The 56,318-nt window shown below is 70.7% G+C and carries 51 protein-coding genes (1 of these 51 running past the window's edge); 22 read left to right on the top strand and 29 right to left on the bottom strand.

Features of this window, described 5'->3' with window-relative positions; translation table 11 throughout:
• Window positions 1–274 carry the start of a Gfo/Idh/MocA family protein gene (locus tag QSV35_RS12760; RefSeq protein WP_286289158.1) on the bottom strand. 665 nt of this gene lie to the left of the window's left edge, so only the first 274 of its 939 coding nucleotides appear in the window; its start codon is at window positions 272–274; its stop codon lies off the left edge, out of view.
• Window positions 271–1,452: an ROK family transcriptional regulator gene (locus QSV35_RS12755; RefSeq protein ID WP_286289157.1), complete on the bottom strand. Its 1,182-nt coding sequence runs from the start codon at window positions 1,450–1,452 to the stop codon at window positions 271–273. The genes QSV35_RS12760 and QSV35_RS12755 overlap by 4 nt, the downstream gene beginning before the upstream one ends.
• 149 nt (window positions 1,453–1,601) lie before the next feature.
• On the opposite strand from QSV35_RS12755, the gene QSV35_RS12750 reads away from it, so the two are divergent.
• The 7 genes from QSV35_RS12750 (at window position 1,602) to QSV35_RS12720 (ending at window position 7,625) form a co-directional block, all read left to right on the top strand.
• On the top strand, window positions 1,602–2,354 hold the full coding sequence (locus tag QSV35_RS12750; protein ID WP_286289156.1) for an amino acid ABC transporter ATP-binding protein: 753 nt from the start codon (window positions 1,602–1,604) through the stop codon (window positions 2,352–2,354).
• Between the two features lie 43 nt (window positions 2,355–2,397).
• Complete coding sequence (locus QSV35_RS12745) at window positions 2,398–3,345, top strand: glutamate ABC transporter substrate-binding protein (protein WP_286289155.1); 948 nt, start codon at window positions 2,398–2,400, stop codon at window positions 3,343–3,345.
• A gap of 87 nt (window positions 3,346–3,432) precedes the next feature.
• On the top strand, window positions 3,433–4,077 hold the full coding sequence (locus tag QSV35_RS12740; protein ID WP_286289154.1) for an amino acid ABC transporter permease: 645 nt from the start codon (window positions 3,433–3,435) through the stop codon (window positions 4,075–4,077).
• Window positions 4,074–5,003, top strand: coding sequence for an amino acid ABC transporter permease (locus QSV35_RS12735; RefSeq protein ID WP_286289153.1), 930 nt, complete (start codon window positions 4,074–4,076; stop codon window positions 5,001–5,003). The genes QSV35_RS12740 and QSV35_RS12735 overlap by 4 nt, the downstream gene beginning before the upstream one ends.
• Window positions 5,000–5,989: an asparaginase gene (locus QSV35_RS12730; protein ID WP_286289152.1), complete on the top strand. Its 990-nt coding sequence runs from the start codon at window positions 5,000–5,002 to the stop codon at window positions 5,987–5,989. Before QSV35_RS12735 ends, QSV35_RS12730 begins: the two co-directional genes overlap by 4 nt.
• Entirely contained in the window at window positions 5,986–6,723 is a 738-nt protein-coding gene (locus QSV35_RS12725; RefSeq protein ID WP_286289151.1) for a copper homeostasis protein CutC, read from the top strand. Before QSV35_RS12730 ends, QSV35_RS12725 begins: the two co-directional genes overlap by 4 nt.
• Complete coding sequence (locus tag QSV35_RS12720; protein WP_286289150.1) at window positions 6,720–7,625, top strand: ROK family protein; 906 nt, start codon at window positions 6,720–6,722, stop codon at window positions 7,623–7,625. The genes QSV35_RS12725 and QSV35_RS12720 overlap by 4 nt, the downstream gene beginning before the upstream one ends.
• 124 nt (window positions 7,626–7,749) lie before the next feature.
• Here QSV35_RS12720 and QSV35_RS12715 read toward each other — a convergent pair whose 3' ends face one another.
• Both QSV35_RS12715 and QSV35_RS12710 read right to left on the bottom strand, forming a co-directional pair.
• Window positions 7,750–9,243 (bottom strand): GMC family oxidoreductase, encoded by a 1,494-nt coding sequence (locus tag QSV35_RS12715; RefSeq protein WP_286289149.1) that lies wholly within the window; start codon window positions 9,241–9,243, stop codon window positions 7,750–7,752.
• A gap of 3 nt (window positions 9,244–9,246) precedes the next feature.
• Window positions 9,247–10,704 carry an aldehyde dehydrogenase family protein gene (locus QSV35_RS12710; RefSeq protein WP_286289148.1) on the bottom strand — a complete coding sequence of 486 codons (1,458 nt, stop codon included), beginning with the start codon at window positions 10,702–10,704 and terminating at the stop codon, window positions 9,247–9,249.
• Between the two features lie 129 nt (window positions 10,705–10,833).
• On the opposite strand from QSV35_RS12710, the gene QSV35_RS12705 reads away from it, so the two are divergent.
• Both QSV35_RS12705 and QSV35_RS12700 read left to right on the top strand, forming a co-directional pair.
• Window positions 10,834–11,076 (top strand): hypothetical protein, encoded by a 243-nt coding sequence (locus QSV35_RS12705; protein ID WP_286289147.1) that lies wholly within the window; start codon window positions 10,834–10,836, stop codon window positions 11,074–11,076.
• Window positions 11,077–12,363, top strand: coding sequence for an MFS transporter (locus tag QSV35_RS12700; protein WP_286289146.1), 1,287 nt, complete (start codon window positions 11,077–11,079; stop codon window positions 12,361–12,363). It begins immediately after the preceding gene.
• A 37-nt stretch (window positions 12,364–12,400) separates the two neighbouring features.
• Here QSV35_RS12700 and QSV35_RS12695 read toward each other — a convergent pair whose 3' ends face one another.
• The gene (locus QSV35_RS12695) at window positions 12,401–13,222 is read right to left on the bottom strand and encodes a hypothetical protein (RefSeq protein WP_286289145.1); all 822 of its coding nucleotides are present in this window, start codon (window positions 13,220–13,222) and stop codon (window positions 12,401–12,403) included.
• Between the two features lie 213 nt (window positions 13,223–13,435).
• Between QSV35_RS12695 and QSV35_RS12690 the strand changes: the two genes are divergently transcribed.
• Window positions 13,436–15,103: a thiamine pyrophosphate-binding protein gene (locus QSV35_RS12690; protein ID WP_286289144.1), complete on the top strand. Its 1,668-nt coding sequence runs from the start codon at window positions 13,436–13,438 to the stop codon at window positions 15,101–15,103.
• Between the two features lie 59 nt (window positions 15,104–15,162).
• On the opposite strand, the gene QSV35_RS12685 is transcribed toward QSV35_RS12690, so the two are convergent.
• The gene (locus tag QSV35_RS12685; protein WP_419956849.1) at window positions 15,163–16,557 is read right to left on the bottom strand and encodes a glyceraldehyde-3-phosphate dehydrogenase; all 1,395 of its coding nucleotides are present in this window, start codon (window positions 16,555–16,557) and stop codon (window positions 15,163–15,165) included.
• 288 nt (window positions 16,558–16,845) lie between these two features.
• Between QSV35_RS12685 and QSV35_RS12680 the strand changes: the two genes are divergently transcribed.
• Window positions 16,846–17,661: an LLM class flavin-dependent oxidoreductase gene (locus tag QSV35_RS12680; protein ID WP_286289142.1), complete on the top strand. Its 816-nt coding sequence runs from the start codon at window positions 16,846–16,848 to the stop codon at window positions 17,659–17,661.
• Window position 17,662: 1 nt separating this feature from the next.
• Here the strand turns inward: QSV35_RS12680 and QSV35_RS12675 are convergent, their stop codons facing one another.
• The 11 genes from QSV35_RS12675 to QSV35_RS12625 form a co-directional block, all read right to left on the bottom strand.
• Entirely contained in the window at window positions 17,663–18,418 is a 756-nt protein-coding gene (locus QSV35_RS12675; RefSeq protein WP_286289141.1) for an enoyl-CoA hydratase/isomerase family protein, read from the bottom strand.
• A 10-nt stretch (window positions 18,419–18,428) separates the two neighbouring features.
• On the bottom strand, window positions 18,429–19,550 hold the full coding sequence (gene paaE / locus QSV35_RS12670) for a 1,2-phenylacetyl-CoA epoxidase subunit PaaE (protein ID WP_286289543.1): 1,122 nt from the start codon (window positions 19,548–19,550) through the stop codon (window positions 18,429–18,431).
• Between the two features lie 77 nt (window positions 19,551–19,627).
• Entirely contained in the window at window positions 19,628–20,140 is a 513-nt protein-coding gene (gene paaD / locus QSV35_RS12665; protein WP_286289140.1) for a 1,2-phenylacetyl-CoA epoxidase subunit PaaD, read from the bottom strand.
• Complete coding sequence (gene paaC / locus QSV35_RS12660; protein ID WP_353618977.1) at window positions 20,134–20,931, bottom strand: 1,2-phenylacetyl-CoA epoxidase subunit PaaC; 798 nt, start codon at window positions 20,929–20,931, stop codon at window positions 20,134–20,136. Before paaC ends, paaD begins: the two co-directional genes overlap by 7 nt.
• 113 nt (window positions 20,932–21,044) lie before the next feature.
• The gene (paaB, locus tag QSV35_RS12655) at window positions 21,045–21,350 is read right to left on the bottom strand and encodes a 1,2-phenylacetyl-CoA epoxidase subunit PaaB (protein ID WP_286289541.1); all 306 of its coding nucleotides are present in this window, start codon (window positions 21,348–21,350) and stop codon (window positions 21,045–21,047) included.
• A complete protein-coding gene (gene paaA / locus QSV35_RS12650; RefSeq protein WP_419956848.1) occupies window positions 21,350–22,297 on the bottom strand; it encodes a 1,2-phenylacetyl-CoA epoxidase subunit PaaA in 948 nt (315 codons plus the stop codon). Before paaA ends, paaB begins: the two co-directional genes overlap by 1 nt.
• Before the next feature lie 63 nt (window positions 22,298–22,360).
• Window positions 22,361–23,665 (bottom strand): phenylacetate--CoA ligase PaaK, encoded by a 1,305-nt coding sequence (gene paaK, locus QSV35_RS12645; protein ID WP_286289138.1) that lies wholly within the window; start codon window positions 23,663–23,665, stop codon window positions 22,361–22,363.
• Window positions 23,666–23,710: 45 nt separating this feature from the next.
• The gene (gene paaZ, locus QSV35_RS12640; RefSeq protein ID WP_286289137.1) at window positions 23,711–25,771 is read right to left on the bottom strand and encodes a phenylacetic acid degradation bifunctional protein PaaZ; all 2,061 of its coding nucleotides are present in this window, start codon (window positions 25,769–25,771) and stop codon (window positions 23,711–23,713) included.
• The gene (locus tag QSV35_RS12635; RefSeq protein ID WP_286289136.1) at window positions 25,768–26,631 is read right to left on the bottom strand and encodes a 3-hydroxyacyl-CoA dehydrogenase family protein; all 864 of its coding nucleotides are present in this window, start codon (window positions 26,629–26,631) and stop codon (window positions 25,768–25,770) included. The genes paaZ and QSV35_RS12635 overlap by 4 nt, the downstream gene beginning before the upstream one ends.
• Entirely contained in the window at window positions 26,628–27,425 is a 798-nt protein-coding gene (locus tag QSV35_RS12630) for an enoyl-CoA hydratase/isomerase family protein (RefSeq protein WP_286289135.1), read from the bottom strand. Before QSV35_RS12630 ends, QSV35_RS12635 begins: the two co-directional genes overlap by 4 nt.
• Window positions 27,418–28,611, bottom strand: a complete 1,194-nt coding sequence (locus QSV35_RS12625) for a thiolase family protein (RefSeq protein ID WP_286289134.1) — start codon at window positions 28,609–28,611, stop codon at window positions 27,418–27,420. Before QSV35_RS12625 ends, QSV35_RS12630 begins: the two co-directional genes overlap by 8 nt.
• 185 nt (window positions 28,612–28,796) lie before the next feature.
• Between QSV35_RS12625 and QSV35_RS12620 the strand changes: the two genes are divergently transcribed.
• Window positions 28,797–29,402, top strand: a complete 606-nt coding sequence (locus QSV35_RS12620; protein ID WP_286289133.1) for a TetR/AcrR family transcriptional regulator — start codon at window positions 28,797–28,799, stop codon at window positions 29,400–29,402.
• Between the two features lie 56 nt (window positions 29,403–29,458).
• Here the strand turns inward: QSV35_RS12620 and QSV35_RS12615 are convergent, their stop codons facing one another.
• Window positions 29,459–30,196: an enoyl-CoA hydratase/isomerase family protein gene (locus QSV35_RS12615; RefSeq protein WP_286289132.1), complete on the bottom strand. Its 738-nt coding sequence runs from the start codon at window positions 30,194–30,196 to the stop codon at window positions 29,459–29,461.
• A 71-nt stretch (window positions 30,197–30,267) separates the two neighbouring features.
• Here QSV35_RS12615 and paaI point away from each other — a divergent pair, with 71 nt between their 5' ends.
• On the top strand, window positions 30,268–30,726 hold the full coding sequence (gene paaI / locus QSV35_RS12610) for a hydroxyphenylacetyl-CoA thioesterase PaaI (protein WP_286289131.1): 459 nt from the start codon (window positions 30,268–30,270) through the stop codon (window positions 30,724–30,726).
• A gap of 70 nt (window positions 30,727–30,796) precedes the next feature.
• Here paaI and QSV35_RS12605 read toward each other — a convergent pair whose 3' ends face one another.
• Both QSV35_RS12605 and QSV35_RS12600 read right to left on the bottom strand, forming a co-directional pair.
• Window positions 30,797–31,267 (bottom strand): NUDIX domain-containing protein, encoded by a 471-nt coding sequence (locus QSV35_RS12605; protein ID WP_286289130.1) that lies wholly within the window; start codon window positions 31,265–31,267, stop codon window positions 30,797–30,799.
• Window positions 31,268–31,383: 116 nt separating this feature from the next.
• Complete coding sequence (locus QSV35_RS12600; protein ID WP_286289129.1) at window positions 31,384–33,291, bottom strand: HNH endonuclease signature motif containing protein; 1,908 nt, start codon at window positions 33,289–33,291, stop codon at window positions 31,384–31,386.
• Window positions 33,292–33,686: 395 nt separating this feature from the next.
• Between QSV35_RS12600 and QSV35_RS12595 the strand changes: the two genes are divergently transcribed.
• The gene (locus QSV35_RS12595) at window positions 33,687–34,157 is read left to right on the top strand and encodes a hypothetical protein (RefSeq protein ID WP_286289128.1); all 471 of its coding nucleotides are present in this window, start codon (window positions 33,687–33,689) and stop codon (window positions 34,155–34,157) included.
• 11 nt (window positions 34,158–34,168) lie between these two features.
• Here the strand turns inward: QSV35_RS12595 and QSV35_RS12590 are convergent, their stop codons facing one another.
• The 6 genes from QSV35_RS12590 to QSV35_RS12565 form a co-directional block, all read right to left on the bottom strand.
• The gene (locus QSV35_RS12590) at window positions 34,169–34,375 is read right to left on the bottom strand and encodes a hypothetical protein (RefSeq protein WP_286289127.1); all 207 of its coding nucleotides are present in this window, start codon (window positions 34,373–34,375) and stop codon (window positions 34,169–34,171) included.
• 94 nt (window positions 34,376–34,469) lie between these two features.
• Entirely contained in the window at window positions 34,470–34,949 is a 480-nt protein-coding gene (locus QSV35_RS12585; RefSeq protein WP_286289126.1) for an ester cyclase, read from the bottom strand.
• A gap of 266 nt (window positions 34,950–35,215) precedes the next feature.
• A complete protein-coding gene (allB, locus tag QSV35_RS12580; protein WP_286289125.1) occupies window positions 35,216–36,604 on the bottom strand; it encodes an allantoinase AllB in 1,389 nt (462 codons plus the stop codon).
• A gap of 90 nt (window positions 36,605–36,694) precedes the next feature.
• A complete protein-coding gene (locus QSV35_RS12575) occupies window positions 36,695–37,420 on the bottom strand; it encodes an aspartate/glutamate racemase family protein (protein WP_286289124.1) in 726 nt (241 codons plus the stop codon).
• A gap of 21 nt (window positions 37,421–37,441) precedes the next feature.
• Window positions 37,442–38,971, bottom strand: coding sequence for an NCS1 family nucleobase:cation symporter-1 (locus QSV35_RS12570; protein WP_286289123.1), 1,530 nt, complete (start codon window positions 38,969–38,971; stop codon window positions 37,442–37,444).
• A gap of 215 nt (window positions 38,972–39,186) precedes the next feature.
• Complete coding sequence (locus QSV35_RS12565) at window positions 39,187–41,100, bottom strand: FAD-dependent monooxygenase (protein WP_286289122.1); 1,914 nt, start codon at window positions 41,098–41,100, stop codon at window positions 39,187–39,189.
• A gap of 128 nt (window positions 41,101–41,228) precedes the next feature.
• Here QSV35_RS12565 and QSV35_RS12560 point away from each other — a divergent pair, with 128 nt between their 5' ends.
• A complete protein-coding gene (locus QSV35_RS12560; protein WP_286289121.1) occupies window positions 41,229–41,930 on the top strand; it encodes an IclR family transcriptional regulator in 702 nt (233 codons plus the stop codon).
• 133 nt (window positions 41,931–42,063) lie between these two features.
• Here the strand turns inward: QSV35_RS12560 and QSV35_RS12555 are convergent, their stop codons facing one another.
• Both QSV35_RS12555 and QSV35_RS12550 read right to left on the bottom strand, forming a co-directional pair.
• Window positions 42,064–43,023, bottom strand: coding sequence for a D-alanyl-D-alanine carboxypeptidase family protein (locus QSV35_RS12555; RefSeq protein WP_286289120.1), 960 nt, complete (start codon window positions 43,021–43,023; stop codon window positions 42,064–42,066).
• 111 nt (window positions 43,024–43,134) lie between these two features.
• Window positions 43,135–44,517 carry an MFS transporter gene (locus QSV35_RS12550; RefSeq protein ID WP_286289119.1) on the bottom strand — a complete coding sequence of 461 codons (1,383 nt, stop codon included), beginning with the start codon at window positions 44,515–44,517 and terminating at the stop codon, window positions 43,135–43,137.
• A 122-nt stretch (window positions 44,518–44,639) separates the two neighbouring features.
• Here QSV35_RS12550 and QSV35_RS12545 point away from each other — a divergent pair, with 122 nt between their 5' ends.
• The 6 genes from QSV35_RS12545 (at window position 44,640) to QSV35_RS12520 (ending at window position 51,344) form a co-directional block, all read left to right on the top strand.
• Window positions 44,640–46,214: a fumarylacetoacetate hydrolase family protein gene (locus QSV35_RS12545; RefSeq protein ID WP_286289118.1), complete on the top strand. Its 1,575-nt coding sequence runs from the start codon at window positions 44,640–44,642 to the stop codon at window positions 46,212–46,214.
• Between the two features lie 2 nt (window positions 46,215–46,216).
• Entirely contained in the window at window positions 46,217–46,933 is a 717-nt protein-coding gene (locus QSV35_RS12540; RefSeq protein WP_286289540.1) for a GntR family transcriptional regulator, read from the top strand.
• 13 nt (window positions 46,934–46,946) lie between these two features.
• Entirely contained in the window at window positions 46,947–48,452 is a 1,506-nt protein-coding gene (hpaE, locus tag QSV35_RS12535) for a 5-carboxymethyl-2-hydroxymuconate semialdehyde dehydrogenase (protein WP_286289117.1), read from the top strand.
• A 27-nt stretch (window positions 48,453–48,479) separates the two neighbouring features.
• Window positions 48,480–49,643 carry a 3,4-dihydroxyphenylacetate 2,3-dioxygenase gene (gene hpaD, locus QSV35_RS12530; RefSeq protein ID WP_286289116.1) on the top strand — a complete coding sequence of 388 codons (1,164 nt, stop codon included), beginning with the start codon at window positions 48,480–48,482 and terminating at the stop codon, window positions 49,641–49,643.
• A 127-nt stretch (window positions 49,644–49,770) separates the two neighbouring features.
• Window positions 49,771–50,556, top strand: coding sequence for a 2-keto-4-pentenoate hydratase (locus tag QSV35_RS12525; RefSeq protein WP_286289115.1), 786 nt, complete (start codon window positions 49,771–49,773; stop codon window positions 50,554–50,556).
• Window positions 50,541–51,344 (top strand): HpcH/HpaI aldolase family protein, encoded by an 804-nt coding sequence (locus QSV35_RS12520; RefSeq protein WP_286289114.1) that lies wholly within the window; start codon window positions 50,541–50,543, stop codon window positions 51,342–51,344. The genes QSV35_RS12525 and QSV35_RS12520 overlap by 16 nt, the downstream gene beginning before the upstream one ends.
• Before the next feature lie 6 nt (window positions 51,345–51,350).
• Here QSV35_RS12520 and QSV35_RS12515 read toward each other — a convergent pair whose 3' ends face one another.
• Window positions 51,351–52,319, bottom strand: a complete 969-nt coding sequence (locus tag QSV35_RS12515) for a transcriptional regulator TrmB (protein ID WP_286289113.1) — start codon at window positions 52,317–52,319, stop codon at window positions 51,351–51,353.
• Window positions 52,320–52,438: 119 nt separating this feature from the next.
• Here QSV35_RS12515 and QSV35_RS12510 point away from each other — a divergent pair, with 119 nt between their 5' ends.
• Entirely contained in the window at window positions 52,439–56,311 is a 3,873-nt protein-coding gene (locus QSV35_RS12510; protein ID WP_286289112.1) for a S8 family serine peptidase, read from the top strand.
• Window positions 56,312–56,318 lie beyond the last annotated feature (7 nt).

The following is a 56,318-nucleotide window of genomic DNA, read 5'->3' as shown; positions in this document are numbered from 1 at the left end:
CGCGAAGCGCCTGTTCGGCCAGCAGTCGGTGGGTCGGCGTCGGCGTGCAGATGGAGGCGATCGTCACGTCTGCATCCGCGAGCGCCTCGGCCGGGTCGTCGGTCCATCGCGCGGATCCGAGCCCGAGTTCGGCGTCGTCCCACAGCTCCTGTCGGCGCCGCGGGGAGACGATCCACCGCACCGGCACGCCGAGCGCCGCCCACGCCGTGGCGTGGGCGCGCGCCATCCGCCCCGCACCGAAGACGGCGACGGCGACGGCGTGACCCGAGGTCATCGCACGAGCTGTTCGACGCGACCGTGATCGAAGAGCTCGTCCAGGACGAGATGCGCGGCGCCGAGGATGCCTGCCTTCTCCTTCGCGACGCTCACCGTGATCTCGAGCTCGTCGGTGATCATCGGCAGGCAGTCGGAGTACAGCGACGAGCGGACGCCTGCGACGAACGCCTCGGCCTCGCCGAGGATGCCGCCGAGCACGAGTCGCTGCGGGTTGTAGAAGTTCATGATGGTCGCGAGCACGCTCCCGACCCGGAGCCCCGCCTCCCGCAGCATGAGCGTCGCACGGGGGTGCGCGTCGCGGGCGAGCGCGACGACGTCGCGCGCATCGGCGACCTCGACCCCCGCATCGCGGAGGGCGGTCACGATGGCGGCACCCCCGGCGACGGCGTCGAGGCAGCCGATCCGGCCGCACGAACACAGGACCTGAGGGCCGCCCGGGACCGTCACGTGGCTGATGTCGCCGGCCATCCCGTGGTGTCCGTGGTAGAGCCCGCCGAAGGCGATCACGCCGCAGCCGATGCTGGAGCCCGCCTTCACGAAGACGAGGTGCTGCGCGTCGGCGTCGAGCGCCGCGTGCTCGCCCAGCGCCATGAGGTTGGCATCGTTGTCGACGGCGACCGGAAGCGAGGTCAGGGAGGCGAGGAGGCCCGCGGCATCCACGCCCTTCCACCCGGGCATGCGCGACGGAGACACCATCTCCCCCGTGTTCGAGTCCACGGGACCGGGGAGACCGATGCCGTAGCCGCGCAGCGTCTGCCCCGGCTCCGCGTGCGCGGCGACCATCTCGTCGGCGATCGTCACGATCCACCGCAGCACCCGATCGGGGCCGTCCGCGATGTCCATCGGCTCGGAGCGGACGGCGAGCAGGCGCCCGGAGATGTCGACGAGGCCGAAAGTCGCGTGGTGGGAGCCCAGGTCGACGGCGCAGACGACACCCGCGGACGCGTCGATCTCGAGGGCGCGCGGCCGGCGCCCCCGCGCGGAGACGCCCTCACCCGCCTCGCGCACGAGTCCCGCGCCGATGAGGCCGTCGACGCGCTGCGCGACCGTCGACGGGCTGAGCCCCGTGCTGCGGGCGATCTCGGCCCGGGAGCGCGCGCGCCCGCTGCGGACGAGATCGAGGATCGCGCCTGCGCTGGAGCTGCTGGGCGGTGCCGCTTCTGCGGGGCTCGTCATCGCGCCGATCCTCTCGTCCACCGGTTGGGATGAGAATACTGTAGCCGAGTTTAGATCGATTTTGGAGTATTCAAAGTCGATATTGCATCTTTGATGCCATTGTTAGTACGCTCATCGCAGCAACCTCGTCGAAGATGCAAGGAAAACGGATGTCAGCAACGGATGCGCAGCCCATGGTCAGCCTGCGCGGAGTCGACAAGCACTTCGGTGACCTTCACGTCCTCCGCGACATCGACCTCGACGTCGCCGCCCGCGAAGTCGTGGTCGTCGTCGGCCCTTCGGGCTCCGGGAAGTCGACGCTGTGCCGCTCGATCAACCGCCTCGAGACGATCGACGCCGGCGAGATCCGCGTCGACGGCGAGCTCCTCCCCGAAGAGGGTGCGGCGCTCGCGCGGCTGCGCGCCGAGGTCGGCATGGTGTTCCAGTCGTTCAACCTCTTCGCGCACCGCACGATCCTCGACAACGTGTCGCTCGCGCCCCTCAAGGTCCGCGGCGCGAAGAAGGCGGACGCGCGGCGCGAGGCGATGCAGCTCCTCGACCGCGTCGGGATCGCCGACAAGGCGAACAGCCATCCCGCCCAGCTCTCCGGCGGCCAGCAGCAGCGCGCGGCGATCGCCCGCGCCCTCGCGATGCACCCCAAGGTGATGCTCTTCGACGAGCCGACGAGCGCGCTCGACCCCGAGATGGTCGGCGAGGTCCTCGATGTCATGACATCTCTCGCCAAGGAGGGGATGACGATGATCGTCGTCACCCACGAGATGGGCTTCGCCCGTCGCGCCGCCGACCGCGTCGTCTTCATGGACCGCGGCCAGATCGTCGAGCAGGCACCGCCCGCCGAGTTCTTCGACTCCCCCCGTTCCGAGCGCGCGCAGACGTTCCTCGCCTCCGTCCTCGCCCACTGACCCGCACCCGAAAAACCCACACCCAACGAAGGGAAAGCAACACATGACCCGCAGCATCACCCGCAGGAAGGCGACGGTCGCCGGCATCCTGCTCACCGCGGTCGCACTCGCCGTCACGGCGTGCTCCAGCGGTGGCACGAGCCTTCCCGGCTCGGGCTCCGGCTCCAGCCCGTCCGCCGCCGACTCGGTCTTCGCCGGCGCACCCGTCGCCGACGTCGCCGCGATCATCCCCGGTTCGACCATGGAGAAGATCAAGAAGCGCGGCAAGCTCATCGTCGCCGAGGCGCTCGACGCTCCCCTGCTCTCGCAGCAGAACCCGACCGACCCGAGCCAGGTCAACGGCTTCGACGCCGACCTCGCGAAGCTCCTCGCGATCTACATCCTCGGCAAGCCCAACGTCGAGATCGTGCCGCCGGCATCCGAGACGCGTGAGGCGATGCTCCAGAACGGCACCGTCGACGTCGTGTTCAACACCTACACGATCACGCCGCAGCGCGCCGAGCAGATCGACTTCGCCGGCCCGTACTTCGAGTCCGGCCTCGCCGTCGCCGTCAAGAGCGACAACAAGAGCATCAAGAGCGAGAAGGACCTCGACGGCAAGAACGTCATCGTCGGCGCCAACACGCCGGCCGTGACCGAGGTGCCCAACGTCGCGCCGACCGCGAAGGTCACCGCCTTCGCGACCGACCCGGCAGCCGTCCAGGCCCTCATCCAGGGCCGCGGCGACGCGTACGTGCAGGACTACACGCTGCTGGCGAGCGACGCTGCGAGCGAGAAGCAGATCAAGGTCGTCGGCAACCCCTTCACGAAGGAGCCCTACGGCATCGGCCTGCAGCACGGCGACAGCCAGTTCAAGTCGTTCATCAACACGTGGCTGAAGGCGATCCAGTCCGGCGGCCAGTGGGCCAAGGCCTGGCAGGCCAGCCTCGGCACGGTGACCGACGGGTCCGCTCCGACCCCGCCGGAGATCGGGTCCGTCCCGGGCTCCTGACCGCTTCGGCCGCCGGGCGCCCAGGGAGGGCGACCTCCCCTGGCGCTCGGCGGCCGCCTGTCCGCTTCCCCCTGACGGAGTCGAGGAATGAACGCTCTGATCGACAACCTGGGACCGATCCTCCAGGCGCTCGGCACCACCCTGATGATGGCCGTCATCGCCGGCATCGGATCCATCCTGCTGGGCATCCTGGTCACGATCGCGCGCGTGAGCCCCATCCCCGTCCTGCGCTCCGCCGCCTTCCTCTACGTGCAGTTCTTCATCAACGTGCCGCTGCTGGCACTGCTGCTGCTGGCGGTCTTCGCGCTCCCCGACGCCGGGCTGATGCTGCCGCTCACCCCGACCGCCATCATCGTCCTCACCGTCTACGAGGCCGCGTACGTCGCCGAGGCCGTGCGCTCGGGCGTGAACACCATCCCGGTGGGGCAGGTCGAGGCCGCGCGCGCCCTCGGATTCGGGCTCGGCCAGACCCTGCGGTTCGTCGTCGTGCCGCAGGCCCTCCGGGCCGTCGTGCAGCCGATCGGCAACGTCATGATCGCGCTCGCCATGAACACGGCGCTCGCCGCCGCGGTCGGCGTCGTCGAGCTCACCGCCGAGGTCAACAAGATCAACCTCGTCGCCGCCCAGCCGATCCTGATCTTCTCGACCGCAGGCCTCATCTACATGGCGATCGCGCTGGCGATCGGCCTCGGGGCCGGATGGGTCGAACGAAAGGTGGCGATCGTCCGATGACCGCTCAGCTCATCCCCGACCGCGTCGACGTGCGGCAGCCCCGCAAGCCGCGACGCCCCCGCCGGGCGTACGCCGCGTCGTTCATGTACGACACCCCGGGTCCCCGCGGCCGCCGCCGCATCCTCCTCGGCTCCGTCGTGAGCTGCCTGATCATCGCCGCCTTCATCGCGTTCGGGCTCTGGCAGTTCGCCTCCCACGGACAGCTCGACCCGGCGCGCTGGGCTCCGTTCACCGAGTGGGCGATCTGGGAGTACCTCCTCATCGGGCTCATGGGCACGCTGTTCGCCGCCGCGATCGTCGCCGTCCTCGGCGGCGCCCTGGGGATCCTCCTCGCGCTCGGCCGCGTGAGCGGCGTCCGTTGGGTGAGCCGCCTGTGCGGCGCGTACATCGAGATCGCGCGCACCGTGCCGGTGCTGCTGCTCATCTACCTCATGCTCTTCGGCCTGCCGCAGCTCGGGCTCACGCTGCCGACGATCTGGCAGCTGGTGATCCCGCTGACGGCGGCGAACTCCGCTGTGTTCGCGGAGATCCTGCGCGCCGGCATCCTGAGCCTGCCCCGGGGCCAGCGCGAGGCCGCGCTGAGCCTCGGCATGCGGCCGACCCAGGCGATGCGCTACGTCGTGCTGCCGCAGGCCGCCCGCAACGTCGCGCCCTCGCTCGTCACGCAGTTCGTGAGCCTCCTGAAAGACACCTCGCTGGGCTACATCGTGGCGTTCACGGAGCTGCTGTACCGCGGCCAGGTGCTGGCCTCCTACCTGCACCTCCTCATCCCGACGTACCTCGTCGTGACCTTCATCTACCTCGTCGTCAACGGCAGCCTCTCCGCCGTGGCGTCCCGGCTCCAGCACGGACCGCGGCGCCGCCCCTCGGCGCAGCCCGTCCTCCCCGCCCTCCCGGCGGTCCACAACGCGAAGGCCCCAGAATGACCGCATCCCTGTCCGAGCTCGCCGTCGTCGTCCGATCCGGACTCGTCGAGAGCCGCCACTTCGGCACGCTCGTCGCGACCGCTCCGGACGGCAGGGCGCTCCTCGAGCTCGGCGCGCCCGACGACGTCGTCCTCCCCCGCAGCACCGTCAAGCCGCTGCAGGCGCTCGCGTGCCTCACGGCGGGCGCGGCGCTCGAGGGACCCGAGCTGGCGATCGCCGCGGGCAGCCACACCGGCGAGGACGAGCACGTCCGCGTCGTGCGCGGGATCCTCGAGCGCGCCGGCCTCGACGAGGGCGCCCTCGGCTGCCCGGTCGACCGACCCGAGGACGAGGCGACGTTCGAGCAGCTCGTGCGCGCCGGCGAGCCGCGCACGCGCGTCCGGATGAACTGCTCCGGCAAGCACGCGGCGATGCTGCTCGCATGTGCGGCGAACGGCTGGTCGACGCACGACTACCTCGACCTGCACCACCCTCTCCAGCAGCATGTGCGCGCCACGATGGCGGAGGTCACCGGCGCGCCCGTCGGGCACGACGCGATCGATGGATGCGGCGCACCGCTGTTCGGGACGACGGTCCGCGGCATCGCCCGCGCGTTCGGGCGGCTCGTTCAGGCGCCCGAGGGCTCGCCGGAGCGTGGCGTCGCCGACGCGATGCGGCAGCATCCGTTCTACGTGGGCGGAACCGGGCACCAGAACTCGGCGCTCATGGAGGGCATGCCGGGCGCGCTCGCGAAGGGCGGCGCCGAGGGTGTCATCGGGGTGGCCGCCGCGGATGGAACCGCCGTCTCCATGAAGATCGTCGACGGCAGTCCGCGCGCCACCACGCTCATCGCGCTGCGCGTGCTGGACGCGCTCGGCGCCGACATCGCGGGAGCGCAGCCGCTGACACGGATCCCGATCCTCGGCGGCGGGGCGCCCGTCGGCTCGATCGAGCTCGGCGCCGACCTCGCCGACGCGCTCGCCGCGCGCGCGGAGCACCGCGCGTGACCCTCGTCGAGATCTGCCTGGAGGACCTCGCCGGAGTCGCCGTCGCGGAGGAGTCCGGCGCCGACCGCATCGAGCTGTGCGCCGACCTCGCCGAGGGCGGCATCACGCCGTCGATCGGAACCGTCGCCGCGGCGCTGCGACGGGCCACCCGGATCGGCGTCAACGTGCTCATCCGGCAGCGCCCTGGCGACTTCGTCTTCACGGCGGACGAGGTGGACGCGATGGTCGACGACATCCGCGCCATCCGTGCGCTGGCGCGGCCCGCCGGCGTGCAGGTCGGATTCGTGATCGGCGCGCTGACGCCCGGCGGGACGGTGGATGCGGTCGCCACGGCACGCCTCGTCGACGCCTGCGGGGATGCCGAGACAACGTTCCACAAGGCGTTCGACCAGGTACCGGATCAGCACACCGCCCTCCGGGAGCTCATCGACCTCGGCATCCACCGCGTCCTGACCTCGGGCGGCGCGCCGACCGTGACCGAGGGAGCCGCCCGGCTCGCGGAGCTCGTGGCCGAGGCCGGCGGACGCATCGTCGTCCTGGCCGGCGGAGGGGTGCGGCCCGCCAACGTCGCCGACCTCGTCGCGGCCACCGCCGTCCCCGAGGTGCACCTTCGCGCGGCCGAGACGGTGCCCAGTGCCGGCGCCCCGAGCCCGTCCGACGGCGGGAGCCGTGCTGTCACCTCCGGCCGGATGGTCGCCGACGTGCTCACGGCGCTCGGGCGGGCCGCCGCATGACCGCCTCCGGGAGACCCGTGGTGCTCGCGGTCGACCTCGGCGGCACCGCGATGAAGGGCGCGGTCGTCGGCGACGATCGCACCGTCCTGGCCGAGATCGCGCGCCCGACCCCGCAGACGGAGATCGTGGGCGCGCTGCGCGCGCTGCTGCGCGACCTGCGCACGTCGGCCCATGCGAACGGAGCACGCGTGGTCGCGGCCGGCGTCGTGACGCCGGGCATGCTCGACGAGGCGCGCGGCATCGTCCACTACGCGTCGAACCTCGGATGGCGCGACCTCCCCCTTCGCGACATCCTTCACGACGATCTGGCGCTTCCCGTCGCGGTCGGCCACGACGTGCGCGCCGCGGGGCTCGCCGAGCGGACGGTCGGCGCCGCGCGCGCGATGCAGGACTTCGTGCTCGTGCCGATCGGGACAGGGGTCGCTGCCGCCCTCGTCTCGGCGGGCGACACCATCACCGGCGCGACCGGCGCGGCCGGCGAGTTCGGCCACATCCCCGTCGTGCCGGGCGGCGAGCAGTGCACGTGCGGGCAGCGCGGCTGCCTCGAGGTGTACGTCTCCGGCGCGGGCGTCGCCCGCCGCTACCGGAACGCCGGGGGCGCGGAGCTCAGCACGCAGGAGATCGCAGGACGCCTCGGCCGCGATCCCCTCGCCGACCGCATCTGGAGCGAGGCCGTCGATGTGCTCGCGCAGGGTCTCGACATCCTGACCCTCCTCCTCGACCCGAACGTCATCGTGCTCGGCGGCGGCTTCTCGGAGGCGGGGGACGGGCTCTTCGTGCCGCTCGCGGAGCGCATGCGGGCCGGGCTCGCGTGGCGCGAGCCGCCGCAGGTCGTGCGCAGCTCGCTCGGCTCGGATGCCGGACGGATCGGAGCGGGCCTCCTCGCCTTCGCCGCCGCGTAAGCGACCTTCACGATCGTCACCTCCGCTGAGCGGAGGGTGACGATCGAAGGGAGGACGGAAGGACCGCATCCGGCCCTCCCCCCGCACACCACACTCCGCTCGGCGGAGGTCCTCCGCTCGCGCCTCAGCTACCGAGGTCCTCCAGCAGGAAGGCTGCGCCCTGCTCGCCGATCATGACGGCGGGCGCGTTGGTGTTGCCGGTCGTGATGCGGGGCATGATCGAGGCGTCCACGACGCGCAGTCCGGCGATGCCGTTGACGCGCAGCCGCGGATCGACGACAGCCGCCGCATCCGCCCCCATGCGGCACGTGCCGACCTGGTGGTGGTAGGTGATCGCGGTGCGACGCACCCAGTCCTCGACCTCGTCGTCCGGCACCGCCTCTCCCGGGTACACCTCGGTCGCGCCCCACTCCTCCGCGAGTGCCGGCTGCGCTCCGACACGGCGGACCTGGCGGACGGATGCAGCGAGGGCGCGCACGTCGTCGGGATCCGCGAGAGCCTGCAGGTCGATCTCGATCGGGTCGTCGAGCGACGGTCCGGTGAGCCGCAGCGCGCCACGGCTCTGCGGCGACACGATCCCGGCCATGAGGGAGAACCCGTCGTCGCCCTGCGGCTCGAGCTCGCCCCACATCGGCACCGAGAAGTGGATGGGCTGCGTGTCGGGAACCTCGAGCTCCGGCCGCGACCGCCAGAACGCATGCGTCTGCGTCACCGACACACCACTCACAGGCGGGCCGACCGGACGCGAGGTCGCGAAGATCACGGGCGACAGCAGGTGGTCGTGGAGGTTCCGTCCGACCTCGGGCGCGTCGAGCACGACCGGGATGCCGAGCTCCTCGAGCTCCGCCCGCGGACCGATGCCCGAGCGCAGCAGGATCGCCGGCGAGTCGAGCGCGCCGGCGCACAGGATCACGGTGTCGGCGCGGAGGTCCGCATCCACGCCTCCCGCCGAGCCACCCGCGCGGTACCGCACGCCCGCCGCACGGCCGTCCTCGACGATCACGGAGTGCACGTGCGCGCCGGTGACGATGTCGAGCCGATCGCGCACCGGCTTCAGGTACGCGGTCCATGTGTTGACGCGGTGGCCGTCCTCGAGGGTCACCTGCTCCTGCGAGACGCCGTCGAGCGTCTCCCCGTTGTAGTCGGGGTTCTGCGGCACGCCCTCCTCGACGTACGCGTCGACGATCGACTGCTGGATGGGCACGAGCGGGTAGTCGCCGAGGACGGGCAGGACGTCCTCGATCCGCTCGTACACGGGACGCACGGCATCCCATGCCCACGCATCGGAGGAGACCGACGCCCAGTGGTCGAAGTCCTGCGGCGCGCAGCGCACCCAGATCATCGCGTTGAGGGCGTGGGAGCCGCCGAGCACCTTCCCGCGTGGGAGGTGCAGGCGCCGATCCGCGGCGTGCGCCTGCGGGACGGTGTAGTAGTCCCAGTCCTGCGGACTGTGCCACAGCTCGCCCGCCCGCGACGGGTCGTGGATGGCCGGATTGGTGTCCTCATCGCCCGCTTCGAGCAGGGTGACCCGGACGCCGGCGTCCACGAGCCGGCGGGCGACGACGGCGCCCGCCGATCCGCCGCCGACGACGATCGCCGTGTGGGCAGGAGCCGTCACGGTTCAGGCCTTCCGTCCGGGCCCGGACACGACCTGCGGCACCGCGACGGACTTCAGCCCCTCGACGCCGAACTCCATGCCGTAGCCCGAGCTCTTGATGCCGCCGAACGGCACCATCGGGTGCAGGCCGCCGTGCGAGTTGATCCACACCGTGCCCGACTGCATCCGCGTCGCGTACTGCGCGGCTTCCGCGGGGTCGCTCGACCACACCGAGGCGCCGAGGCCCACGTCGGCCGCGTTGGCGCGGGCGAACGCGTCGTCGACGTCGGAGTAGCGGATGACCGGGAGCACCGGACCGAACTGCTCCTCGTCGACGAGCGCGACGCCGTCCGTGACGTCGGCGACGATCGTCGCGCGGTAGAAGAGCTCGCCGAGCTCCGGCGCGGCCTCGCCTCCCGTGACGACGCGGCCGCCGTGGGCCTTCGCGTCCTCGACGAGCCCCGCGACGATGTCGAACTGGTCCTTGTTCTGCAACGGCCCGAGCACGTTGTCCTCGTCGAGACCGTTGCCCATCGGCACGGATGCGGCGATCTCCGCGAGTGCGCCGACGACGTCGTCGTAGACGGAGTCGTGCACGTAGAGGCGCTTCATCGCGGCGCACGTCTGGCCGGTGTTGATGAACGCGCCCCAGAAGAGGTCCTGCGCGATGGCCGCAGCGTCCGTCCCGGGCAGGACGATGCCGGCGTCGTTGCCGCCGAGCTCGAGGGTGAGACGCGCCAGGTTGCCGGCGGAGGCCTCGATGATCTTGCGGCCGACCTCGGTGGAGCCGGTGAACATGACCTTGGCGACGTCCGGGTGCGCGGCGAGGTGGCCGCCGATCGACCCCGGCCCGGACACGCCGATCAGCACGTCGGCGGGCAGCACGTCGTTCATGACGGACACCATGGCGAGGACGCTCAGCGGCGTGTTGCTGCTCGGCTTGATGACGACGGTGTTGCCCATCCGCAGCGACGGCCCGATCTGCCAGATCGAGATCATCATCGGCCAGTTCCACGGGCTGATGGCTCCTACGACGCCGGCCGCCTTGTAGACGAGTTCGGCATGCAGCGTCTCGTCGTCGACGAGCACCTGCGGCTCGAGCACGGTCGCCGCGTTGGTGCGCAGCCACGCGGAGCACGCGCCGACCTCGAAGCGGGCGTTGGGTCCGTTCAGGGGCTTGCCCTGCTCGCGCGAGAGGAGCCGCGCAAGCCCTTCGGCGTTCGCGTCGATGGCGTCCGCCGCCTTCACGAGCAGCGCGCTGCGCTCCTCGTGCCCGAGGGCCTCCCACGCCGGCTGCGCGGCCTTCGCGCGGGCGATCGCCGCATCCATGTCGGCGACGGTCTGCACCGGCACCCGTCCGATGACCTCGCGCGTCGCGGCATCCAGGATCTCGCGGCCTTCGCCCTCGGTGGCCTGGACGCGGGCGAGCAGGGCGCTGTCGTCGAGCGGGTAGGTGGTTGCCGTCGTGGCAGAAGCGGACATCGGCGTCTCCTTCGTCGTTTCCCCCATTGTGCGTCGGGACGGATGCCGCCGAGTTGACGCCGAGCGCGCCGGGTTTGACCGCCCGCGAAGGATGCGGCACCCCGGCCGTTCCACGGCTACGCTCGACGCATGCCAGGTCGGAGCGGACAGGCGGGCGGACGGGTCGCCGCGCATCGCGGGCGCACCCTCGCGGTGTGCATCGCGCTGCACGCGGTGCTCCTCGGCGCGCTCATCACGGGCATGGTCCTCGACCTCGTCGACGGCACGCGGCTCGGTCCGATGCTGATCGGGGCATACGTCGCGGCATCCCTCGTCCTCACGACGGCGATGTTCTGGCCGGACCTGCGCCGCTTCTGGTATACCATTGACTGAATGACCGTCCAGGAAGCGCGCGCTGCGGGCAAGGGAATCGCGGCGGCCGCCCTCCGGCCATTCGCCTCGCTGCAGGAACCCGGCGGCTTCCGGGCGCTGTTCGTCTCCAACATCGCCTTCTTCACCGGCGCGTGGAGCATCACGTTCGTCCTCGGCTGGATGGTCTACGAGCAGACCCACTCCGAGGTCGACCTCGCGGTCTTCACGTCGGTCCGGCTCGCGCCGCTCCTCCTGGGGCCGCTCGCAGGCGTGCTGTCCGACCGCTTCGAGCGGCGCCGCCTGCTGCTGGTCGCGAGCGCGTGGTCACTCGTGGCGACGGCCGCCATCGCCGCTCTCGCAACGGCCGGAAACCCCGCCTATCCCGCCCTCCTCGCGGCCGGTCTCGCGATCGGCATCGCGCAGTCGCCCTCCCAGCCCGCCCGCGCGGCCCTCGCCGCGGAGCTCGTGGAGCCCGCGCTCCTGAGCAACGCGAACGCGCTGAACTCGCTCGTCTTCAGCTCGACGATGATGCTCGGACCGGCGGTCGGCGGCGTGCTGGTGTCTGCCTTCGGCGCACCGGCCGCTCTGTGGGTCACGGCCGCCTGGTACGCGGCATCCTTCATCTCGATGCAGCGGGTCCCCGCCGACCGTCCGCGGGTGACCGAGCATCACGACGGGGCGTGGCGGATGCTCGCCGACGGGGCGCGCGACATCCTCCGCATCCGCGTCGTGTCGGCGGTCCTGGCGATCACGATCCTCGCCAACACCCTCGTCTTCTCGATCAGCTCCGGGTTCATGCCCGTCTTCGCGCGCGACGTGCTGAGCCTCGATGCCGCCGGGCTCGGCGCGCTCATGACCTGCTGGGGCGTCGGCGGGACGGCGGGTTCGCTCATCGTCGCCGGCCTCGGCGACTTCCAGCGCAAGGGCGCCGTGTTCCTCGGCGGCACCGCGCTCATGGGCCTGATGTTCGCGCTCTTCGGCCTCACCACGGCGCCGTGGCTGGCGTTCCTGCTGCTGACGTGCACGGGGCTCGTCTCCTCGACGTTCGGCGTGCTGCAGACGACGCTCATCCTGTCCGCGACGCCGCCGCAGCTGCAGGGCCGCGCGATGGGACTGCAGGAGCTCGCGATCGGCGCGATGCCGCTCGCCGCACTCCTCGTCGGCGCGACGGCTCACGTGGTCGGCATCGGCCTGACGACGTTCCTGTTCGGCATGCTGCTCGCGGTGCTGCTCGTCGTCATCGCAGTCACCGTTCCGGCGCTGCTGCGTTACGACGGCGTCGCCGCGGATCGCGCATCCCACGCGTGACACGCGGACCGGACGCGAGGCGCGGACGGGCTCACGATCAGGGCGTCGGCGACGGCGTGGGCGTCACCGACGGCGGCGGTCCGCTCAGGTGCTCGGCCGCGAGCGAGTCTATGTCGGACCCCACCTCGATGTACGGAGTGCCGCCCGGGGTCACCCAGTACGCGATCGGCTGGCCTGGTCCGAAGTCGACTCCCACACCGATCCCGTCGACCACCCGCGATGTGGGCGCGCACGACGACGATATGCCGTAGGCCGTGTCGACCGCGAGGCACGTGGTGGCTCCGCCGTCCGCCGTCACCCACCACAGGTTCGCGCCGTCGAGGCGGGCGACGAGCGACAGTGTGATCCGGCCGGGGTAGTCGGCGTACATCTGGCGCACACCGTCCTCGTCGAGCGGGAGCAGAACGGGAGGCAATGCGGTCCCGGTGCGGGGTACGGGGGATGCGGTGCCGCCCGCCACCGTCGCGACGGAAGACCCGAGCAGGTAGGCCACCGTGAAGACGATCGCGACGATCGGGAGGGCGGCCAGGAGCACCGACCGTCGACGCCAGGCGGGGATGCGATGCGGTCGGAGGTGCTCCGACGCAGCCGCAGGAGCAGCATCCCCCGATTCCGTCGGCCCCTCGGCCGCCTCTGGCGTGATCTCGCCCTCATCGGCCGTCGCGGGCGGCTTCGCGGTCGATGCCGGCGGTGCCGCGGACGGGGATGCGGCCGGTGCTGGCGGCGCCGTCACGCGTGCCCTGTCCTCGAGCTCCGCCCAGCGCGCGAGGGCGACCGGATCGTCCTGGATGTCCGCGTCGGCGCCGAAGGCGCGAGCACGCAGACCGCGCAGTTCGGCGCTCTCCTCCTCGTCGAGCATCAGCGCCTCCTCGTCGGTGGTGGCCGACAGTCTGGCATGCAGCCCTGTCAAGGCGCCGCTAACATGGACGCGTCCGGCATCCGCCCGCAGCAGGGTTGCAGCGTCTGCGCGTGCCGGTGCTCGCAAAAGGAGCACGCAGCGCTCACAGCCACTGCCAGAAGCGCGAGACACATACGGTCACCCGCATCCGTCATCGTCTCGAGAGGCTTCGCCATGCCCACCGTCTCCGCCCACGTCGCCGTCACCCTCGCCCGCCACATCGACCACGTCTTCGGACTGATGGGCAACGGCAACGCGTACTTCCTCGACGCGCTCGATCGCGAGACGCCCGCGCAGTACACCGCGGTCCGCCACGAGGCGGGAGCCGTCGTGGCCGCGGACGCGTTCTTCCGCGCGTCGAACCGCATCGCGGCGGCCACCACGACCTACGGCGCCGGCTTCACCAACACCCTCACCGCCCTCGCCGAGTCGGTGCAGGCGCACGTGCCGCTCGTCCTCGTCGTCGGCGACGAGCCGACGTCGGGCCCGCGCCCGTGGGACGTCGACCAGATCGCGCTCGCCTCCGCCGTCGGCGCCCGCACGTACACGGTCGGCCGGGCGGATGCGGCGGCCACGACGATCATCGCGATCGAGCACGCCCTCACCTACCGGGTCCCGACGGTGCTCGCGATCCCCTACGACGTCGCACAGCTCGAGGCCGGCCCCGTGCCCGAGGCGCCGATGCCGCACGTGCCCGACGCCCTGACGCCGAGGGGCGAGTTCGCCGCGGCATCCATCGCGTCGCTCGCGCGCGACCTCGCAGGCGCGAAGCGTCCGTTCCTGCTCGCCGGCCGCGGAGCGTGGCTCGCCGACGCGGGTGATGCCCTCGGCGCCCTCGCCGACGCCACCGGAGCGATCACCGCGTCGACAGCACTCGGCCGCGGAGTGTTCCCGGCCGCGGAGTTCGACCTCGGCGTGGCCGGCGGCTTCGGCGCCGACGGCGCGATGGAGCTCGTGCGCGAGGCCGACGTCGCAGTGGTCTTCGGTGCCTCGCTCAATCAGTTCACGATGCGCTTCGGCGACCTCTTCGCACCGGGCACGCGCGTCGTGCAGGTGGATGTCGCGCCGACCGCGACGCATCCCCACGTCGGCGGGTTCGTCCGCGGCGACGCGGCAGTCGTCGCATCCGCCCTCGTCGCGGAGCTGGACGCCCTCGGATCGACGCCGAGCGGATGGCGCGAGCAGGTCGACCTCGAGCCGCTGCGGGTCCGCGAGTCCGGAGACGGCCTCGCGCCCGACGGCCGGCTCGACCCGCGCTCCGTGGCCGCGCGCATCGGCGAGCTCCTGGACGGCGCCCCGTCGACGCGCGACCGCGTGGTCGTCTCCGACGGCGGCCACTTCATCGGCTGGGCGAACATGTACTGGCCCGTCGAATCGCCCGATCGCATGGTCATGGTCGGCACGCACTACCAGTCGATCGGCCTGGGCTGGCCGTCGGTACCGGGAGCCGCGCTCGCGAAGCCGCAGTCGACGGTCGTCCTGACGACGGGCGACGGCGGCGGGCTCATGGCCCTCGCCGACCTCGAGTCGGCGGTCCGCGTCGCGGGCGGCCGCGGCGTCGCGGTCGTCTGGAACGACGCCGCCTACGGCGCCGAGGTCAACCTCTACGGCCTGAAGGGACTCGCCGAGGACCCGATGCGCATCCCGGAGGTCGACTTCGCGGGGCTCGCGTCCGCTGTCGGCGCCGAGGGCGTCGCCGTGCGAACGATGGCCGACCTCGACCGGCTCGAGGCGTGGGCGGCGACCCCTGTGCACGAGCGCCCGTTCCTGCTGCTCGACTGCCGCATCTCGGGCGGAGTCATCGCGCCGTACCAGCAGGAGATCATCCGCGTGAACTCCTGACCCGCCATCATCGACGAAGGGCCGCGGCTTCGCCGCGGCCCTTCGTGCACTCAGGTCTCTCAGCCCGCGAGGGTGACCTCGCGACGCACGGGGACGACGAGGGGATGCGTGCCCGCCATCTTCTCGAGCACACGGACGACCTGGCACGAGTAGCCGAACTCGTTGTCGTACCAGACGTAGAGGATGAGGGTGTCCTCGTCGGCGATGGTCGCGAGACCGTCGACGATGCCGGCGCGGTGCGACCCGACGAAGTCGGTCGACACGACCTCGGGCGACTCGACGTAGTCGATCTGCTGGCGCAGCTTCGAGTGCAGCGACACGCGGCGCAGGTAGTCGTTGACCTGCTCCTTCGTCGCGGGGCGCGCGATGTTCAAGTGGAGGACCGCGAGCGAGACGTCGGGCGTGGGGACGCGGATCGAGCTGCCGGTGAGCTTGCCCTCGAGCTGCGGCAGCGCCTTCGCGACGGCCTTCGCGGCGCCGGTCTCGGTGATGACCATGTTCAGCACGGCAGAGCGGCCGCGGCGGTCGCCCTTGTGGAAGTTGTCGATGAGGTTCTGGTCGTTGGTGAACGAGTGCACCGTCTCGACGTGACCCTTGACGACGCCGTACGCCTCGTCGATCGCGGCGAGCACGGGGGTGATCGCGTTGGTCGTGCAGGATGCGGCGGACAGGATGCGGTCATCCTCCGTGATCGTGTCGTCGTTGATGCCGTGCACGATGTTCTTCAGGGGGCTCTTGCCGGGCGCGGTCAGGAGCACGCGCGAGACGCCCATCGAGCGGAGGTGCTGCGAGAGACCCTCCTCGTCGCGCCAGCGTCCGGTGTTGTCGACGACGATCGCGTCCGAGATCCCGTAGGCGGTGTAGTCGATGGATGCCGGGTCATCGGCGTAGATGACCTGGATGCGCGTGCCGTTGGCGATGATCTGCTGGGCGTCCTCGTCGATCGAGACCGTGCCGGCGAACCGGCCGTGCACCGAGTCGCGCAGCAGCAGGCTCGCCCGCTTCTGCAGATCGTTCGCGCCGCCCTTGCGGACGACGATCGCGCGCAGGCGCAGTCCGCTGCCGCCGCCGGTGTGGGAGATGAGGATGCGGGCGAGCAGGCGCCCGATGCGGCCGAAGCCGTAGAGGATGACGTCGGAGCCGGCGGGTGCCGCATCCGTCCCCCCGAGGATGTCGGCGAGCTGCGCCCTGAGGACGTCGGTCGCGTCGGCGTCGCTCGCGCGCACCTCGGCGGCCAGGCGTCCGACGTCGATCGACGCGGCGCCGGGGGCGAGCTGCTCGAGGGCGGTCAGCACCGCGAGCGTCTCGGTGGGGTCGAGCTCGTCGTGGCCGAGCTGGCTCACGCGCTCGTGCACCTCGAGCAGGCCGATGGCCGAGAGGTTGATCATCCGGTGACCGTGGAGGGACGTCACGACCTCGCGATCGCGATACAGCCGCCCGATGATGGGGATCATCTTCTCGGCGAGCTCCTCGCGCGCCGCCCAGTCCTCGGTCTGCTGCGTGTCGACCACGTCGTCCCTTTCAGTTTTGGGAGGGGGGTTCGCCGACGCTCATGACGCCGACGGTCTACCATAACCGGCGGATGTCGGAGATCCGGCGACTTTGCCCGCGCAGAGGGTGTCAAGAATCACCGTTCTTGACAGATCGTTAGATGCCCCGGTTCGCCGGGCCTCCCCGGGGAGTGCGGCGGATGTCTCCCGAGGGAGGATGCGCCCGCCCGGCGCTCGGGAGAGGGTGGAGGCATGACATCCTTCCGATTCGGTGCCGTGACCGCAGTCCGCGGCGACGCTCGCGCATGGGGCGAGGCATCCCGCCGCCTCGAAGCGTCCGGGTTCGCCGCCGTCCTCGTCCCGGACACGCTCTGGACGCCGTCGCCGTTCCTCGCCCTCACGGCCGCAGCCGCGGCGACCACGACCCTGCGTCTGGGCACGTGGGTGCTCGCCGCTCCCTTGCGCACGCCCGCCGCCGCCGTGCGCGACATCCGCACGCTCGTCGAGCTGTCCGGCGGCCGGTTCGAACTCGGCCTCGGCGCGGGTCGCCCGGGAGCGGAGCAGGATGCCGAGAACCTCGGCGTGCCGTGGGGGACGCCGCGCGAGCGCGTCGATCGCGTGGAGGCGACGATCGCCGCCGTGCGCGGCGCCCTCGGCGACGACCTGCCGATCACACTGGCCGCGTCGGGCGACAGGATGCTGCGCCTGGCCGGGCGTCACGCGCAGGGCGTCGCCCTCCCGCTGCCGCCCACGGCGACGGTCGCGGAGATCGCCGCCATCGCCGACCGCGTGCGGGCAGCGACCCCGGCGGCGCGGCCGCCGCTCGAGCTGTCGCTCTCCGTCGCGGGCGTCGGCGACGACGTCCCCGAGTGGATGCGGCGCAACGCCGGTGTGACACCGGAGTCGCTGCGCGAAGCCGGCGCGGTCGCGCTGCTCTCCGGCGACGTCGCCCGCGACACGGACGCGCTGCTGGCCCTGCGCGAGGCGACCGGCGTCTCGTTCCTCACGATGTCCGCGGAGTTCGCCGACCGGCTCGCGCCGCTCGTCGAAGCCCTGTCGGGCCGGTGACCTACTCCCCCGTAAAGTCCGGCTTGCGCTTCTCGCGGAAGGCGGCGAAGCCTTCGATGTAGTCGTGGGTGTGGCGCAGGGCCTCCTGCTCGTGCGTCTCGGCGTGCACGGCGTCCCACAGACGCGCGTCGCGCAGGCGCGCGATGACGCGCTTCGAGGCGAGGAACGACTCGGTCGGCCCCGCCGCCGCGCGGGCTGCGCGCTCGCGCGTGAACTCGAGGAGCTCGTCCCGCGGCATCGACCGCGAGAACAGTCCGGCCTCGACGGCATCCGCCCCCGAGAGCAGTTCACCCGTGTAGATGAGGTCGAACGCGCGGTGCGCGCCGAGCCGCTCGAAGAGCAGGGCGTGCCCGCCGGAGTCGAGCACGGCGCCGAGGCCCGCGAAGGGCGACCCGATCTTGGCGTCGTCGGCGACGTAGACGACGTCGGCTGCGATCGCGAGTCCGAGGCCCACGCCGAGGCACGCGCCCTGCACGGCGGCGAACGTCGGCGCCGGGAAGCCCGCGATCCGCCGCATGAGCGCTTCGACGTCGCCGAGGTATCCGGGCACGTCGTCGGTCGCGGGATCCACTCCGGCGATGTCGCGACCAGCGCAGAACGCCCTGCCTTCGCCGCGCAGCACGACGGCGCGCGCGCCCTGGGCGTCGCGGAACGCGGCATCCAGTTCCGCCAGGTCGTCGCGGTCGAGCGCATTGAGCTTCGACGGGGCGTCGAGCACGATCTCGGCGACGTCGCCTGTCCTCGTCAGCGTGATCATGGGGCCTCTCTCAGGCGTCGTAGTCGACGACGACGCGGTCGCTCGTCGGGTGGGACTGGCACGTCAGGACGTACCCGTTCTCGATCTCGTCGGGCTCGAGGGCGTAGTTCTCCGTCATCGTGACGGCTCCGTCGACGACGCGGGCGCGGCACGTGCCGCAGACTCCCCCGGCGCACGCGAACGGGACGTCGGGGCGCACGCGCAGCGCTGCGGTGAGGATCGACTCGCGCGCCGCGGTCGGACTCTGCACCGTCGACGACGTGCCGTCGAGCGTGAAGTCGAGCGTGTAGATCTCGTCGCCCTCGCGCACCTCGTCGACCGGGATCGGCGGCGGCTCATTGCGGTCGCGGTCGCCCGTCGTGAACAGCTCGTACCGCACGTGCGCCCGCTCGACGCCGAGGTCTTCGAGGGTGTCGCGGCACAGCTGGACGAGGTCCATCGGCCCGCACAGGAACCACTCGTCGACGGTGTCGGGCAGGACGAGGTCGACGAGGATGCGGCGCAGCCGCTCCTCGTCCAACCGCCCCGACAGCAGGGGCGCCGCGCGCTGCTCCCGCGAGAGCACGTGGTGCAGCGCGAGCCGGGCGGGGTACTTGTCCTTGAGGTCGGCGAGCTCCTCGACGAACATGACGTCGGTCGTGGAGCGGTTCGTGTAGACGAGCGTCACGCGCGAGGTCTCCGAGCGCTCGAGGACGGTGGATGCGAGCGCCATCATCGGCGTGATGCCCGATCCCGCGGCGACCCCCGCGACGTGCGCGCCGTCGAGCTCGGCGAGGTTCGACGTGAACGTCCCCTGCGGGCTCATGACGTCGATCCGGTCTCCCGCGTGGAGCTCGGTCTGCGCCCACGTGGAGAAGCGGCCGCCGGAGTCCCGCTTGATCGCGACGCTCACCGACCCCCGGGCGGGCGGGCGGCACAGCGAGTACGACCGGCGCAGCTCGTACCCGTCGACCTGGGCGCGCAGGGCCACGTGCTGCCCGGCGAGGTAGTCGTAATCCTCGGCGAGCTCGTCGGGCACCGCGAAGGTGACCTCGACGGCAGCATCCGTGAGCGGGCGGACCTCTGCGACCGTCAGGGTGTGGAAGGTCGCACGCCGGCGGGAGCCCTTGGCGCCGCCGACGGATGCGGTCATGAGCGCCTCGGCGACGCGCTCGGCATCCGGGATGGTCGGTTTCGCACCGGCGTGGTGGAGGGCGGCGAGTTCAGGCATCAGTGCACCTTGAAGAAGTCGAAGGGCTCGAGGCACGCACGGCACTCGTACAGGGCCTTGCAGGAGGTCGACCCGAACCGCGACACCTCGCGCGTGTTCAGCGACCCGCAGTGCGGGCACTTCACTCCGAGACTCACGGTGATGGGGCCGGAGACCCGCGCACGTCCGGTGGGCGGGGCGATGCCGTAAGCGGCGAGCTTCTGCTTGCCCGCATCCGTCATCCAGTCGGTCGTCCAGGCGGGGCTGAGGGTCGTCTTGACATCGACGTCGTCGAACCCCGCGTGCGCGAGGGCGAGCACGACGTCGTCGCGGATCGTGTCCATCGCGGGGCACCCGGAGTAGGTGGGCGTGATCGTGACCGTGACGCGGTCGCCCGACACGGCGACGTCGCGCAGCACGCCGAGGTCTTCGATGGTGAGGACGGGGACCTCCGGGTCGCAGACGGATGCCGCGACCTCCCACGCGCGCTCCTGTTCCGGTCGCTGAGCCCGTCGAAGCGTGCCGGTCACCATGTCGCCCCCGGGTGCTGCCGGGCGAGCACCTGCATCTCGGCGAGCGCGTACGCGAGGTTCGGGAAATGCCGTCCCTCGCGCCCGCCGCCCGAGGCGACGAAGCCCTCGGGCACGTCGAGCTCGGCCTCCGCGAAGACCGCGGCGATCACGGCGTCGAAACCGGCGCGCAGGGTCGAGGGGCGCACCGCGACACCTTCGAGGCGGTCGTTCAGCGGCTCGTCCCGGAAGAGTTCGTCGACGTACGGCCAGACGTCGGAGAGGCCGCGGATCATGCGCCTCCGCGACTCGTCGGTGCCGCCCGCGAGGCGCAGCGTCCACTGCACGGCGTGGTCGCGGTGGTAGTCGACCTCCTTGAGGGCCTTCTCGGCGACGGCGGCGAGGGTCTCGTCGGAGGACGACCGGAGGGCCTCGTAGAGCTCGAACTGGTAGACGGATGCCGCGAGCTGGCGGGCGATCGTCTTCGCGAAGTCGCCGTTGGTCTGCTCGAAGAGCCACGCGGAGCGGAACTCCGGCTCGTCGCGCCAGTAGGCGAGGTCGTCCTCGGTGCGCCCGTCGGCGGTGCCGGCGTAGCGCAGCAGCGACCGCGCATGGCCGAGGAGGTCGAGGGCGATGTTGCCGAGCGCGACGTCCTCCTCGAGCTCGGGGGCGTGGGCGACCCAGCCGGCCAGCTGCTGCGCGAGGATCAGCGCGTCGTCGCCGAGCCACAGCGCGTACTCCGCCGCATCCGGGCTCGCCACCGCCTCCTCGGAGCCCGAGAGCTCGGCTTCGAGGGCGATGTCGTCGACACTCACTTCTCCGTGAACGTCACTGCGTTTCGTCTCGGTCGTTCCTCCCTCGCTCAACGACCCGCGGGTGTCGGTCGTTGAGCGAGCGAAGCGAGACGAAACGCCTTCAACTTCCGAAGTCACAGGTGCGGCACCCCCTCGGACGCCGTGTAGTACTTGGCGTGCCGGTAGTTCTTGCCCGCGGGGCTCTCGAAGAACGCGCCCTTCGCGTCGGGGTCGCTCGTCGTGATCGCCTCGGCCGGGACGACCCAGATCGACGTGCCCTCGCCGCGACGGGTGTACAGATCGCGCGCGTTGCGGAGGGCCATCTCCGCATCGGGTGCGTGCAGGGATCCGGCGTGCACGTGGCTGAGGCCGCGCCCCGCCCGCACGAACACCTCCCACAGGGGCCAGGTCTCGCGTTCGCTCGCTCCGGGAGTCGCCATCACGCCGCCATCCCTTCAGAAGCAAGAGCCTGCTTGCGCGCATACTCCGCGGCGGCCTCGCGCACCCACGCACCCTCTTCGTGCGCGTCGCGGCGGTTCTGCAGCCGCACCGCGTTCATCGGGCCCCGGCCGGCGAGCACCTCGTGGAACTCGGTCCAGTCGATCTCGCTCGTGTGCCAGCGCTGCCCGTCCTCGTCCCAGCGCAGCTCAGGATCGGGCAGAGTGACACCCAGAATCGCAGCCTGCGGCACCAGCATCCCGATGAACCGCTGCCGCAGTTCGTCGTTCGAGAAGCGCTTGATCTTCCACGCCATCGACTGCGCCGAGTTCGGCGACTCGTCGTCCGGCGGGCCGAACATCATGAGGGCCGGCCAGTACCAGCGGTTCACGGCATCTTGCGCCATCTTCTGCTGCTCCTCGGTGCCCTGCATGAGGGTCAGGAGGATCTCGAAGCCCTGCCGCTGGTGGAACGACTCCTCCTTGCAGATGCGCACCATCGCGCGGCCATAGGGGCCGTACGACGCGCGGCACAGGGGCACCTGGTTGCAGATCGCGGCGCCGTCGACGAGCCAGCCGATCGTGCCCATGTCCGCCCACGTCGGGGTCGGGTAGTTGAAGATCGACGAGTACTTCGCCTTGCCGTCGATGAGCTGCTGCGTCATCTCGTCGCGCGTGGCGCCGAGCGTCTGCGCCGCGGAGTAGAGATACAGTCCGTGGCCCGCCTCGTCCTGCACCTTCGCGAGCAGGATCGCCTTCCGCTTGAGGCTCGGGGCGCGCGTGATCCAGTTGCCCTCGGGCTGCATCCCGATGATCTCCGAGTGCGCGTGCTGCGAGATCTGCCGGACGAGCGTGCGGCGGTAGGCCTCCGGCATCCAGTCGCGCGGCTCGATGCGCTGGTCGGCCTCGATGACGGCGTCGAACGCGGCCTGACCGGCCTCGTCGTCCATCACGGTTCCGTGCTGGGTCATCCTCGACTCCTCAATAACAGAACGATCGTTCAGCAAAGTGTATCACCGCAGGTCGTACACACGCTTGTACTTGCCCTCGCTGCGCGGCAGGGTCCCCGGCTCCTCGAGCTTGACGTCGACGGACGTGCCGATCTGCACCTTGATGCGCTTCTGCAGCACGACCGCGGCCGCCTCGCACGTCTCCCTGTCGATCGACGGATGCCGCTCGATGCGGACGGTCATCGCATCCATCCGCCCCTCGCGCGTGAGCTCGAGGATGAAGTGCGGCGTGAGCGTCTCGATGCCGAGGACGAGCTCCTCGATCTGCGTCGGGAAGAGGTTCACCCCGCGCAGGATGATCATGTCGTCGTTGCGGCCGGTGATCTTCTCCATGCGGCGCATCGCGGGGTACGCCGAGCCGGGCAGCAGCCTCGTGAGGTCGCGCGTCCGGTAGCGGATGACCGGGAACGCCTCCTTGGTCAGCGACGTGAAGACGAGCTCGCCGAGCTCGCCGTCCGCGACCGCGGCGCCCGTCTCCGAGTCGATCGTCTCCGGCAGGAAGTGGTCCTCCCAGATGTGCGGGCCGTCCTTCGTGGTGACGGACTCCATCGCGACGCCGGGCCCCATCACCTCGCTGAGGCCGTAGATGTCGACGGCGTCGAGCCCGAGGCGCCGCTCGATCTCGGCGCGCATCTCGTTGGTCCACGGCTCGGCGCCGAGGATCGCGACCTTGAGGCTCGTCGAGCGCGGATCGATCCCCGCCTCCTCCATCGCATCGGCGATCGTGAGGAGGTAGCTCGGCGTGCACATGATCGCGTCGGGCTGGAAGTCCGTGATGAGCTGCACCTGGCGCGCGGTCTGCCCGCCGGACATCGGGATGACGGTCGCGCCGAGCTTCTCGATGCCGGCATGGGCGCCGAGTCCGCCGGTGAACAGGCCGTAGCCGTAGGCGTTGTGGACCTTCATCCCGGCCCGCACTCCCGACGCATGCAGTGACCGGGCGACGAGGGTCGCCCAGTTGTCGAGGTCCTGCTGCGTGTACCCGACGACCGTCGGGCGCCCCGTGGTCCCGGACGAGGCATGGATGCGGCGGACGTCGGCCATCGGCACGGCGAACATGCCGAACGGATACGTCTGGCGCAGGTCCTCCTTCGTCGTGAACGGCAGCTTCACGATGTCCGCGAGGGCCTGGATGTCGTCGGGCTTCACGCCCGCGGCATCGAACTTCTGCCGGTAATGGGGCACGTGCTCGTAGGCGTGGCGGACCGTCCACTGGAGGCGCTCGAGCTGCAGCGCCTCGAGTTCCTCGCGGGCGAGCGCCAGGGTGGCGCCCCCGATGCTGTCGTTCTCACGTGTCGTCGTCGACATGTCTGTGCGCTCGATTCGGGTTCGGGTTCTGTGGTTGGGGCTCGCTCAGGGCTGCTTCGCGACGAGCGTGAGGACGTCGTACGTCGCGACGGTCTCGTCGCGCTGGTTGAGGATGACGGCATCCCACCGCACCTCGCCGTACTCGTCCGTCTCGCGCGGCGTGATCTGCTTGGCCGTCAGGGTCACGCGGATCGAGTCGCCCGGGGACACCGGCGTGATGAAGCGCAGGTTCTCGAGGCCGTAGTTGGCGAGGACGGGACCCGGATCCGGATCGACGAACAGACCGGCCGCCCACGAGACGAGGAGGTAGCCGTGCGCGACGCGCCCCGGGAAGAACGGGTTGGCCGCCGCGGCCTCCTCGTCCGTGTGCGCATAGAACGTGTCGCCCGTGAACGCCGCGAACGTCTCGATGTCGTCGAGCGTCACCTCGCGCTCCCCCGACGCGAACTGGTCACCGATCCGCAGTTCCGCGAGCGACTTGCGGAACGGATGCCGGTCGCTGCGCGTCCCCGCGCCCGGGTGCCAGACGCCCGTGAGAGCGGTGAGCATCTCGGGCGAGCCCTGCACGGCGGTGCGCTGCATGTGGTGGAGGACCGCGCGGATGCCGCCGAGCTCCTCGCCGCCGCCCGCACGACCGGGTCCGCCGTGCACGAGGTGCGGCACGGGCGATCCGTGTCCGGTCGAGGTACGGGCGTCGTCGCGGTCCAACAGCAGCACGCGACCGTTGAACGCGGCGATGCCGGACATGACCGTGGCGGCGAACGCGGCGTCGTGGGTCGCGACGCTCGTGACGAGCGAGCCGCCGCCGCGCGCGACGAGCTCCGCGGCCTGTGCCGCATCCGCGTACTCGAGCACGCTGGCGACGGGCCCGAACGCCTCGATCTCGTGGACGGCCGGGCTGTCCACATCCCCGAACCCGATGACGAGCGGCGCGACGAAGGCGCCGTCCGGCGCGGGCCCGACCGTGCCGTCGGCCCGGGTGACCGCGGGCGCGTCCGTCGAGCCGTAGAGCAGCTCGCCGCCCGCGCCGAGGAGGGCGTCGACCTGGCGGAGCACCTCGTCGCGCTGTTCGACGGAGACGAGCGGCCCCATCGTGACGCCCTCGGCCCGCGGGTCGCCGATGACGACGCGCTCGTCGATCTTCGCGCGCAGGGCGTCGACGACGGATGCCGTGAGCCCCTGCGGCACGATCGCCCGACGGATCGCGGTGCACTTCTGCCCCGCCTTGGTCGTGAGCTCGACGAGGAGCTGCTTGACGTAGGCGTCGAACTCCGGTGTGCCCACGGTCGCATCGGGGCCCAGGATCGAGGCGTTGATCGAGTCGGTCTCGCTCGTGAACCGTACGCCGTCGGCAGCCTGCGCGCGCAGCCGCTCGGCGGTGGACGCACTGCCGGTGAACCCGACGAGGTCGCCGAGTCCGAGGTGGTCGAACAGGCCGGGGACGCTGCCGCTGATGAGCTGCAGCGACCCGGCGGGAAGGAGGTTCGACTCGACGAGGATGCGGACCCACGCCTCCGCGACGAAGGCGCTCGGCGTCGCGGGCTTCACGACAGACGGGACGCCGGCAAGGAAGGCCGGGGCGAACTTCTCGAGCGCCCCCCACATCGGGAAGTTGAACGCGTTGATCTGCATCGCGACACCGGGAAGGCGCGTGTAGATGTGCCGGCCGAGGAACGAGCCGTCCTTCGCGAGCGGCTCGGCCGGGCCGTCGAGGTAGACGCGCGCGTTCGGCAGCTCGCGGCGCCCCTTCGACGAATACGTGAACAGCACGCCGATGCCGCCGTCGACATCGGACAGCGAGTCGCGACGCGTCGCGCCGGCTCGCTCGGACAGCGCGTACAGCTCCTCCTTGCGCTCGTTCAGCACCGTCGCGAACTGCTTGAGCAGCACCGCGCGCTGGTGGAACGTGAGCTCCCCCAGGCTCGCCTGACCGACGGTGCGGGCGTGGTCGAGGACGGCGGCGAGGTCGAGACCGCGCGTGCTCACGCGCGTGACGGGCTCACCGGTCGAGGAATCCCGGACGACGGTCGCGCCGTCCTCGTCGGACGGCGTCCACCAGCCGTCGAGAACAAAGCTCGGAAGGATGCTGGGGAGGATGTCGGTCATTTGTCACTCCAGTCGTAGAAGCCGTGTCCGGTCTTGCGTCCGAGTCGCCCCTCGGCGACCATGCGGCGCAGCAGCTCCGGCGGCGCGAACCGGTCTCCGTAGGCGGCCTGCAGCTCCTCGGCGATGCCGAGGCGCACGTCGAGTCCGACGATGTCCGTGGTGCGGAGCGGGCCGGTCGGATGCCGGTACCCGAGCTCCATCGCCGCGTCGATGTCCGCGGCATCCGCCACGCCCTCCTCGAGCATGCGGATCGCCTCCAGCCCGATCGCGACGCCGAGGCGGCTCGACGCGAATCCAGGCGCGTCCCGGACGACGATGGGCGTTTTGCCGAGGGCGGCTACCCACCCGCGCGCGAGGGTGACGAGCTCGGGATCGGTCTGCGTCCCCTGCACGATCTCGACGAGCTGCGATGCCGGGACGGGGTTGAAGAAGTGCAGTCCGAGGAAGCGCTCCGGTCGCTCGAGGGCGTCGCCGAGGTCGTCGATCGAGATGGACGACGTGTTTGATGCGAGCACCGCATCCGCGGGGACGGACTGCTCGGCACGGGAGAGCGCCTCGAGCTTGAGCGCGCGGTCCTCGGGCACCGCCTCGACGACGAGCGTCGCGGCGCCGAAGGCTCCCGCGTCCGTCGCCGTCACGAGTGCGCGCTCGAGGGCGCCGCGCGGACGAGGCAAGGGACCGCGCGCGGCGGTGCGGTCGATGCTGTCGAGGACGCGGGCACGGGCGGATGCGGCGGCCTCCGCATCCCGCTCGACGATCGTGACGTCGGAGCCGGCGAGCAGGAAAGCATGCGCGATGCCGGCGCCCATGCGTCCTCCGCCGAGCACGCCCACGCGGGCCGGCGCTGTCGTGTCCGTCACTTCTGCTTCCTCTCGGTCTTCGGCTCCGTCTTGCGCTCCGACGTCCGCTCCGCCTTCCGCTCGGACTTCCGCTCCAGGAACGCGGTCATCCGGCGGTGCTTCTCGGGGCTCTCGAACAGCTCCGCCTGCAGGGCGAGGTCGATCGCGGGATGCGCGACGGCGGGCGCCCGCAGTGTGGTCTTCGTGTGCCGCACCGCGAGCGGGTCGAGCGCGGCGATGCGGTCGGCGAGCTTCTCGGCGGCCTGATGCAGGTCCTCCGGTTCATGCAGCGACGACAGCAGCCCCCACGCGTACGCCTCGTCGCCGGAGAGGATCCGGCCGGTGAGGAGGAGCTCGGTGGCATGGGCCTCGCCGACCAGGCGCGGCAGCCGGTAGGACGCGCCGGCTGCGGCGATGATGCCGAGCCCCGGCTCCGGGTTGCCGATGCGCACACCGGGCGTGCCGATGCGGATGTCGGCGGCATACGCGAGTTCGGCGCCGCCGCCGAGCGCGTAGCCGTCGATCGCCGCGATGACCGGCATCGGCAGTGCGGCGATGCGGTCGAACACGCGCGTGTTGATGCCGCGCCGCGCGTCTTCGGCGCGGCGATCGCGCAGCTGGGCGATGTCGGCGCCGGAAGCGAAGACGCCACCGGCTCCGGTGAGGATCAGGATGCGGGGCTCGTCCTCGAGTCGTGCGCACAGGGCGTGCAGCGCGTCGACGAGCTCCTGATCGATCGCATTGCGGGTCTCCGGGCGGTCGAGGGTCGCGACGACGCGGTCCGCTTTGTCCTCGAGGCGCAAGGTGTCAGCCATCGATGCGCTCCACGATCATCGCGGTGCCCTGGCCGACACCCACGCACATCGTCGCGAGCCCGTACCGCACGCCCTCCCGCTCCATGCGGCCGAGGAGCGTGACCAGCAGCCGACTGCCGCTGGATCCGAGCGGGTGGCCGAGGGCGATGGCCCCGCCGTCGGCGTTGACGATCGCCGGGTCGAGACCGAGGCGGCGGATGCAGGCGAGCGACTGGGAGGCGAACGCCTCGTTGAGTTCGACGGCGCCGATGTCGCCGATCTCGAGGCCCGCCTTCGCGAGCGCCTTGAGCGTCGCGGGAACGGGGCCGAGGCCCATGATCTCGGGCGCGAGGGCGGCGGAGACGGATGCCACGACGCGGGCGCGCGGGCGCAGCCCATGCCGGTCGATCGCCTGCTCCGAGGCGACGACGAGCGCGGAGGCGCCGTCGTTGAGCGAGCTGGAGTTGCCGGCCGTGACGACCGTGCCGCCGGCGACGACCGGACGCAGCGCCGCGAGCGCTGCGAGCGACGTCTCGCGCCGCGGGCCTTCGTCGGTGTCGACGACCGCGCCCCGGGAGGTCGTGACGCTGACGATCTCCTCGGCGAACCGGCCCGCTTCGATCGCCGCGATCGCCTTCAGGTGGCTGTCGAGCGCGAAAGCGTCGGCATCCTCCCGCGAGATCGCGTCGACGCGCGCGACCTCCTCCGCGGTCTCGGGCATCGAGAACGTCGCCTTGTCGCGGGCAGCCAGGCGCGGGTTGACGAATCGCCACCCGATCGAGGTGTCGAAGGCGGCACCCGGCTTCGCCCACGCCCGCTCGGGCTTGGCCTGCACCCACGGCGCGCGGGTCATCGACTCCACGCCTCCGGCGATCATCAGGTCGGCGTCTCCGGCACGGATCGCCTGCGCCGCGAGGCCGACGGCCGACATCCCCGATGCGCAGAGTCTGTTCACCGTGAAGCCGGGGACGTCGTCCGGGAGTCCGGCGAGCAGGACCGCCATGCGGGCGACGTTGCGGTTGTCCTCCCCCGCCTGGTTGGCGGCCCCGAGGATCACCTCGTCGACGGCGGATGCGGGTGCGCCCGACCGTGCGAGCGCCTCGCCGACGACGAGACCGGCGAGGTCGTCGGGACGCACGGCGGAGAGCGCTCCGCCGTATCGCCCGACCGGGGTGCGGGCGCCGGCGATGAGGTAGGCCTCGGACATCGTCATCCTTCCGCGGGCCGCTGCGCTGCGAGCCGTGTCATTTGTCGAACCGCGTCATTCGTCCAACCGCATCAATTACCCGACCGATCGTTCAGTAACTGTGCAAGGATGTCAAATCGACGACCGCATCGCAAGTCCCGCGGATGCCGGATGTCAGGGATGCCGGATGCGACACTGGAGGGACCATGACCGCAGAAGACACCGCAGCGCCGGCACGCCGGGGGCGACCCGGCTACGACCGGCAGCAGGTGCTCGAGGTCGCCGTGCGGCTGTTCAACGAGCAGGGCTATGACGCGACGTCCGTGTCCGACCTCGCCGGTGAGCTCGGCGTGACGAAGTCGGCGCTCTATCACCACTTCGATTCGAAGTCGGCGATCCTCGAGGTGGCCCTGGACGACGCGCTCAGCGGTCTCGAGTCCGCGCTCGACGATGCCGTGCGCTCCCACAGCGACGCGTCCGCGCAGCTGCGCGCCCTCGTCCGCGGCGCGGTCGGCGTGCTGACCGCCCGGCAGTCGAGGGTGACGCTCCTGCTGCGCGTGCGCGGCAACAGTGATGTGGAGCAGTCGGCGCTGCGGCGCCGGCGGGAGTTCGACCAGCGCGTGGCCGCGATCGTCAGAGCCGCGCAGGCCGAGGGCATGATCCGCGCCGACATCGATGCGGCGGTCGCGACGAGGCTCATCTTCGGCATGATCAACTCGCTCGTCGAGTGGTACCGCCCGGGCGGCCCGGTCGATCCCGACGAGCTCGCCGACGACGTCCTGCGCGCGACGTTCGACGGCCTTCAGGCCTGACGGGACGCGAGCCGACCTCCGGGCCTGACACGACCAGCCGCCGCACTCGCCGCCGGTCAGGCCCTGCGCCGCTCCAGGAACGCCATCATCCGTTCGCGCTTCGCCGGGGAGACGAAGCACTCCGCCTGAGCATCGTCGTCGGCGCGGGGGTGCGCCTCGAGCGGGAGCCCCATGAGCCGCTTCGTGTGCCGGATGGCGAGCGGATCGAGCGCCGCGATGCGGTCGGCGACGGCGTCGGCCGCCGCATCCAGCAGCTCCGGCGGATGGACCGCCGTGACGAGCCCGGCCTGCAGGGCTTCGGCAGCATCCACGATGCGCCCGACGAGCAGCATCTCCTTCGCGAGCGGCTCGCCGACGAGGTGCGGCAGCCGCCAGGTGGCGCCGGCCGCGGCGACGATGCCCAGCGACGGCTCGGGGTTGCCGAAGCGCGCGCGGTCGCTCGCGATGCGGATGTCGGCGGCGTACGCGAGCTCGGCGCCCCCGCCGAGCGCCCAGCCGTCCACGGCGGCGATCACCGGCATCGGGAGGTGCGCGATGCGGTCGAACAGGCGCGAGTTGATGCCCTGAAGCGCCTCGTCGCGGCTGCGCGCGAGGAGTTCGGCGATGTCGGCGCCGGACGCGAACACGCCGTCCGAGCCGCAGAGGATGAGGATGCGCGGCTTCCGCTCGAGCTCGTCGCACACGGCGTGAAGGGCGCGGACGGTCGCGAGGTCGATCGCGTTCCGCACCTCGGGTCGGTGCAGTCTGATGCGGAGCCGGTCCGGCCGATCGTCGTCGCGCAGTATCGTCGGCATGTCGCCATCCTTGACTTACTGAACGTTCGTTCGCCACCATGATGACACAGTTGCCCACCGTTGGAGGCCTGATGGACGACGTCGCCGGAGATGTCTTCGCGACCGCGCACGCGCGCGACATGATCGCCGCCGATCGCGCTTCCGCCGCGCTCGGAATCGAGGTCGTCTCGGCGGCCCCGGGCGAGGCGGTCGTACGGATGCCGGTGCGCGCCGACATGCTGAACGGCTTCCACGTCATCCACGGCGGGCTGGTCTTCGCGGTGGCCGACACGGCGTTCGCCCTCGCGTGCAACGAGACGGATGCGGTGACCCTCGCCGCCGGCGCGGACATCGCGTTCCTGACGTCGGCTCGCGAAGGCGAGGTGCTGACCGCGGTCGCGCAGCGGCGGTCGCTCGTCGGGCGATCCGGCATCTACGACGTGCGCGTGGAGGCCGATGACGGCCGGATCGTCGCGGAGTTCCGCGGCCGCAGCCTCACGACACGGCGGCCTGTGCCCGACCGCTTCAACCCTGAGAAGGACATGCCGTAGAAGGACATGCCCTGAGCAGGACATGCCCTGAGCCGAGCGACGGGTCGGCGAGGGGCGATCGGCGTGAACGCTAGCGCGGGGTGTCGCTCGATGTCCGTCGCGCGTCGCCGATGACGCGATCGATCCACTCACGCCGAGGAAGGCTCGCGATCGCCGCGCGACGGAACCACCCGAGTTCCGTCAGTTCATCCAGATCCGGAGTCGCGGGGCTCAGAAGCTCGCATTCGTACGCGGTCGAGACGTAGCCCACCCGATCGCCGTTGGGGTATTCGACCATCATCGACGCCCCGCCGTAGACCCCGACGATGCCAGTGAGTCCGATGCGCGCGCCCGTCTCCTCGAGGACCTCCCTGACGACTGCCTCGGCCGGCTCCTCGCCCGGCTCGACAGCCCCTCCGATCAGGCTCCACAGCCCGGAGTGCGCGTGGCGACCGAGCAGGAAGGACTCGCCGTCGCGGATCACTGCTGTGACCCCGGGGAGGAGAAGAAGATCGTGACCGATCCGTGCGCGGATCGATTCGACATAGGCGGACCTCGGCATGCCGCGAGTCTAGACATCCGCATGGATCGCATCCGGACTCCTTGCATCGGGCTCCCCACAGCGCGGTCGCAGTTCCGCGCCCGCAGGATCGCACCCGCTTGGCCGAGCGCCCGCAGCTAGAACGGCGGTGCATCGCGGTCCTCCTTCGTCTCGCGATCAGACCCTCCCGCCGCCTCGCCGCTCGACGGCATGAAGCGGACCATCGCCGGAGGCCGATCCTCGTAGCGACGACCCGTCGGCGACCTCCATTCGAGGACGCCACCGCCGAGCTGGCGGACCGTCCACGCTGTGTGGTGCTTGATCGTGTGGTGCCGACGGCAGAAGTGCGCGAGGTTGCATACACAGGTGGCACCGCCGAGCGCGGCATCGTGCGTGTGGTCGAGGTCGCACCGGTGCGCGGGGCGCACGCATCCCGGGAATCGGCACCGTTCGTCGCGCGCCGTGAGATACGCGCGCTGCCGGGCGGTCGGCTTGTACCGGTCGACCGCGACGGGCAGACCGGTCGTCGCATCCAGACAGACCCGCTCCCATCCGGGCGTGTGGCCCGCGAGGGTGCGCGCCGTGGCAATCGGGATCGCCCCGAAAGTCGACAGGATCGCCGCACCTGCCCTCGTTGGAGGACTGAATGACCGCTCTACTCGGCCGAGACCGCGAGGGTCGCCCGGAGCTCCAAGATCAGCGCCCAGGTCAAGGTCGAACCGATCATCCGGCCGCTTCTCGGCAGTCACGTCGTTGCCATGCGGAGACATGGTCGTTCCCGCGGCGTCCTCTGCATCGATCGCTCCGACCAGCGCTTCCAGCGGGACCGTGACATGGACGATCGCGCGGATCGCCTCAAGCCCGGCTCCGTGCCCCGTGGGCGCACCGGTCAGCAACAGGTCAGCGAGGACGTCGGCACGGATCTGGTCGAGTGTGCGTCGGTCCTCGACCCCGTCGGCCGCGGACTCGGCTGCCATCACCGCATCACGGCCGGGGCCGCTGTGCAGGTCGGTTGCATCGGGCGCGGACTCTCGCTGAGCACGGCCGGGCCGCGTGACCACCATGACGCGGTCGTCATCGGTCTCCCCCGGATCGCGCACGGCGATCGCTTCGCGAGCGGGCATACCCGCGTCATCCGTTTCACCATGCACACGTGCGCGGACCGGACTCTTCGGGGTCTCGCACGTCGCGCCGGAGCCGGCACTCTGGGCATCGACCCCGCCATCGCCGGTCTCTTCGGCCTGCGCGGGCGCAGCACTTTCGGCGCTCGCATCGACCCGAGCAAGGCCCGGCACGTCCGTGCCCCTTCGGGCGGACGACATCTCCGCGGGATCGTCGCCATCACCGTCAAGCGCGTCGCCCGCTTCCGTTGAAGCTGCACGGAATGCCTTCGCCTGCTGGGTCACGCGGTCGTAGATCGCATGGATCAGCGTCGCGGGCTGATCGAGGATCAGCCGGGACAGGTCGTCGTCGAGGTCGTACATGCGGACGGTGCGGCGCGACTGCGCATCCTCGACTCGCCGGTCAACCGCGTCCGGATCGATCGAGGCGGCAAGCGCCCGCGCGTGACCGCGCAGCCTCGGCGCGGATTCACGCTCTGCGATCGGGAGGACGGCCCGCTCGAACTGTGCGCGATCGGCGGGCTGCTCGAGCATCGCGCCGGCGTCGAGGATGACACCGACATGTCTCGTGTCGATCCGACCTTGCCGGAGTGCATCGAGTGAGCCGGGGAAGGATGACACCAGGAGGGAAGCATCGTTGAGCCGCGCCTGGATGCCACGCTCCCCGACGCGAAGCGCGACGGCGACTTCGGAGACGACCTCGCGGGCCGGGAGATCCGTCGAGTACCGCCGGCGATCGCCGCGCAGCTCTGCCGCCCTCGCTGGGATCACGTCAGCGCACGCGGCAAGAAGTTCACGCTGCTCCGCCTCGAGCGCCGCGATCGAACGCTGATTCGCGACCAGCCGCTGCACGATGCCGTCGAGCGCCTGCAGCGCGGGGCTCAGCAGCGAGCCTCCGGAGCCGGGACGGGGCGCAACAGACATGGACAGGGTTCCTCACTGATCGAACGGACGTCAGCATCCCTGTCGACTCGCCGATTCACCTGTCCTGAGCAGCCACCGAAGCGGCCACGCATCCCATCTGCAACGAGGTTATCGCACTTATCTTCGATATACAAGACTCTTGCGGAGAATGACCATGACATTCATCATCGACTGCATGGATCACCGCTCCCGCATCGGTCGTGCCACGTCACGAACGGCGGTGGTCCGTCGACGAACACCGTATGCGGACCAGACCGCGCCCCGAGCGCTACCCGCAGAAGCCGAGGAACCGCGACCCGCCGAGGAGCAGGTGCGCCCCGCGATCAACGCAGCGTCGCTGACCGCCGGCGTTCTTCACGCATGGAGGGCCGCCGGTCGCGCGCTAACGTCGGGCCATGCACGAAGCCGAGCCGCACGCAGCCAAGCCGCACGCAGCCAAGCCGCACGCAGCCAAGCCGCACGCAGCCAAGGCGCGCATCATCCAGGTCCGACAGGGCGAGGTCCGCCCCACCGGCTCGTGGCTCTATGTCTGGGTGGACGCCGCCGACGGGAGCGTGGCGTACGTGGGCGGCACAGGGTTCGATCCCGAGCTGCGCGCGTATTTGCACCTGCGCAGTGAGGACCCGGAGGTCGGCCGTGTGCGCGCGACCGTCCCAGGCTTCGATGAGCGCGACTTCGACGTGCTCGCGTTCCGGATCCCGGATGACGTGTCGCGCCCGGCCGCGAAACACGCGCTCGCGGCGCGGCTCGTCATGCCCGGTCGACCGCAGGATGCGGCAGCGTCATCGGTGGATGCGATGCCCACCGTCGTCGATCCGATCGTCGAGTGCGTTGAGGCCTATCTCCGCAACTGCGAAGGCCCGTAGCGGTCGGACGTTCAGCCCCGCCGACTTCGACGCCGCATCACGAGCGCGACCACGATCAGAACCACGCCGAGGACGAGAATGATCGGCCCGATCGTGCCCCAGAGGGCCGAGCCGCTCATGACGGAACCCCGCAGCACGTTCAGACCCTGCAGGGTCCACACCAGCCCGATCGCGATCATGATCACGCCGATGACGACATAAAGCCAAGTGTGCTTCACGACATAACGGTACGTCTTGGGACGGCCGTCGGATACCCCTTCCAAGGCCGGCGATCGGAGACGCGAAGCCCATCGGGCTCGCCTGGGCCGCGGATCAGGCAGATTCCTCCGACCCGCCGGGAGAGGCCGGCACTCCTGGGACGCCCGCAGGAATCGCGCCGACCTGCTGCAGGAGGGACAGCATGTCGACGACGCCCCACAGCTCGGCGATGAGCCCGTCCACGAAGCGCGCGATGAAGATCTCCTGATAGACGACCTTCCGGCCGGTCGCCCGGATGCCCTGGAAGTCGCCCAGATGCGTCCCGGTCACCGTCTGCCGCGACGCGACTCGATCGCCTTCCGCGATCATGTCGTCGATCGAGACATGGATGTCGGGAAACGCCTGCAACAGCCCCGACCAGACCGCGCGCTGCGCCGGGCGGGCCGGCGCCGGACCGGCGGGCGTGTGGAATCTGGCGTCGGGCGTCATGCATGCGTCCACGGCGTCCACGATCACCTGCAGGTCACGGGTGTCGATCGCATCGAGGAATCGCTGGAACGCCTCCCGGTTCACCGCCGCCTCAATGGATGACATGGGACCTCTCCTCCGTCTCGTCCGGCATCGCCGATCACACGCCCGGCTCCGCCGACCAGTCTGTCCGGCACCACCGACAACCAGCCCGGCACCACCGACAGCCAGCCGGCACCGCCGACCGCTGCGCCCCGCCCCGCCCATCCCCGACGATACGACGGAGCGGGCCAGACCGCACGAGTCACGAGGCCCCCGAAACGCACGGATGCCGCGCCGGAACCCCGACGCGGCACCCGAGAGAAGGCACGAGAGAGAGAGAGAGAGAACCCTCAGTCCGTCATGCCCCGGCGCACGAGCCGGCCGCGCGGCTCGACGCCGTCCACGACGAGGCCGTGCAGGTACGTCGTGCGCACGACGCCGGAGAGCGCCCGCCCGTTGTACGGCGTGAGCTGGTTCTTGTGGTGCAGCTTCTTCACGTCGACGACGTACGCGTCGTCCGCCGCGAACACCGCGAAGTCGGCCGAGTACCCCGGCGCGATGCGACCCTTGCCGGTCAGCCCGGCGAACTGCGCCGGACGGTCGCTCATCCACGACACGACGGTCTCCAGAGCGATGCCGCGCTGACGCGCCTCGGTCCAGATCAGCGACAGCCCGAGCTGCAGCGACGAGACGCCGCCCCACGCGACGGCGAAGTCGCCGTTCTCGAGGTCCTTGAGGTCGATCGTCGACGGCGAGTGGTCCGACACGATGAAGTCGATCGTCCCGTCCTCGAGGCCCTGCCACAGCATCTCGCGGTTGCCGGCCTCGCGGATCGGCGGGCAGCACTTGAACTGCGTCGCTCCGGCCGGGATCTCCTCCGAGGTGAGCGTCAGGTAGTGCGGGCACGTCTCGACGGTGAGCCGCAGCCCGTCGTGCTTGGCGCTGCGCAGCATCGGCAGCGCGTCGGACGACGACAGGTGCAGGATGTGGGCACGCCCGCCCGTCCAACGGGCACGCTCGATCACCTCGGCGATCGCGAGGTTCTCCGCACCGCGCGGACGCGAGGCGAGGAACTTCGAGTAGTCGTCGCCCTCGGGCGAAGGCGCGCGGTCAATGGCGCGCGAGTCCTCGGCGTGCACGATCATGACGGAGTCGAAGGATGCGAGCTCCCGCATGTCCTTCTCGAGCTCGTCCGGATCGAGCGGCGGGAACTCGTCCACGCCGGAGTGCAGGAGGAAGCTCTTGAAGCCGAACACGCCGGCGTCGTGCAGCGCCCGCAAGTCGCCGGTGTTGCCCGGGATCGCGCCGCCCCAGAAGCCCACGTCGACGTGGACCTGGTCGCGCGCGACGGAGCGCTTGACGTTCAGCGCGTCGATGTCGACGGTCGGCGGGATGCTGTTCAGCGGCATGTCGACGATGGTCGTCACGCCGCCTGCGGCGGCCGCGCGGGTGGCCGAGGCGAATCCCTCCCATTCGGTGCGGCCGGGCTCGTTGACGTGCACGTGCGTGTCGACGAGGCCCGGGATGAGGGTCTCGTCGTCGGCGAGCTCGACGACCTCGTCGCCGACGAGGCCGTTGCCGAGAGGCTGCAGCGCCACGACGACGCCGTTGCGCACGCCCACCTCACGGGGGCGGATGCCCGCCGTCGTCAGCACCCGCTGACCGCGGATGACGAGGTCGCACCGCTCCCCCGTCGGGTCGAGCGAAGGGTTGTCATGAAGGTCGGTGTCCTGCGACATCGGTGTCGCTCCTCTCTCTCCCGCAGCGCGGGCGGTCGATGCCCGCATTGCGGGCTGCGATGCCCGCACTGCGGGCGGGCGATGGTGAAGTCAGCGCCCGAAGACGGGGAATCCCGTGACGCGCTTCGGCCGCGGCGGCGCGTACGTTCGCACCTTCGAGGTCGCAAGTCCGAGGTTCACGAGGCCCTCCGCGACGGCGACCGCAGCCTGCACCCCGTCGACGACGGGCACGCCGCAGCGCTCGACGACGCGCTCCTTGAGCTCGGCCATGCCGCCGCATCCCAGCACGATCACCTCGGCACGATCGACCTCGATGGCCAGCTGAGCCTCGGCGACGATCGCCTCGATCGCCCGCTCCGGGTCGGACTCGAGCTCGAGCACGCTCATCCCCGACGAGCGCACCGACGCGCACCGGTCGTGCAGCCCGCCGAGGATGAGGCGGTCCTCGATGAGCGGCACGGTGCGGTCGAGGGTCGTGACGACCGAGTAGGCGCGCCCGAGGAACATCGCGGTGGATGCCCCGGCCTCGGTGATATCGACGACCGGCACCGTGAGCAGCTCCTGCAGGCCTTCACGACCGTGCTCGCCGTATCCGGCCTGGATCACGGCGTCGAAGGGCCCCTCGTAGCGGGTCACCGCATCCATCACCGCGATCGCGGCGAGGTAGCTCTCGAAGTTGCCCTCGCACGACTCCGCGCCGAAGGACGGGGTGATGCCGATGATCTCGGTGCCCGCGGAGGCGACGGCACGCGCCGCCTCCGCGATGCCCTCGGTCATCGTCTCGGTGGTGTTGACGTTGGCGACCAGGATGCGCATCTCTCTTGCCTCCGTGTGGATTCAGTGCTGGGGCGTGACGGCGATCTCGTCGCCGTGCACGTCGTGGAACGGCCCGCGACGGTCGGCGATGATGCCGTAGATGAGGGCGCCGAGGCCCGCGGCGAGGAACCACGAGAAGTCGCGCACCGCGTCGAACACCGGCAGGAACGTGAACAGCAGCGCGATGACGCCGGAGATGACGAGCGCGATCACGGCGCGGGGGTTGAATCCGCGACGGTACGCGTACTCGGCCGCGGGCGAGTCCGAGTAGAGCTCGGGGACGTTGATGCGCGTCTTCTTCACCAGCCAGTAGTCGACCATGATGATGCCGAACAGCGGGCCGAGGAGGGCACCGAGGCCTCCGAGGAAGACGTTGATCACGACCGGCGAGTTGTACATGTTCCACGGCGTGATGACGAGACCGATGACGGCCGAGATCAGCGCCGCCTTGCGGAAGTTCAGGTGGCGCGGGAACAGGTTGTTCAGCGCGTAGGTCGGGGCCACGAAGTTCGCCATCAGGTTGACCGCGATGGTCAGGGCGATGAGCGCGAGCGAGGCGAGCACCAGCAGGAACGTGTTCGGGATGGCGGCGACGACGTCGGCGGGCGACGTGATGAGCTTCCCGGAGATCTTGAACGTGCCGCCGGTCAGGACGACGACGATGAGGCCGAAGAAGAGCATGTTGACCGGGATGCCCCAGATGTTGCCCTTGACGATCGACCTGCGCGACTTCGCGTTGCGGGTGAAGTCGCAGAAGTTCAGCACGAACGTGCCGTAGATCGAGACCCAGAGGGATGCGGCGCCGAGCATCTTCAGCCACATCTCACCGCCGGTCGCGGCGTGCGTCGGGGCCCAGTCGATCTGAAAGCCGGACTGCACGAGGACCCACGTGGCGAGGGCGACGAACGTCGCCAGGATGATCGGGCCGGCATAGGCCTCGTAGTGGCGGATCATCTCCATGCCGTAGCTGACGATGATGACCTGCACGACCCACAGCGCGAGGAAGGTGATCCACCCTGCGGCCGAGAGCCCCAGGAACGAGCCGTGCTGCAGCGAGGCGAAGCCGGGGAAGATCGCGATGATGACGACCTGCAGCACCTGCGAAGCGAGGTAGGTCTGGATGCCGAACCACGCGATCGCGACGCCGCCGCGGATGATCGCAGGGATCTGCGCGCCGTGGATTCCGAACGAGATGCGGCTCATGACCGGGAACGGCACGCCCGTCTTCTCGCCCATGAAGCCGGACAGCGTCAGCAGCAGGAACAGGAACAGCGCGCCGAAGGCGAGTGCGCCGAGGATCGCCCCGCCGGACAGGCCGAGCGCGAACAGTCCGATGGCGAACGCGTAGTTGCCGAGGCTGTGCACGTCGTTCGCCCACAGGGTGAAGATGCTGTAGCCGCTCCAGTGGCGGCCCTTGCGCGTCGTCGGGGCGAGGTCGTTGTTGTAGAGGCGCGGGCTGATGCCGGCCTGGATGGCCACGAGCTCCGAGGGCGGCTCGGCGAGGCCCTCCGATGCGCGGGACGGGACATGGACGAATTCGTCAATGGGCATTCGGGGATCCTCTTTCGGCGACACCGCTGTCGGCGGGGAATCGAAGCGCTGATTCCAGGATCCGGAAGTGAATTTCCGGATTTAGCGATTTTGGCATACCGTTCACGCGTTGTCAACGGATGATCGTCGACGGATGCCTCATCTGAGGGTCCGCGCCGGCATACCGAAGAAAGGGGCGCCGTGCTCGCGCACGACGCCCCTTTGGAGAGCTCGGATCAGGCCGGGAGCAGGCACCCCTCGAAGAACGCGGCCAGCTCGGCGGTCGCAGTGAGAGGCAGGACCGCCGCCACATACTGATCCGGCCGGACGACGACGACGACGCCGTCGCGCGAGAGCCCGCGCTCGTCGAAGATGGATGCGGTCTTCCCCGTCGACAGCTCCGTCTGCGTCGCCGCGTAGATCTTCTCCCAGTCCGTGAGGCCGAGCGGCCCGGTCTTGGGGAGGAAGAGCCCGGGCACCCGGTTGAGGTCGACCTCTTCGAACGGCTGCTGGTACACGACCTTGATGTCGAAGATCGCATCGAGGTCGCCGCCTGCGGGAGTGTGCCGACGCAGGGGGGATGCGGCATCCTTCATCATCCAGCGCGCCCAGTCGCGCAGCTTCGACTCCTCCTCGGGAGCCGCGGCGTCCGCGAATGCATAGACGCGCCAGCGTCCGTCCGCGTTCGCGTGGTGTCCGAGGTGGACGACGTTGCCGTCGCCGACCCGCACGACCTCCGCCGACTTGAAGCGCTTGCCGATCGGGAAGCCCGCAGCGAGCGCCTGGTGCTGCTCCTGCTGCGCCGCATCCTGCTCGATCATCGACGGGCCGTACTGCGTCATGAAGCCGGAGGGGAACTCGGCCGTGCCGAGATAGAAGGTCGCGAGCTCCTGCGGGTCCTCGATCTCCTCGGGCTTGCGCGCCATGAGGCTCGACCATTCGCGGTCGAAGTCGATGAGCTGCTGGGCGACCGGCTGCCGCTCGGACGAGTACGTGCGCAGCAGCCCCTCCGGCGAGCGCCCGGAGAGCACCGAGCCGAGCTTCCAGCCCAGGTTGAAGCCGTCCTGCATCGACACGTTCATGCCCTGGCCGGCCTTCGCCGAGTGCGTGTGGCACGCGTCGCCGGTGAGGAAGACCCGGGGCGTGCGCCCGTCATCGGCGTCGACGTCGTCGAAGCGGTCGGTCACGCGGTGCCCCACCTCGTAGACGCTGAACCACGCGACCTGCTTCACGTCGAGCGTGAAGGGGTGCAGGATGTCGTTCGCCTTCGCGATGATCGCCTCGATGGGTGTCGACCGCACGTGATGGTCGTCGTCCTCCGCGACCGCGCCGAGGTCGATGTACATACGGCTGAGGTACCCGCCCTCGCGCGGGATGTGCAGGATGTTGCCCGACTCGGAGTTGATCGCGCACTTCGTGCGCCAGTCCGGGAAGTCGGTGTTCACGAGCACGTCCATGACGCCCCATGCGTGCGCCGAGATGCCGCCCAGGTGCTTGCGGCCGATCGCCTCGCGCACGCCGCTTCGGGCGCCGTCGCACCCGGCCACGTACTTCGCGCGCACGGTGCGCTCCTCACCCTCGCGGGGGCCTGCCGTGTAGCGGACCTGCACCTCCACGGGGTGCTCCCCCTCGTCGTGCACGGTGAGACCGACGAACTCGATGCCGTAGTCCGGCAGGATGCGTCCCGGGCCGTGCGCCGCGGCCTCGGCGAAGTAGTCGAGCACGCGCGCCTGGTTGACGATGAGGTGCGGGTACTCGCTGATCTGGAACCCGTAGTCCTCGGTGCGCGCGGTGCGGATGATGTTCTCCGGGTTCTCGGGGTCGGGGCCCCAGAAGTTCATCCAGCCGATGTTGTACGCCTCGGCGATGATGCGCTCCGCGAAGCCGAAGGCGTCGAACGTCTCGACGCTGCGGGGCTGGATGCCGTCGGCCTGCCCCAGCACGAGACGGCCGTCGCGGCGCTCGATCATGCGGGTCGTGACATCGGGGAACCGCGACATCTGCGCCGCCAGGAGCATGCCCGCAGGGCCGGAGCCGACGATCAGCACGTCCATCTCGTCGGGAAGCTCTGCCGGCCGGTCGATGCCCGTGCCGGCGGCAGGGAGCACGCGCGGGTCGCCGGAAACATACCCGTGGTGGTGGAACTGCATGGGAGCCTCCTCGCGCCCTCTCTTGCGTTCCGATCGATCATGTTCGATAATCGAACGCAACGTTCTGCTATTGAACAGATCGTATACGACGACGGATGCGCCCACAAGGGCGGACGGGAGGGATGCCGATGCCCGCCGCGCACGACACCGCCCCCGCATCGCAGACCCTGAGCCGCGGAATCCGCATCCTCGAGATCCTCGCCGACGCGCGCGAGCCGCTCTCGATCGACGAGATCGCGCGGCGACTCGACGTGCACCGCTCTGTCGCCTACCGGCTGCTGCGCACCCTCGAAGACCATGGGCTCGTCGGTCGCGACGACGCCGGCCGCGTGGAACTCGGAGCGCGGCTCGCCGCCCTCGCTGCCGGCGTCGCCCACGATCTGCAGGCCGAGGCCCTCCCCGAACTCACCGCCGCCGCGAACGACCTCGCCATGACGTGCTTCCTCGCCGTCCTCGACCGCGACGAGTGCGTGACGCTCGTGAGCGTCGAGCCGCGTCACGCGACGGCGTCCGTCGCGCAGCGGCCCGGGTCACGGCATCCGGTCGCCGTCGGCGCCCCCGGCCGCGCGATCCTCGCGCAGCTCCCGCCCACCCAATGGCCGGACGGCGCCGACGCGATCCAGGTCGCCGAGGTCGCCGCCCAGGGATTCGCGCGCAGCCACGACGAGGTCATCCCGTCGCTGCGCTCCGTGGCCGTGCCGCTCACCCTCCGCGGGCGGGCGCCCGCCGCGATCGCGGTCGTGTACCTCGCCGACGGCCCCGAACCCGCAGTGCTCGCGGCGCGTCTCGAGCAAGCCGCCCACGGCATCCGGATCGCCCTCGGCGATTGACCGGGGCACGCACGACACCCACCTCGTGCGGCAACTCCTCAGCCCGCGACGGGATCCACCGAACCAGTGCACAGCCTTCACGCGTGGCCCACGTTCCGAGGAGTTCCGGTCATGTGAGGTCCGGCCGAAAGCGCTATGAAGCGCGGATACTCCGCTCCAGCTGCGCATAGAGGGCCCGCGAGGCGGCGAACCGGCCGTCGTCGTCGTGCTGGCGCATCACGACGACGTACAGCCGCACGGTCTTGCCGCTCGAGTCCGTGACGTCCTTCGCCGAGAGCAGGTTCGTGCCGTCGAGGGTCCCCGTCTTGATGCCGACGACCCCCGCGTCGCCGAGGAGCTCGTTCGTGTTCGCGACGACGCCGGCGCCCGGGAGATCCACCGCGCGCATCTTCACGATCTCGGCGACGACCGGACTGGCGAGAGCGAGCCGCCCCAGCGCGATGAGCGCGGCCGGCGTCGCCGTGTTCTCGGCGTCGAATCCGGTGGGCTCGACCATGGTGATCCCGTCGAGTCCGTTCTTCGCGATGAACGCCCGCGCCGCCGTCGCGAACGCGTCCCGACCGCCCCAGATCGTCGTCACGAGGATGTCGGCGTAGTTGCACGCCGAGCCGATCAGCATCCCCTGGATGAGCTGGTACTGCGTCGTCGACCCGCCGACCGGCAGCTTCAGCGCCGACTGTCCGCGCGCGACGTACTCGTCGTAGTTGTGCGCCCACCTCGCCGAGAACGTGTAGACGTCGCCGCGCTGCCCGGGCCGGAGCGGACGCTGCTCGAGCACCATGAGCGCGGTCACGAGCTTGGACACGCTCGCCATGGGAAGGGCGCGCGTCGAGCTCGCGGCGATCGGCCCGTCGCCCACCGCCACCGCGGCTTCCCCGACCGCGGGCCACGCGACCGCCCGACCACCGGCTGACCCGTCCGAGTGAGTCGGCGACTGCAGTGCCGTGCCCCGCCCGGGGTCCGCCGCTGTGAGGGCGGCGGCACCGCCGGCCCACTGCGCGAAGATCGTGATCCCCGCCACCAGGGCTGCGACGATGAAGGCGACGAGCGCGATGCGTCCGGGGCGGGCGCGGCGGACGGTGGTGGACGTCATGCCACCAAACTCTCAGCATCCACCACGCGCGCGGATCCGGGAGAACCCTGATCCGAACCCGGATTCCCGGCTCGGCGAACGGGACTAGCGGATGCGCTCAGCCGACGGGCATCACGCCTTGGTGAGCCCGTAGATCGGGCTGATCGCCTGCTCCTCCTCGTGATCCGGGCCGAGCGGGATCCCGCTGCGGTCGCGCAGCAGCAGCGTCGCGACGAGGCCGATCAGCGTCATCCCCGCGAGGTACCACGTGATGCCGTTCGTCGCCCCGGTCGCCTGGAAGATGGCCTGCGCGATCGTCGGAGCGAACGCGCCGCCGATGATCGCGCCGATCGCATACGAGATCGAGACCCCGGAGAAGCGGATGGATGCCGGGAACAGCTCCGAGTACAGCGCCGCCTGCGGGCCGTACGTGAACCCGAGGCCGATCGTGAGGATCACGAGGGCCGCGCCGAGCGAGACCACGGATCCCATGTTCGTGAGCGGGAAGAGGAGGAACACGCCGACCAGCTGCACGATCCAGCCGATGATGTACGTGTTGCGGCGGCCGATCTTGTCGGAGAACCACCCCGCGAACCAGGTGGACAGGAGCCACGTCGCACCCGAGACGGCGACGACCCAGAACACGGGGCCGGGGTTCAGCTTGATGGGACCCTCGGGGTCGGTGGCGTAGTGCTGCACGTAGCCGCCGGTGGTCATGTAGCCGACCGCGTTGTTGCCCGCGAAGACGAGGGCCGCGACGATCACGAGCAGGGCGTGCTTGCGGAAGAGCTCGACGATCGGCATCCGCGTCTCCTCCTTGCGCTCCGCGATCTCGGTGAAGACGGGGCTCTCCGACACGCGGCGACGCACCCAGTAGCCGACCAGGATGAGGATGAACGAGAGCAGGAAAGGCACGCGCCATCCCCATACCAGGAAGGCCTCGCCGGGGGCGATCTGGGCCATGAGCGCGAGCACCAGGGATGCGAGCAGGAGGCCGATCGGCACACCGATCTGCGGCGAGGCGCCGAAGAGTCCGCGCTTGGCCTTCGGCGCGTGCTCGACGGCCATGAGCACGGCGCCGCCCCACTCGCCGCCCGCGGAGATGCCCTGCACGATGCGCAGGAGGATCAGCAGGACCGGAGCCCAGACGCCGATCGCCGCGTAGGTGGGCAGCAGGCCGACGAGGGTCGTCGCGGCGCCCATCATGAGCAGCGTGATGACGAGCACGGGCCTACGGCCGATCTTGTCGCCGAAGTGACCGGCCAGGAACGCGCCGAGGGGACGGAAGAGGAAGCTGATGCCCACCGTGATGAACGACAGGATCTGCGCGAACTGCGCGCCCGCGGGCGCGAAGAACAGCTGAGCGAACACGACGCCCGCCGCGAACGCGTAGATGAAGAAGTCGTACCACTCGACCGTGGTGCCGACGACGGTGGCGACGACGACGCGACGCCGATCCGGCGTGCCCGCGATCGTTCCCGTGGGGGTGAATCCGGGAGGGGGCGTACTCGTCATGCGGGACTCCTTCGTCTTTCGCGAGACCGATCGAGGGATGGGGGAACCTCTTCGATTCGACTCTTGTCCGATGACCTCAGATCATATACGATTTCGGATACGACGCAAGAGTGAGGGAGCTCATGACCGACGACACCACGACGGACCCGCGATTCGCGGCCCTGCCGATGAGGCCGGGCAAGATCGTCGCGATCCACCTGAGCTACGCGTCGCGCGCCGACCAGCGCGGTCGCCGCCCCGCCGCCCCCAGCTACTTCTTCAAGCCGTCGAGCTCGGTCGCCGCCTCCGGCGCCGCCATCGAGCGTCCCGAGGGCACCGAGCTCCTCGCCTTCGAGGGCGAGATCGCCCTGGTCATCGGCACGCCGGGCCGCCGCATCCCCCTCGCCGACGCGTGGGATCACGTCGGGTGGGTGACCGCCGCGAACGACTTCGGCCTGTACGATCTCCGCGCCAACGACAAGGGCTCGAACGTCCGGTCCAAGGGCGGCGACGGGTACACGCCCCTCGGCCCCGCCCTCATCGACGCGCGCATCGTCGACCCGGCGGACCTGCGTCTGCGCACGTGGGTCAACGGCGAGGTCGTGCAGGACGACTCGACCGCCGGCCTCATCTTCCCGCTCGCCCAGTTCGTCGCCGACCTGTCGCAGCACTTCACGCTCGAGACCGGAGACGTCATCCTCACCGGCACGCCGGCCGGCTCCTCCGTCGTCCAGCCGGGCGATGTCGTGGAGGTCGAGGTCTCGACGGGCGCGCTGTCGACGGGGCGCCTCATCACGCACGTGACCCAGGGCGCCGGGACGTTCGACGCCGCGGTCGGCTCGCTCCCCGCCGTCGACGACCTGCAGCGCGCCGAGGCGTGGGGCTCCCGCGAGGCGGCGGGACTCCCCGCGATGGCCCCCGACTCTGCGCCTGAACCATCGCCCGAAACAGGTGTTTCGGCGAATACAGGACAATCCGCCGCACATTCTCCTGTTCTCGCCGATTCACCTGTTCTGGAAGCGGCCAGCATCCTCACCCCCGAACTCAAGGCGAAGCTCGAGGCGGTCCCGGTCGCGGGCCTGTCCGGCCAGCTGCGCAAGCGGGGCCTGAACAACGTCACGATCGACGGCGTGCGGCCGATGCATCCCGGTCGCAAGATCGTCGGCACCGCCCGCACCCTCCGCTTCGTCCCGGGCCGCGAAGACCTCTTCACGAGCCACGGCGGGGGCTACAACGCGCAGAAGCGCGCGTTCGACGCCGTCGGCGAAGGCGAGATCATCGTCATCGAGGCGCGCGGCGAGACCGGCTCCGGCACGCTCGGCGACATCCTGGCCCTCCGCGCCCACGCACGGGGCGCGACCGCGATCGTCACCGACGGCGGCGTGCGCGACTACGACGCCGTGGCCGCCGTCGGCATCCCGGTCTACTCGAACGGCGCGCACCCGGCGGTCCTCGGCCGCAAGCACGTCCCGTGGGACGTCGACGTGGCGGTGGGATGCGGCGGCACCACGGTGGAGCCGGGCGACATCCTCGTGGGCGACGACGACGGCGTGATCGTCATCCCGCCCGCCCTCGCCGAGGAGGTCGTCGACGCGGCCCTGAAGCAGGAGGAAGAGGACGCCTGGATCGCCGATCGCGTCCGCGAGGGCGCCAAGGTCGACGGTCTCTTCCCGATGAACGCCGAGTGGCGCGCTCGCTACGAGGCCGAGCGGGCATGACGATGGCCACCAGCGCGAGCGACAGCGCCGCCACGGCCGCCGGCACCGCGGCCACCACGGCGAGCAAGTCGGAGCGCGCCTACGTGTGGATCCGCGAGCGCATCGCGCGGGGCGAGTACGGAGCGGGGTACCGGCTGGTCCTCGGGCCGATCGCCGAGTCGCTCGACATGAGCGTCGTGCCGGTGCGCGAGGCGATCCGGCGCCTGGAGGCCGAGGGGCTCGTGACATTCGAGCGCAACGTCGGCGCGCGCGTCGCGGTCGTCGACGAGAGCGAGTACGTCTTCACGATGCAGACGCTCGGTCTCGTGGAGGGCGCGGCGACCGCCCTGTCCGCCCCGCACCTGACGGCGGCGGACCTCGAGCGCGCCCAGGAGGTCAACGACCGGATGCAGCGGCTTCTCGAGCATTTCGACCCGCACGTGTTCACGCAGCTCAACCAGCAGTTCCACTCGGTGCTGTACGAGCCGTGCCCGAACCCCCACATCCTCGATCTCGTCCACCGCGGCTGGGGCCGGCTGTCGAGCCTGCGCGACTCGACGTTCGCGTTCGTACCCGGCCGCGCGCACCACTCCGTCGAGGAGCACACGGAGATCCTCGACCTCATCCGCACCGGCGCAGACCCGCTCGAGATCGAGCTCGCCGCCCGCAACCACCGCTGGCGCACGATGGACGCCTTCATCTCCAGCCGCCACGAGAACGACCATGAAGACGAACGCTGAACAAGGAGCACACATGACCGACCTGACCCGCGGACACGTCCCCGCAGACCTCCCCACCCGCATCCAGCACTACATCGACGGCGAGTTCGTCGACTCGGTCGACGGAGACACGTTCGACGTCCTCGACCCGGTGTCGAACGAGGTCTACCTCCAGGCCGCGGCCGGCAAGAAGGCGGACATCGACAAGGCCGTCGCCGCCGCCACCCGCGCGTTCACGGAGGGCCCGTGGCCCCGGATGCTCCCCCGCGAGCGCAGCCGCGTCCTGCACAGGATCGCCGACATCGTCGAGTCGCGCGACGCCCGTCTCGCCGAGCTCGAGTCGTTCGACTCGGGCCTTCCGATCACGCAGGCGCTCGGCCAGGCCCGCCGCGCGGCGGAGAACTTCCGCTTCTTCGCGGACCTGATCGTCGCCCAGGCCGACGACACCTTCAAGGTCCCCGGACGCCAGATCAACTACGTGAACCGCAAGCCGATCGGCGTCGCGGGCCTCATCACGCCGTGGAACACGCCGTTCATGCTCGAGTCGTGGAAGCTCGGCCCCGCGCTCGCCACCGGCAACACGGTCGTCCTGAAGCCCGCCGAGTTCACGCCGCTGTCGGCATCCCTGTGGGCCGGCATCTTCGAGGAGGCGGGCCTTCCCAAGGGCGTGTTCAACCTCGTCAACGGCCTCGGTGAGGATGCGGGCGACGCCCTCGTCAAGCACCCCGGCGTGCCGCTCATCTCCTTCACCGGCGAGAGCAGCACCGGCCAGCTGATCTTCGGCAACGCGGCGCCCCACCTCAAGGGCCTGTCGATGGAGCTCGGCGGCAAGTCCCCGGCGGTCGTCTTCGCGGACGCAGATCTGGATGCGGCGATCGACGCCACGATCTTCGGGGTTTTCTCCCTCAACGGCGAGCGCTGCACCGCGGGTTCGCGCATCCTCGTCCAGCGCGACGTGTACGACGAGTTCGTCGAGCGCTATGCGGCACAGGCGAAGCGCGTCAAGGTCGGCTACCCGCACGACCCGGCCACAGAGGTCGGCGCGCTCGTGCACCCCGAGCACTACGACAAGGTCATGAGCTACGTCGAGATCGGCAAGTCCGAGGGGCGCCTGGTCGCCGGCGGCGGCCGCCCTGAGGGGTTCGACACCGGCAACTTCGTCGCCCCCACCGTGTTCGCCGACGTCTCGCCCGACGCGCGGATCTTCCAGGAGGAGATCTTCGGCCCGGTCGTCGCGATCACGCCGTTCGACACCGACGAAGAGGCCCTCGCCCTCGCGAACAACACGAAGTACGGCCTGGCCGCCTACATCTGGACCAACGACCTCAAGCGGGCGCACAACTTCTCGCAGGCCGTCGAGGCCGGCATGGTGTGGCTGAACTCGAACAACGTGCGGGACCTCCGCACCCCGTTCGGCGGCGTCAAGGCATCGGGTCTCGGGCACGAGGGCGGCTACCGCTCGATCGACTTCTACACCGACCAGCAGGCCGTGCACATCACGCTCGGCAAGGTGCACAACCCGACCTTCGGCAAGAACTGACCGCCGGAACTGAGCAAGGACGCTGACATGACCGACCGCAAGGACATGACCCTCACCTCCTCGGGCTTCTACACGAGCCAGGAGGCCCCCATCCACCCGTCGAACCCGACGCCCACGCCCGCCGCCGCTCCCCCGGACGTGCTGCGCTGCGCGTACATGGAGATCGTCGTCACCGACCTCGCCGCATCCCGCGTCTTCTACGTGGACGTGCTGGGCCTGTACGTGACCGAGGAGGACGAGGACACGATCTACCTCCGCTCCACGGAGGAGTTCATCCACCACAACCTCGTGCTCCGCCGGGGCCCGATCGCCGGCGTCGCGGCGTTCTCCTACCGCGTGCGCACGCCGGAGGACCTCGACCGGGCCGTCGCGTTCTACACGGAGCTCGGCTGCGAGGTGCGCCGCAACCCGGAGGGCTTCACGAAGGGCATCGGCGACTCGGTGCGCGTCGTCGACCCGCTCGGCTTCCCGTACGAGTTCTTCCACCAGACCGAGCACGTCGAGCGGATGTCGTGGCGCTACGACCTGCACATCCCCGGTGAACTCGTGCGCCTCGACCACTTCAACCAGGTCACCCCCGACGTCCCGCGGGCCGTCAAGTACATGCAGGACCTCGGCTTCCGCGTCACGGAGGACATCCAGGACGAGGAGGGCACCGTCTACGCGGCGTGGATGCGGCGCAAGCCCACCGTGCACGACACCGCGATGACCGGCGGCGACGGCCCGCGCATGCACCACGTGTGCTTCGCGACGCACGAGAAGCACAACATCCTCGCGATCTGCGACAAGCTGGGCGCCCTCCGCCGCTCGGACGCGATCGAGCGCGGCCCCGGCCGCCACGGCGTCTCGAACGCGTTCTACCTCTACCTGCGCGACCCCGACGGGCACCGCGTCGAGGTGTACACGCAGGACTACTACACGGGCGACCCGGACAACCCCGTCGTCACGTGGGACGTCCACGACAACCAGCGCCGCGACTGGTGGGGCAATCCCGTCGTGCCGTCCTGGTACACGGACGCCTCGCTCGTGCTCGACCTCGACGGCAACCCGCAGCCGGTCGTCGCCCGCACCGACAGCTCCGAGATGGCGGTCACGATCGGCGCCGACGGCTTCTCGTACACGCGCCCGGACGAGGACGACGCCATGCCGGAGTGGAAGCAGGGCGAATACAAGCTCGGCCACCAGCTCTGACGGACATCTGCGTTTCGTCTCGCTCGTTCCTCGCTCGCTCAACGACCCGCGGGAATCTGTTGCGGGTCGTTGAGCGAGCGAAGCGAGACGAAACGCGCTGAGCCTTCGAAGAACAGGGAGAAACAGGATGCTTGACCCTCAGACGATCGCGCAGATCGCAGCCGAGCTCGCCCGGGCGGGCCGTGAGCGCAGCGTCATCCCGCGGATCACGGCGCGCTATCCGGAGGCGACGGTCGAGGACTCGTACGCGATCCAGGGAGTGTGGCGCGACACGCGCCTCGCCGAAGGCCGGCGGATCGTCGGCCGCAAGATCGGGCTCACCTCGAAGGCGATGCAGCAGGCGACCGGCATCAGCGAGCCCGACTACGGCGTGATGTTCGACGACACGGTCTACCCGTCCGGGTCCGACATCTCGTTCGACGACTTCTCGAACGTGCGGATCGAGGTCGAGCTGGCATTCGCGCTGAAGGAGCCGCTCGAAGGTCCCGACTGCACGCTCGAGGACGTCCTGCGCGCGACCGACTACGTCGTGCCGGCGCTCGAGGTGCTGAACTCGCACATCGAGCTCGAGGGCCGCACGATCGTCGACACCATCAGCGACAACGCCGCGTACGGCGCGATGGTTCTCGGCGACACGCGCAAGACGCTCGACGAGGTCGACCTGCCGTGGGTGCCGGGCGTGCTCTCCCGCAACGGCGAGATCGAGGAGACCGGGGTGGCCGCGGGCGTCCTCGGCAACCCGGCGATCGGCGTCGCGTGGCTCGCGAACAAGTTCCACCAGCACGGTGCCAGACTCGAGGCCGGGGAGCTGATCCTCGCGGGTTCCTTCACGCGGCCCATGTGGGTCTCGCGGGGCGATCTGGTGCGCTGCGACTACGGTCCGATGGGAGAGATCACGTGCCGGTTCATCTGAACACCACGCTCCGGGAGCGCATCGCCGCCTCCGATCGCACACTCGTCGGGCTGTGGGCCTGCTCGGGTTCGCCGCTCATCGCCGAGGTCCTCGCGGGCTCAGGCGTCGACTGGCTGCTCATCGACATGGAGCACTCGGCGAACACGCTCGAATCGGTCCTGACGCAGCTGCAGACGGTCGCTGCGTATCCGGTCACACCGGTCGTGCGCGTGCCGTACGGCGACGACGTCATCCTCAAGCAGGTGCTCGACCTCGGCGCGCAGAACGTGCTCGTCCCGATGGTGTCGAACGCCGCGCAGGCGCGCGAGCTCGTCGCGGCGGTGCGGTACCCCCCGCGGGGCCGCCGCGGAGTGGGCTCGTCGCTGTCGCGGTCGGCCCGCTGGAACCGCGTCGACGGCTACCTGCAGAACGCGGACGACCACGTGTCGCTCTTCGTCCAGATCGAGTCGGCGGATGCCGTGGAGCACGCCGCCGAGATCGCCGCCGTCGACGGCGTGGACGGCGTCTTCGTCGGCCCCGCGGATCTCGCCGCCTCCCTCGGCGTCCTCGGCCAGCAGACGCATCCCGACGTCCTCGCGGCGGTCGAGCGCACGTTCGCGGCGGTCCGCGCGGCCGGCAAGCCCGTCGGCGTCAACGCTTTCGACCCGGTCGCCGCCGACGGCTACATCGTGGCCGGGGCCGCGTTCATCGCCGTCGCCGCCGACGTGTCGATGCTCGCGCGCGGCTCGGAGGCACTGGCATCCCGATTCATCCCGGTCAGCCCCGATGAGGATCGCGCCGCCTACTGACGCGCGTCACGCCCACCCGCGACGGACCGCCTCCGCACCGAGCTGGATGCGGGTGGTCACCCCGACGATCTCCATCAGCTCCGCGACCCGCCGCTGGACGGTGCGCAGCGACACCCCGAGCTGCGCACCGGCCGCGGCATCCGTGAGTCCAAGGAGCAGCAGGCTCAGCAGGTCGCCGTCGAGCGACGACAGGGTCGGGTCGTGCACGATGCCCTCGGATGCAGCGAGCACCGGCGCCGACCGCCAGGTCTGCTCGAAGGTCTCGATGACGAGGTCGAGCAGTCCGCTCGGGTGCACGAGCAGACCCCCCGAGATCTTCCGCTCGCCGCGCGAGTACATCGGCAGGAGCGCCATCGACTCGTCGGCGATGAACAGCCGGGTCGGCAGGTGCGGCACGACGCGCACCTCCTCGCCGAGGGGCTCGAGCTCGCGCACCGTCTCCACGAACCCCGGCCTCTCCAGCACGGCGCGCTCGGCGACGACGCGATAGCGGACCCCGCGGGCGAGGGCGAGGTCCTCTTCGACGTTCTCGGGGCCCGCGACGAGCGCCACGTCCTCGAGCACGAACACGCACACCTGGTTCTCCGCGGACGCCTGCAGCTGCGCCAGCCGCTGCACCACGGCCTCGGGACCGAGGACGACGTCCACGACGTCGGGCACCTCGCGCTGCGCCGCACCGCGCCGGTAGATATCACTGAGCTGCACGAGCGCCTCGTGCGCCGCGGCGAGACGGCGTTCGCGCTCGAGGAGGATCGGGCGCAGGGCCACCGCGGGTGGCGAGGCGACGAGCCGGCCGGGAGAGGACGCCTGCCGCGCGATCAGCCCCAGCTCTTCGAGATCGTCGAGGATGCGGCGCGCTTCGCGCACCGAGAGCGACGCCGATTGAGCGATCTGCTCGACATCCGCCGACGGCATCCCGAGCACGCCGCTGTACACCGCGGTGTGCTCCTCCCCGAGTCCGATCGCCTCGAGCATCCCGATCCCCCGTCTTCGCGCTGGCGGATACCCGCCTGGACGTATCTCCGCCAGCACTCTATGCCGTCGCCGTGTGACGGTGGAACGACACCCCCCAACGAGAGGCGTACGCCCCCCTCATGCCACACGCATTCCGATCCTTCGTGCGCGCACCCCGCGCCGTCATCGCCGCAGCCTGCACCGTCGCCATCGCGGCCGCCGGACTCGGCCTCGCCGCGCCGGCCACCGCTGCCAGCACCGCCACCGCAGCCGCCGCTGCCACCGGCAACGCCGCTCCTCCCGCCAAGGGCGCCGCGAAGGCGGCGAGCCGCGCAGACCACACCGTCACGCTGATCACCGGCGATCGCGTGCACGTGCACACCCTCCCCGGCGGGAAGCAGACGGTCGAGGTCGACACGGTGACCCCGGGTGCGGGATATCGCACCGCGACGGTCCGCGGCGACCTCCTCGTCATCCCCGACGCGGTGCGGCGCTATCTCGCGGCCGGTGTCCTCGATCGCGACCTCTTCAACGTGACGCGACTGATCGCCGACGGGTACGACGACGCGCACGTCACGGCGACTCCGGTCATCCTCGAGATGCAGAAGGGACCGCAGGCCTTCTCCGCGAGCGCCCCCGTCCCGGGCATCGACGTCGGCCGGCCGCTCGCGAGCATCGACGGCGCGGCCGCGACCGCGGCGCACGGGGATGCGGCGGCGACCTGGGCTGCGCTCACGTCCGGCCCCACGACCTTCGATGCGACGCCGTCACTCGCGGGCGGCATCGCCGCGATCCACCTCGACGGCAAGGTGAAGGCCACGCTCGACACCAGCGTGCCGTGGGTCGGCGCGCCGCACGCGTGGGCCGAAGGCCTCACCGGCACGGGCGTGACCGTCGCGGTCCTCGATACGGGATACGACCCGACGCATCCGGATCTCGCCGGCCGCGTGTCGGCGGACTCGCAGAGCTTCGTGCCCGGCGAGGAGGTCGCGAACGACGTCGTCGGGCACGGCACCCACGTGTCGTCCACGATCGCCGGCACGGGAGCTGCGAGCGGCGGCAAGTACCGCGGTGTCGCGGACGGCACCACGCTGCTCGAAGGCAAGGTGCTCGGCTCCGACGGCTCCGGCCAGGACTCGTGGGTCATCGCCGGCATGGAATGGGCGGCGAAGCACGCCCCGATCGTGTCGATGAGCCTCAGCTCCGACACCCCGTCCGACGGCGCGAGCCTCATGGATCAGGCGCTGAACAGCCTGTCCGAGTCGACCGGTGCGCTCTTCATCGTCGCCGCCGGCAATGACGGGCTGCCCGAGCGCATGGGTGCGCCGGGCTCCGCCGCAGACGCGCTCACGGTCGGGTCGGTCGATGATCCGAGCGGCGCGCTCTCGTGGTTCTCCAACCAGGGCCCCCTCGCCGGCTCCGGCGCGCTGAAGCCCGACATCACCGCGCCCGGCAACGACATCACCGCCGCGCGGTCGGCCCAATCGCCGGGCGACGGCTACTACGTCTCGATGAGCGGCACGTCGATGGCGACCCCGCACGTCGCGGGCGCCGCCGCCATCGTCAAGCAGCAGCATCCCGACTACACCGGCGCGCAGCTGCGCGCAGCCGTGGTGAGCACAGCGAAGGACGTCGGTCTCTCGTCGTATCAGGCGGGCACCGGCGCCCTGGACGTCGCCGCCGCCGTCGACACACCCGTCGTCGCGTCCGGTTCGGGCGACTTCGGAATGCTGTCGTGGGGCGCCGCGCCGACTCCCGTGTCGCGCACCATCACGTACACGAACCGGAGCGCGGCGGCGGTCACGGTGTCGCTGTCGACGTCGTTCACCGACACCACCCCGGGATCGAGCGGCGCCGATGCCTCCGGAGCGCTCTCGCTGAATGCGAAGACGCTCGACATCGCGGCCGGCGGGACCGCCTCGGTCACCGTGACCGCCGACCGCGCGGCCCTCGCGCGGGGCACGCAGCACTCCGGCGCGCTCGTCGCATCGGTGAACGGCGCGTCGGTCGCGCGCACGGCACTCGGCCTCATCACGGAGTCGGAGCGCTACAACCTCACGCTCACGGCATCCGACTTCGCCGGCAAGCCGCTGGAGGCCTTCCCCATCCTGTACAACCTCGACACGGGCGACTACGTGTTCCCGGACGTGTCCGGCACGACGACGCTGCGCCTGCCGGTGGGTCACTACTCCGCGACCGCCTTCATGGACGTCGCGCGCACGCCCGACACGCTCGCCACGGTGTATGCGGGAGACCCCTACATCACGCTCGACAAGGACAAGACCGTCGCCTTCGATGCGCGCAAGACGAAGCAGGTGACCGCCGACGTCGGCAAGAAGGGCCTCGAGCAGCTCGTGCGTCGCATGAACCTGAGCGAGGGCGACTTCGAGAACGGCGCGCTGGTGTCGGTGTGGGCCGACGAGATGTGGGCGCAGCCGATGGATGTGGCGAAGGCCGCGCACTTCGACTTCACGACGCGGTGGCGGCTGACGCACACGCGCCTGAACCTCTCGATCGGCGGCACGGCGCTCGACGTCATCCCGCTGTACGGGTCGACGCCTCTCGAGGGCAGGCTCCAGTCGTTCGCCGTCGATGGCGGCGACGGCAGCCCGGAGGCGCTCGCCGCCGCGGGCGCCAAGGGTCAGGTCGCGGTCGTGACGCGCTCGGCGGGCATCTCGACGATGCAGCAGGCGGCCGATGCGGCCGCGGCCGGAGTCAAGCTCCTCGTCATCGCGAACGACGCCGAGGGCGAGTTCAGCGAGTGGGTCGGCGGCGATGACGGCGCCACGAACGTCGGCATCCCGGTGGCGTCCATCAGCGGCGTGCAGGGCAAGGCCGTGCTCGCCGACCTCGCCAAGCACCCGCGCCGCCAGGTATCCGGGAGCGGGGAGCCCTACTCGAGCGAGGTGTGGGACCTCGCGCGCTACAGCGCGAACCAGGTGCCGAGCGACCTCACCTACCGTCCGCAGAACCTCGCCCGTGTCGACACGACGTTCTACGGAAACAAGGGCGACCAGGTGGGCGAGCTGCGCTGGGATCTCGAGCCGACCGGCAAATACGGCTTCGGGCTTCCGATGCCGACGGAGCGCGGGCTCGTCCGCACCGACTGGGTCGACCCCTCCGTCGGCTGGTACCAGGAGGTGGCGACGATCGCCGCGGACTGGGTGATCCGGGACATCGCGCGCCACTACAAGCCCGGCCAGCAGCTGAAGACCGCGTACTTCGGCCCGATCGTGCGACCGTACGTCGGCCAGGGCTACTGGGGTCCGGTGCGCGTGGGACCGGGTCTCTCGCTGAATACCCCGGCATGGAGCGACGGCGGCGACGTCGAGCACACCGGAGCGCTCGACATGTTCCTGCCGGCACCTGCCGGAACGATGAACACCGACCTCTACGTCAACGGCGCGCTCGTGCAGACCTCGCCGTGGCCGGACATCAACTACTGGGATATGCCCGAGGGCGACGCCAAGGTGCGCGCCGTGGTGACGACGACCCACGATGGAACGTCACTCCCTTCGTCCACGAAGACGGTGACCGAGTGGGACTTCACCACAAGCGGAACGTCGGACGACTGGTCCTACCGGCTGCAGCCGCTGCTCCAGGCCTACTACGACCTCGGCATCGACCCGTCGGGCAAGGCGGGCACCGATCGGAAGAAGGGCGCGCCGATCACGATCGGCCTGCAGATCGGGCACCTCGCGGGCGCTGTCCGAAGCGCGCCGGTGAAGGACACCACCGTCGAGGTGCGCGTCCCCGGCGGCGGATGGGTCCCCGTGCCGCTCACGCTCGTGTCGCGCCAGACGTCGGATGCGGGCCCCGCGCCGACGAGCGACGGGTTCGCCCGGGGCCGCGCCTACGTCGCGACCTACTCGGCGGCCCTGCCGGTGCCGGATGCGGGCGGATGGATCGACCTGCGCGTCACCTCATCCGACACGGCCGGGAACAGCTTCAGCCAGGAGATCGAGCGGGCCGTCGAGGTCTCCGCGGTCAAGGGCGCGAGCGCCCGCGGCTGAAGGGTCG

The sequence above is a fragment of the Microbacterium candidum genome (assembly GCF_030315975.1).
Taxonomy (GTDB): domain Bacteria; phylum Actinomycetota; class Actinomycetes; order Actinomycetales; family Microbacteriaceae; genus Microbacterium; species Microbacterium candidum.
This window is presented reverse-complemented; position numbering and strand designations above follow the sequence as displayed.

What these genes read in the sequence shown, in the direction of transcription:
- QSV35_RS12720 (WP_286289150.1), top strand. Translation starts at nt 6,720, where the DNA reads ATGACCGCCTCCGGGAGACCCGTGGTGCTCGCGGTCGACCTCGGCGGC.
- QSV35_RS12755 (WP_286289157.1), bottom strand. Translation starts at nt 1,452, where the DNA reads ATGACGAGCCCCGCAGAAGCGGCACCGCCCAGCAGCTCCAGCGCAGGC.
- QSV35_RS12625 (WP_286289134.1), bottom strand. Translation starts at nt 28,611, where the DNA reads ATGTCCGAGGCCTACCTCATCGCCGGCGCCCGCACCCCGGTCGGGCGA.
- QSV35_RS12615 (WP_286289132.1), bottom strand. Translation starts at nt 30,196, where the DNA reads ATGCCGACGATACTGCGCGACGACGATCGGCCGGACCGGCTCCGCATC.
- paaE (WP_286289543.1), bottom strand. Translation starts at nt 19,550, where the DNA reads ATGACCGCATCCGTCGGCGGCGCCAAGGGCTCCCGCCGGCGTGCGACC.
- QSV35_RS12705 (WP_286289147.1), top strand. Translation starts at nt 10,834, where the DNA reads ATGCCAGGTCGGAGCGGACAGGCGGGCGGACGGGTCGCCGCGCATCGC.
- QSV35_RS12700 (WP_286289146.1), top strand. Translation starts at nt 11,077, where the DNA reads ATGACCGTCCAGGAAGCGCGCGCTGCGGGCAAGGGAATCGCGGCGGCC.
- QSV35_RS12515 (WP_286289113.1), bottom strand. Translation starts at nt 52,319, where the DNA reads ATGCTCGAGGCGATCGGACTCGGGGAGGAGCACACCGCGGTGTACAGC.
- QSV35_RS12595 (WP_286289128.1), top strand. Translation starts at nt 33,687, where the DNA reads ATGCACGAAGCCGAGCCGCACGCAGCCAAGCCGCACGCAGCCAAGCCG.
- QSV35_RS12545 (WP_286289118.1), top strand. Translation starts at nt 44,640, where the DNA reads ATGACCGACGACACCACGACGGACCCGCGATTCGCGGCCCTGCCGATG.
- QSV35_RS12680 (WP_286289142.1), top strand. Translation starts at nt 16,846, where the DNA reads ATGACATCCTTCCGATTCGGTGCCGTGACCGCAGTCCGCGGCGACGCT.
- QSV35_RS12690 (WP_286289144.1), top strand. Translation starts at nt 13,436, where the DNA reads ATGCCCACCGTCTCCGCCCACGTCGCCGTCACCCTCGCCCGCCACATC.
- paaA (WP_419956848.1), bottom strand. Translation starts at nt 22,297, where the DNA reads ATGGACGACGAGGCCGGTCAGGCCGCGTTCGACGCCGTCATCGAGGCC.
- paaD (WP_286289140.1), bottom strand. Translation starts at nt 20,140, where the DNA reads ATGGTGACCGGCACGCTTCGACGGGCTCAGCGACCGGAACAGGAGCGC.
- QSV35_RS12630 (WP_286289135.1), bottom strand. Translation starts at nt 27,425, where the DNA reads ATGGCTGACACCTTGCGCCTCGAGGACAAAGCGGACCGCGTCGTCGCG.
- QSV35_RS12540 (WP_286289540.1), top strand. Translation starts at nt 46,217, where the DNA reads ATGGCCACCAGCGCGAGCGACAGCGCCGCCACGGCCGCCGGCACCGCG.
- QSV35_RS12550 (WP_286289119.1), bottom strand. Translation starts at nt 44,517, where the DNA reads ATGACGAGTACGCCCCCTCCCGGATTCACCCCCACGGGAACGATCGCG.
- QSV35_RS12695 (WP_286289145.1), bottom strand. Translation starts at nt 13,222, where the DNA reads ATGCTCGACGAGGAGGAGAGCGCCGAACTGCGCGGTCTGCGTGCTCGC.
- paaZ (WP_286289137.1), bottom strand. Translation starts at nt 25,771, where the DNA reads ATGACCGACATCCTCCCCAGCATCCTTCCGAGCTTTGTTCTCGACGGC.
- QSV35_RS12750 (WP_286289156.1), top strand. Translation starts at nt 1,602, where the DNA reads ATGTCAGCAACGGATGCGCAGCCCATGGTCAGCCTGCGCGGAGTCGAC.
- QSV35_RS12555 (WP_286289120.1), bottom strand. Translation starts at nt 43,023, where the DNA reads ATGACGTCCACCACCGTCCGCCGCGCCCGCCCCGGACGCATCGCGCTC.
- QSV35_RS12735 (WP_286289153.1), top strand. Translation starts at nt 4,074, where the DNA reads ATGACCGCTCAGCTCATCCCCGACCGCGTCGACGTGCGGCAGCCCCGC.
- QSV35_RS12560 (WP_286289121.1), top strand. Translation starts at nt 41,229, where the DNA reads ATGCCCGCCGCGCACGACACCGCCCCCGCATCGCAGACCCTGAGCCGC.
- QSV35_RS12510 (WP_286289112.1), top strand. Translation starts at nt 52,439, where the DNA reads ATGCCACACGCATTCCGATCCTTCGTGCGCGCACCCCGCGCCGTCATC.
- QSV35_RS12575 (WP_286289124.1), bottom strand. Translation starts at nt 37,420, where the DNA reads ATGCGCATCCTGGTCGCCAACGTCAACACCACCGAGACGATGACCGAG.
- QSV35_RS12600 (WP_286289129.1), bottom strand. Translation starts at nt 33,291, where the DNA reads ATGTCTGTTGCGCCCCGTCCCGGCTCCGGAGGCTCGCTGCTGAGCCCC.
- QSV35_RS12740 (WP_286289154.1), top strand. Translation starts at nt 3,433, where the DNA reads ATGAACGCTCTGATCGACAACCTGGGACCGATCCTCCAGGCGCTCGGC.
- paaK (WP_286289138.1), bottom strand. Translation starts at nt 23,665, where the DNA reads ATGTCGACGACGACACGTGAGAACGACAGCATCGGGGGCGCCACCCTG.
- paaB (WP_286289541.1), bottom strand. Translation starts at nt 21,350, where the DNA reads ATGGCGACTCCCGGAGCGAGCGAACGCGAGACCTGGCCCCTGTGGGAG.
- QSV35_RS12745 (WP_286289155.1), top strand. Translation starts at nt 2,398, where the DNA reads ATGACCCGCAGCATCACCCGCAGGAAGGCGACGGTCGCCGGCATCCTG.
- allB (WP_286289125.1), bottom strand. Translation starts at nt 36,604, where the DNA reads ATGTCGCAGGACACCGACCTTCATGACAACCCTTCGCTCGACCCGACG.
- QSV35_RS12565 (WP_286289122.1), bottom strand. Translation starts at nt 41,100, where the DNA reads ATGCAGTTCCACCACCACGGGTATGTTTCCGGCGACCCGCGCGTGCTC.
- QSV35_RS12710 (WP_286289148.1), bottom strand. Translation starts at nt 10,704, where the DNA reads ATGTCCGCTTCTGCCACGACGGCAACCACCTACCCGCTCGACGACAGC.
- QSV35_RS12570 (WP_286289123.1), bottom strand. Translation starts at nt 38,971, where the DNA reads ATGCCCATTGACGAATTCGTCCATGTCCCGTCCCGCGCATCGGAGGGC.
- QSV35_RS12675 (WP_286289141.1), bottom strand. Translation starts at nt 18,418, where the DNA reads ATGATCACGCTGACGAGGACAGGCGACGTCGCCGAGATCGTGCTCGAC.
- QSV35_RS12525 (WP_286289115.1), top strand. Translation starts at nt 49,771, where the DNA reads ATGCTTGACCCTCAGACGATCGCGCAGATCGCAGCCGAGCTCGCCCGG.
- QSV35_RS12605 (WP_286289130.1), bottom strand. Translation starts at nt 31,267, where the DNA reads ATGCCGAGGTCCGCCTATGTCGAATCGATCCGCGCACGGATCGGTCAC.
- QSV35_RS12685 (WP_419956849.1), bottom strand. Translation starts at nt 16,557, where the DNA reads ATGATCCCCATCATCGGGCGGCTGTATCGCGATCGCGAGGTCGTGACG.
- QSV35_RS12620 (WP_286289133.1), top strand. Translation starts at nt 28,797, where the DNA reads ATGACCGCAGAAGACACCGCAGCGCCGGCACGCCGGGGGCGACCCGGC.
- hpaD (WP_286289116.1), top strand. Translation starts at nt 48,480, where the DNA reads ATGACCGACCGCAAGGACATGACCCTCACCTCCTCGGGCTTCTACACG.
- paaI (WP_286289131.1), top strand. Translation starts at nt 30,268, where the DNA reads ATGGACGACGTCGCCGGAGATGTCTTCGCGACCGCGCACGCGCGCGAC.
- hpaE (WP_286289117.1), top strand. Translation starts at nt 46,947, where the DNA reads ATGACCGACCTGACCCGCGGACACGTCCCCGCAGACCTCCCCACCCGC.
- QSV35_RS12585 (WP_286289126.1), bottom strand. Translation starts at nt 34,949, where the DNA reads ATGTCATCCATTGAGGCGGCGGTGAACCGGGAGGCGTTCCAGCGATTC.
- QSV35_RS12730 (WP_286289152.1), top strand. Translation starts at nt 5,000, where the DNA reads ATGACCGCATCCCTGTCCGAGCTCGCCGTCGTCGTCCGATCCGGACTC.